General features: G+C 57.4%; 53 protein-coding genes and 1 riboswitch (1 of these 54 running past the window's edge). Of the genes, 22 read left to right on the top strand and 31 right to left on the bottom strand.

Annotated features, from left to right (window positions below; genetic code table 11):
• The 3 genes from U6G28_03060 to U6G28_03050 all read right to left on the bottom strand — a co-directional run.
• On the bottom strand, positions 1-649 hold the 5' end (the start) of the coding sequence (locus U6G28_03060) for an ABC transporter ATP-binding protein (GenBank protein ID WRS30684.1). Its footprint begins 1,082 nt before the window's first position; only the first 649 of its 1,731 coding nucleotides appear in the window; the start codon lies at positions 647-649; the stop codon falls past the left edge of the window.
• A gap of 78 nt (positions 650-727) precedes the next feature.
• Entirely contained in the window at positions 728-1,537 is an 810-nt protein-coding gene (locus tag U6G28_03055) for an ABC transporter permease (protein WRS30683.1), read from the bottom strand.
• Positions 1,534-2,454 (bottom strand): ATP-binding cassette domain-containing protein, encoded by a 921-nt coding sequence (locus U6G28_03050; protein ID WRS30682.1) that lies wholly within the window; start codon positions 2,452-2,454, stop codon positions 1,534-1,536. Before U6G28_03050 ends, U6G28_03055 begins: the two co-directional genes overlap by 4 nt.
• A 91-nt stretch (positions 2,455-2,545) precedes the next feature.
• Here U6G28_03050 and U6G28_03045 point away from each other — a divergent pair, with 91 nt between their 5' ends.
• Positions 2,546-3,139, top strand: a complete 594-nt coding sequence (locus U6G28_03045) for a CDP-alcohol phosphatidyltransferase family protein (GenBank protein ID WRS30681.1) — start codon at positions 2,546-2,548, stop codon at positions 3,137-3,139.
• Position 3,140: 1 nt separating this feature from the next.
• Here the strand turns inward: U6G28_03045 and U6G28_03040 are convergent, their stop codons facing one another.
• From U6G28_03040 to U6G28_03020, 5 genes are all read right to left on the bottom strand, one after another.
• Positions 3,141-3,872, bottom strand: a complete 732-nt coding sequence (locus U6G28_03040; protein ID WRS30680.1) for a LytR C-terminal domain-containing protein — start codon at positions 3,870-3,872, stop codon at positions 3,141-3,143.
• Positions 3,873-3,924: 52 nt separating this feature from the next.
• Positions 3,925-5,352 (bottom strand): MATE family efflux transporter, encoded by a 1,428-nt coding sequence (locus U6G28_03035; protein WRS30679.1) that lies wholly within the window; start codon positions 5,350-5,352, stop codon positions 3,925-3,927.
• A 277-nt stretch (positions 5,353-5,629) separates the two neighbouring features.
• On the bottom strand, positions 5,630-7,246 hold the full coding sequence (locus U6G28_03030; protein WRS30678.1) for an FGGY-family carbohydrate kinase: 1,617 nt from the start codon (positions 7,244-7,246) through the stop codon (positions 5,630-5,632).
• A 112-nt stretch (positions 7,247-7,358) separates the two neighbouring features.
• Positions 7,359-8,864, bottom strand: a complete 1,506-nt coding sequence (araA, locus tag U6G28_03025; GenBank protein ID WRS30677.1) for an L-arabinose isomerase — start codon at positions 8,862-8,864, stop codon at positions 7,359-7,361.
• Positions 8,861-9,598: an L-ribulose-5-phosphate 4-epimerase gene (locus U6G28_03020; GenBank protein WRS30676.1), complete on the bottom strand. Its 738-nt coding sequence runs from the start codon at positions 9,596-9,598 to the stop codon at positions 8,861-8,863. Before U6G28_03020 ends, araA begins: the two co-directional genes overlap by 4 nt.
• A gap of 109 nt (positions 9,599-9,707) precedes the next feature.
• Between U6G28_03020 and U6G28_03015 the strand changes: the two genes are divergently transcribed.
• Positions 9,708-10,583 carry an aldose-1-epimerase gene (locus U6G28_03015; GenBank protein WRS30675.1) on the top strand — a complete coding sequence of 292 codons (876 nt, stop codon included), beginning with the start codon at positions 9,708-9,710 and terminating at the stop codon, positions 10,581-10,583.
• 46 nt (positions 10,584-10,629) lie between these two features.
• Here U6G28_03015 and U6G28_03010 read toward each other — a convergent pair whose 3' ends face one another.
• The 5 genes from U6G28_03010 to U6G28_02990 form a co-directional block, all read right to left on the bottom strand.
• Complete coding sequence (locus tag U6G28_03010) at positions 10,630-11,715, bottom strand: hypothetical protein (GenBank protein WRS30674.1); 1,086 nt, start codon at positions 11,713-11,715, stop codon at positions 10,630-10,632.
• The gene (locus U6G28_03005; GenBank protein WRS30673.1) at positions 11,712-12,767 is read right to left on the bottom strand and encodes an ABC transporter permease; all 1,056 of its coding nucleotides are present in this window, start codon (positions 12,765-12,767) and stop codon (positions 11,712-11,714) included. Before U6G28_03005 ends, U6G28_03010 begins: the two co-directional genes overlap by 4 nt.
• Positions 12,764-14,293 carry a sugar ABC transporter ATP-binding protein gene (locus U6G28_03000; GenBank protein ID WRS30672.1) on the bottom strand — a complete coding sequence of 510 codons (1,530 nt, stop codon included), beginning with the start codon at positions 14,291-14,293 and terminating at the stop codon, positions 12,764-12,766. Before U6G28_03000 ends, U6G28_03005 begins: the two co-directional genes overlap by 4 nt.
• A gap of 170 nt (positions 14,294-14,463) precedes the next feature.
• Positions 14,464-15,507: an ABC transporter substrate-binding protein gene (locus U6G28_02995; GenBank protein WRS30671.1), complete on the bottom strand. Its 1,044-nt coding sequence runs from the start codon at positions 15,505-15,507 to the stop codon at positions 14,464-14,466.
• Between the two features lie 264 nt (positions 15,508-15,771).
• Positions 15,772-16,782 carry a LacI family DNA-binding transcriptional regulator gene (locus U6G28_02990; GenBank protein ID WRS30670.1) on the bottom strand — a complete coding sequence of 337 codons (1,011 nt, stop codon included), beginning with the start codon at positions 16,780-16,782 and terminating at the stop codon, positions 15,772-15,774.
• A 196-nt stretch (positions 16,783-16,978) separates the two neighbouring features.
• Here U6G28_02990 and U6G28_02985 point away from each other — a divergent pair, with 196 nt between their 5' ends.
• The 5 genes from U6G28_02985 (at position 16,979) to U6G28_02965 (ending at position 20,342) form a co-directional block, all read left to right on the top strand.
• A complete protein-coding gene (locus U6G28_02985) occupies positions 16,979-17,995 on the top strand; it encodes an aldo/keto reductase family protein (GenBank protein ID WRS30669.1) in 1,017 nt (338 codons plus the stop codon).
• A 56-nt stretch (positions 17,996-18,051) separates the two neighbouring features.
• The gene (locus U6G28_02980; protein ID WRS30668.1) at positions 18,052-19,122 is read left to right on the top strand and encodes an ATP-binding cassette domain-containing protein; all 1,071 of its coding nucleotides are present in this window, start codon (positions 18,052-18,054) and stop codon (positions 19,120-19,122) included.
• A gap of 64 nt (positions 19,123-19,186) precedes the next feature.
• Complete coding sequence (locus U6G28_02975) at positions 19,187-19,675, top strand: phage holin family protein (GenBank protein WRS30667.1); 489 nt, start codon at positions 19,187-19,189, stop codon at positions 19,673-19,675.
• Between the two features lie 23 nt (positions 19,676-19,698).
• Positions 19,699-19,983: a hypothetical protein gene (locus U6G28_02970; GenBank protein WRS30666.1), complete on the top strand. Its 285-nt coding sequence runs from the start codon at positions 19,699-19,701 to the stop codon at positions 19,981-19,983.
• Positions 19,984-20,120: 137 nt separating this feature from the next.
• A complete protein-coding gene (locus tag U6G28_02965; protein WRS30665.1) occupies positions 20,121-20,342 on the top strand; it encodes a DUF3073 domain-containing protein in 222 nt (73 codons plus the stop codon).
• Here U6G28_02965 and mnhG read toward each other — a convergent pair.
• The 6 genes from mnhG to U6G28_02935 are packed head-to-tail and all read right to left on the bottom strand — an operon-like array spanning position 20,339 to position 26,975.
• The gene (gene mnhG, locus U6G28_02960) at positions 20,339-20,716 is read right to left on the bottom strand and encodes a monovalent cation/H(+) antiporter subunit G (protein ID WRS30664.1); all 378 of its coding nucleotides are present in this window, start codon (positions 20,714-20,716) and stop codon (positions 20,339-20,341) included. The genes U6G28_02965 and mnhG overlap by 4 nt on opposite strands.
• Complete coding sequence (locus tag U6G28_02955; protein WRS30663.1) at positions 20,713-21,060, bottom strand: monovalent cation/H+ antiporter complex subunit F; 348 nt, start codon at positions 21,058-21,060, stop codon at positions 20,713-20,715. The genes mnhG and U6G28_02955 overlap by 4 nt, the downstream gene beginning before the upstream one ends.
• The gene (locus U6G28_02950; GenBank protein WRS30662.1) at positions 21,060-21,722 is read right to left on the bottom strand and encodes a Na+/H+ antiporter subunit E; all 663 of its coding nucleotides are present in this window, start codon (positions 21,720-21,722) and stop codon (positions 21,060-21,062) included. Before U6G28_02950 ends, U6G28_02955 begins: the two co-directional genes overlap by 1 nt.
• On the bottom strand, positions 21,719-23,497 hold the full coding sequence (locus tag U6G28_02945) for a Na+/H+ antiporter subunit D (GenBank protein ID WRS30661.1): 1,779 nt from the start codon (positions 23,495-23,497) through the stop codon (positions 21,719-21,721). Before U6G28_02945 ends, U6G28_02950 begins: the two co-directional genes overlap by 4 nt.
• Entirely contained in the window at positions 23,494-24,027 is a 534-nt protein-coding gene (locus U6G28_02940) for a Na(+)/H(+) antiporter subunit C (GenBank protein WRS31181.1), read from the bottom strand. The genes U6G28_02945 and U6G28_02940 overlap by 4 nt, the downstream gene beginning before the upstream one ends.
• Positions 24,027-26,975 carry a Na+/H+ antiporter subunit A gene (locus U6G28_02935; GenBank protein WRS30660.1) on the bottom strand — a complete coding sequence of 983 codons (2,949 nt, stop codon included), beginning with the start codon at positions 26,973-26,975 and terminating at the stop codon, positions 24,027-24,029. Before U6G28_02935 ends, U6G28_02940 begins: the two co-directional genes overlap by 1 nt.
• A 182-nt stretch (positions 26,976-27,157) precedes the next feature.
• Between U6G28_02935 and U6G28_02930 the strand changes: the two genes are divergently transcribed.
• Positions 27,158-29,377, top strand: coding sequence for a (Fe-S)-binding protein (locus tag U6G28_02930; GenBank protein WRS30659.1), 2,220 nt, complete (start codon positions 27,158-27,160; stop codon positions 29,375-29,377).
• On the opposite strand, the gene U6G28_02925 is transcribed toward U6G28_02930, so the two are convergent.
• Both U6G28_02925 and dcd read right to left on the bottom strand, forming a co-directional pair.
• Positions 29,307-30,470 (bottom strand): hypothetical protein, encoded by a 1,164-nt coding sequence (locus U6G28_02925; GenBank protein WRS30658.1) that lies wholly within the window; start codon positions 30,468-30,470, stop codon positions 29,307-29,309. The genes U6G28_02930 and U6G28_02925 overlap by 71 nt on opposite strands.
• Positions 30,471-30,476: 6 nt before the next feature.
• Positions 30,477-31,082: a dCTP deaminase gene (dcd, locus tag U6G28_02920; protein ID WRS30657.1), complete on the bottom strand. Its 606-nt coding sequence runs from the start codon at positions 31,080-31,082 to the stop codon at positions 30,477-30,479.
• Between the two features lie 321 nt (positions 31,083-31,403).
• Here dcd and U6G28_02915 point away from each other — a divergent pair, with 321 nt between their 5' ends.
• From U6G28_02915 to U6G28_02900, 4 genes are all read left to right on the top strand, one after another.
• Positions 31,404-33,236, top strand: a complete 1,833-nt coding sequence (locus U6G28_02915; GenBank protein ID WRS30656.1) for a glycerophosphoryl diester phosphodiesterase membrane domain-containing protein — start codon at positions 31,404-31,406, stop codon at positions 33,234-33,236.
• Positions 33,237-33,253: 17 nt separating this feature from the next.
• On the top strand, positions 33,254-34,429 hold the full coding sequence (locus U6G28_02910; GenBank protein ID WRS30655.1) for a class I SAM-dependent methyltransferase: 1,176 nt from the start codon (positions 33,254-33,256) through the stop codon (positions 34,427-34,429).
• Between the two features lie 220 nt (positions 34,430-34,649).
• Positions 34,650-35,348: an N-acetylmannosamine-6-phosphate 2-epimerase gene (locus tag U6G28_02905; GenBank protein WRS30654.1), complete on the top strand. Its 699-nt coding sequence runs from the start codon at positions 34,650-34,652 to the stop codon at positions 35,346-35,348.
• Positions 35,349-35,352: 4 nt separating this feature from the next.
• Entirely contained in the window at positions 35,353-36,255 is a 903-nt protein-coding gene (locus U6G28_02900) for an ROK family protein (GenBank protein WRS30653.1), read from the top strand.
• A gap of 1 nt (position 36,256) precedes the next feature.
• Here U6G28_02900 and U6G28_02895 read toward each other — a convergent pair whose 3' ends face one another.
• Entirely contained in the window at positions 36,257-36,664 is a 408-nt protein-coding gene (locus tag U6G28_02895) for a rhodanese-like domain-containing protein (protein WRS30652.1), read from the bottom strand.
• A gap of 27 nt (positions 36,665-36,691) precedes the next feature.
• Positions 36,692-37,306 carry a DUF4395 domain-containing protein gene (locus U6G28_02890; GenBank protein ID WRS30651.1) on the bottom strand — a complete coding sequence of 205 codons (615 nt, stop codon included), beginning with the start codon at positions 37,304-37,306 and terminating at the stop codon, positions 36,692-36,694.
• Positions 37,307-37,778: 472 nt separating this feature from the next.
• Here U6G28_02890 and U6G28_02885 point away from each other — a divergent pair, with 472 nt between their 5' ends.
• Positions 37,779-39,743, top strand: coding sequence for a dynamin family protein (locus tag U6G28_02885; GenBank protein WRS30650.1), 1,965 nt, complete (start codon positions 37,779-37,781; stop codon positions 39,741-39,743).
• Positions 39,743-41,503 (top strand): GTPase, encoded by a 1,761-nt coding sequence (locus U6G28_02880; GenBank protein WRS30649.1) that lies wholly within the window; start codon positions 39,743-39,745, stop codon positions 41,501-41,503. Before U6G28_02885 ends, U6G28_02880 begins: the two co-directional genes overlap by 1 nt.
• A 259-nt stretch (positions 41,504-41,762) precedes the next feature.
• On the opposite strand, the gene U6G28_02875 is transcribed toward U6G28_02880, so the two are convergent.
• Positions 41,763-41,945, bottom strand: a complete 183-nt coding sequence (locus tag U6G28_02875) for a type II toxin-antitoxin system ParD family antitoxin (protein ID WRS31180.1) — start codon at positions 41,943-41,945, stop codon at positions 41,763-41,765.
• 183 nt (positions 41,946-42,128) lie between these two features.
• On the opposite strand from U6G28_02875, the gene U6G28_02870 reads away from it, so the two are divergent.
• From U6G28_02870 to U6G28_02855, 4 genes are all read left to right on the top strand, one after another.
• Positions 42,129-42,599: a GNAT family protein gene (locus tag U6G28_02870; protein ID WRS31179.1), complete on the top strand. Its 471-nt coding sequence runs from the start codon at positions 42,129-42,131 to the stop codon at positions 42,597-42,599.
• Positions 42,600-43,010: 411 nt separating this feature from the next.
• Positions 43,011-44,183, top strand: coding sequence for a CE1758 family FMN-dependent luciferase-like monooxygenase (locus U6G28_02865; protein ID WRS30648.1), 1,173 nt, complete (start codon positions 43,011-43,013; stop codon positions 44,181-44,183).
• Positions 44,184-44,185: 2 nt separating this feature from the next.
• Positions 44,186-44,665: a MarR family transcriptional regulator gene (locus U6G28_02860; GenBank protein ID WRS30647.1), complete on the top strand. Its 480-nt coding sequence runs from the start codon at positions 44,186-44,188 to the stop codon at positions 44,663-44,665.
• Positions 44,666-44,757: 92 nt separating this feature from the next.
• Positions 44,758-45,435: a CE1759 family FMN reductase gene (locus tag U6G28_02855; GenBank protein ID WRS30646.1), complete on the top strand. Its 678-nt coding sequence runs from the start codon at positions 44,758-44,760 to the stop codon at positions 45,433-45,435.
• A gap of 318 nt (positions 45,436-45,753) precedes the next feature.
• On the opposite strand, the gene U6G28_02850 is transcribed toward U6G28_02855, so the two are convergent.
• From U6G28_02850 to U6G28_02840, 3 genes are read right to left on the bottom strand one after another with little or no spacing between them, the layout of a single operon-like run.
• Entirely contained in the window at positions 45,754-46,473 is a 720-nt protein-coding gene (locus tag U6G28_02850) for an ABC transporter ATP-binding protein (GenBank protein ID WRS30645.1), read from the bottom strand.
• Complete coding sequence (locus U6G28_02845) at positions 46,470-48,176, bottom strand: iron ABC transporter permease (protein WRS30644.1); 1,707 nt, start codon at positions 48,174-48,176, stop codon at positions 46,470-46,472. The genes U6G28_02850 and U6G28_02845 overlap by 4 nt, the downstream gene beginning before the upstream one ends.
• Before the next feature lie 5 nt (positions 48,177-48,181).
• Positions 48,182-49,234 carry a thiamine ABC transporter substrate-binding protein gene (locus U6G28_02840; GenBank protein WRS30643.1) on the bottom strand — a complete coding sequence of 351 codons (1,053 nt, stop codon included), beginning with the start codon at positions 49,232-49,234 and terminating at the stop codon, positions 48,182-48,184.
• A gap of 59 nt (positions 49,235-49,293) precedes the next feature.
• A riboswitch (TPP riboswitch) is annotated at positions 49,294-49,397 on the bottom strand.
• A gap of 81 nt (positions 49,398-49,478) precedes the next feature.
• Here U6G28_02840 and U6G28_02835 point away from each other — a divergent pair.
• Positions 49,479-49,898 (top strand): DUF1801 domain-containing protein, encoded by a 420-nt coding sequence (locus U6G28_02835; protein ID WRS30642.1) that lies wholly within the window; start codon positions 49,479-49,481, stop codon positions 49,896-49,898.
• Between the two features lie 58 nt (positions 49,899-49,956).
• On the opposite strand, the gene otsB is transcribed toward U6G28_02835, so the two are convergent.
• Positions 49,957-50,805, bottom strand: coding sequence for a trehalose-phosphatase (otsB, locus tag U6G28_02830; protein ID WRS30641.1), 849 nt, complete (start codon positions 50,803-50,805; stop codon positions 49,957-49,959).
• Positions 50,806-50,893: 88 nt separating this feature from the next.
• Between otsB and U6G28_02825 the strand changes: the two genes are divergently transcribed.
• On the top strand, positions 50,894-52,303 hold the full coding sequence (locus tag U6G28_02825) for a trehalose-6-phosphate synthase (GenBank protein WRS30640.1): 1,410 nt from the start codon (positions 50,894-50,896) through the stop codon (positions 52,301-52,303).
• Positions 52,304-52,391: 88 nt separating this feature from the next.
• Here the strand turns inward: U6G28_02825 and U6G28_02820 are convergent, their stop codons facing one another.
• Entirely contained in the window at positions 52,392-54,044 is a 1,653-nt protein-coding gene (locus tag U6G28_02820; protein ID WRS30639.1) for an FAD-binding protein, read from the bottom strand.
• A 155-nt stretch (positions 54,045-54,199) separates the two neighbouring features.
• Between U6G28_02820 and U6G28_02815 the strand changes: the two genes are divergently transcribed.
• Positions 54,200-54,796 (top strand): TetR/AcrR family transcriptional regulator, encoded by a 597-nt coding sequence (locus U6G28_02815; protein ID WRS30638.1) that lies wholly within the window; start codon positions 54,200-54,202, stop codon positions 54,794-54,796.
• Here the strand turns inward: U6G28_02815 and U6G28_02810 are convergent.
• On the bottom strand, positions 54,785-56,044 hold the full coding sequence (locus U6G28_02810) for an MFS transporter (GenBank protein ID WRS30637.1): 1,260 nt from the start codon (positions 56,042-56,044) through the stop codon (positions 54,785-54,787). The genes U6G28_02815 and U6G28_02810 overlap by 12 nt on opposite strands.
• Positions 56,045-56,236: 192 nt before the next feature.
• Between U6G28_02810 and U6G28_02805 the strand changes: the two genes are divergently transcribed.
• A complete protein-coding gene (locus U6G28_02805) occupies positions 56,237-56,488 on the top strand; it encodes a hypothetical protein (protein ID WRS30636.1) in 252 nt (83 codons plus the stop codon).
• A 39-nt stretch (positions 56,489-56,527) separates the two neighbouring features.
• Here U6G28_02805 and U6G28_02800 read toward each other — a convergent pair whose 3' ends face one another.
• Positions 56,528-57,094: a YdeI/OmpD-associated family protein gene (locus tag U6G28_02800; protein WRS30635.1), complete on the bottom strand. Its 567-nt coding sequence runs from the start codon at positions 57,092-57,094 to the stop codon at positions 56,528-56,530.
• Positions 57,095-57,196: the final 102 nt, after the last annotated feature.

Below are 57,196 nucleotides of genomic sequence, written 5' to 3'. Positions count from 1 at the left end.
CCTCAACGCGCTCTCGCACGAAAGCACGAATGACGCGAACCCCGGTCAGTTGCTCGCGCATGACCCGGTTGATGGAGTCAAGCTTTTCTTGGAACTCGCGGAACAGAGGAATCAGCCGCAGCATGATGGCGCCCGCCAGGAGCAGGATGACGGGCATCGCAATTGCGATGATCCAAGACATCTGAACGTCTTGTCGTAGTGCCATGATGATGCCGCCTATCGACATTAACGGTGCCATGACAAGCATGGTCGACCCCATCATCACCAGCATCTGAACCTGTTGAACGTCATTCGTGTTGCGCGTGATCAGTGAGCCGGGACCAAACTGGTTCAGTTCACGCTGTGAGAAGCCACTGACCTTTGTATAGACAGCATTTCGCAGGTCGCGCCCCATTGACATTGAGGCCTTCGCAGCCAAGATTAGGGACAGCGCAGAGGCGACGATCTGGATGAATGACGCTATGAGCATCACTCCGCCGTGCCGCCAGATCAATCCGACATCTCCAACGGCCACACCCTTATCGATGATCTGCGCGTTCAGGGTTGGCAGATACAGGTTAGCGATGACCGAGATCATCTGAAGGACAACAACACCAACCATGTACCACTTGTATGGGCTCAGGTAACGAACCAGAAGTCTCCACAGCATAAGGGCACCTTTCCGTCGATGTTTGAGACTACTGCCTCAGACCCTAGAAAGTCGCCTCCGTTGATACTTCTCACGCGACTAGTCGACGTCTGCCCTCCAGCGGGTGAGCCATCCAACGACTAGTAGGAGGGCGGCATACCCAACCAGCACTAGGCCTCCCGCCCACCAACTCAGTCCGTCGTAGCCGCCGGCGGAGGTGATGGCCGAGTAGAAGCTTGCCCCGGTGAACGAGTCGGATGCGGCGCCCGGCAGGTAACCAACGATGTTTCCCACCACTTTGTTGAATGCACCAGCCATGCGTGCAATTGGCTCAATGAACTGAGTGAAGACGATGACGATGACAATGGCGGCTGCCTGGTTTCGCACCAGAATCCCTATACCGACGCCGATGGTCGCCCAGATTCCCATTGCGATGACAGCGCGAAGAAACATGAGCCAGGTGCTTCCCTCGCCAAGGCCCGTATTGAAACCTGCGTGTGCCAGGAAGAATGAACTGGACAGGACCGCTGCTGCCAGGGCCGCGATTCCGTAGAACACTCCCATGATCGACTGCGTAACGACCTTCGCAGCCAGGACCGCATTTCGGCTACCGTTCCATACGAATGTCGAACTGAGCGTGTGATGTCGGTACTCAGAGGTTATCGACAGAGCGCCGATCAGGACGGGAAACAGATAGGCGATAGTAGGGCCAAGAGTGTAGATGTACTGAGCCAGTTCAGAGCCGGGGCCGTCCACGCCCATGTCGTCCAAGCCCAAGCCCACCAGTGCGCCGACCAGCCCGGCGGTAAATGCCACATACAGCACCATTACCAAGCCCAGGATCCACCATGATCTGGTGGTGAAAATCTTCTTCCATTCTCCCTTAAGTGCGCTTGTAAATCGTCTCATTGGAGGCCTCCAACCGCGTCCATGAACAGCTCTTCCAAGCCGGAGGTTCGCTCGCTCAAGTGAGAAAGGGGGACGCCTGCACGAAGTGCCACCTGCCCGACTGCAACTACGGACGATCCTTCAACGCTCACGCGCGCGACCGGTGCCAGCCCATCCCGGGGTTGTGTCAGCGAGACCGTGAGTCCCGCACCACTAAGTGCGTCCCAGAGGGCCTCAGGATCAGGGGAGTCAACAAGGACAACAGATTCGCGCATTGCCTCGAGCTCTTGAACAGACCCAGCAGCGACCAACTTACCTCGATTGATGATGACCACGTCGTGGGCCATGACCTGAATTTCCCCTAGCAGATGGGAGGAAAGCAGTACCGTTCGCCCCTGCGCCGCGAACTCGCGAAGGAATTGGCGGAGCCAGCGAATCCCCTCCGGGTCTAGCCCGTTAGCAGGCTCATCAAGAACGAGGATTTCTGGATTGCCGATCAGTGCGGTGGCGAGTCCGAGTCGCTGAAGCATTCCCAGCGAGTACTGCCCCATCCTTCTGTCGGCAGATTCCCTCATGGAGACTAGCTCGAGGAGATCATCGATTCGCTCAGTACCGGTGTTGCCCTCGGCCGCTGCCACCAGCATGTGGTCACGACCTGTCCGTCCGGGATGAAAGCTCCTTGAGTCAAGGTGTGCTCCGACGGTGTTCATTGGGTTTTCTAGCTCTGAGTAGCGTCGCCCCTTGATGCGAGTGGTGCCCAAGGTCGGCCTAATTAGGTCAAGCAGAATCCGAAGAGTTGTGGTTTTTCCTGCTCCGTTCGGACCAAGGAAGCCGGTTACTCTCCCGGGCATAACGTCAAAGGAGAGGTTATCAACGGCGAGTACGGATCCGAATTTCTTGGTCAGATTCTGCACCTGAAGTGTGGGTTCTGTAGTCATTCATCTTCCCGGCGGAGGACTAGTAGAGTTTTAATCGTAACAAGACCGGCCAGTACGCCAACGTTTGTTCCACCTATACAGTCAGGAAGATATGAGTAGCCAACGTATCGAGGACTATCCGATCTGGACAATCCCCAACACCATCTCGTTCCTGCGTCTAACAGTGTTGCTACCGCTATCCCTGGGCCTTCTTGCATCCGCGCACTATGGCTGGTCTCTGGTTGCGCTGTTCTTTTGGGGAATCTCGGATGCTCTTGATGGCTACTTGGCACGAAGGCTGGATCAGATGTCCCCTCTTGGGGCAGAACTCGATCCGATATCTGACCGTTTCTCAATACTAATAATCGCGGTTGCACTGGTTTTCGGGGGGTTGCTTCCCTGGTACCTATTCTTAGCCATGCTGGCTGTTGACGGGTTTCTTTTTGTGTTAGCTCTGCTATGGTTCGGAGGTTATCCAACAGTCAGTGTCAATTTCATGGGCAAAATGAGGACAGCACTTTTGATGCTTGGCCTTCCGATGCTAGTGCTGGCTGCCGCATTGGGTAGTGAGCCTTTGCGAGTCGTGGCGCTCGGTCTGGTCTGGGTCGGGGTTGTTGGCCATGTCCTCACGGGAATCAGCTACGTGGCTGAAATGGTGAAGATCCGAGCCGAAGGTAGACAGAGACAGAGCGAGCTTCCCGTCTAACCTACCCTTCTGGCGCCTCTTCCTTAGCGGCTTCCTCTGCCTCTCGTTGCTCTATCGCGGATTGTTGCCAGTCAAGGAGATTTTCTGGTACGTCCCATCCGCCAGTTGGTTCTGCGACTGGCAGGCAGCCGTCTGCGGGAACCAATGCGAAGCTGTTATTAATGATGGCTTCGGTTTCTTCAGCTGTCGGAATACCCCCGAAGCGTTCACCGATGAGGATGGTAAGGGTTTTGTCCTCACTAGCATTGAGCTTTATGCGGGTGTCAGGACCGAAGAATCGGGCGATGGTGTACGCAGCATCGACGCCTCGCGGCCCCGTCTCAATCTGGACCGATCCGCGATAGAGGTCGGAGTTGCCTGTGGCACCGACGTAGTAGCCGAGATTATGTAGGTAGGTTGCGACAGTACCGGCAAGACCTGTCTGCTGCGTTGTGTTGTAGACAAGCACTTGCACGTCATCCGTCGCAACAGGTCTGGCTCCGTCGCTAGGGCACGGGGTGTTACCCGGTTCGGCATACTCCACAGTGCGGTGGAAATCAGGCTCGACGGGAAATGCAAATGACCCCTGGAGCGCTAGATAGCCGAGTACGAACGCTGCGCCCAGCCCTAGGATCGACGACCCAAAGATTATGGTCTTGCGCCTGGTTCGAGCGCGGCGGTACTGCTGACGCGGAGAGATTTCTACGTACCCGGGCGTCGGCACTTGTCGCCCCTCGTCCTGGTAGTCACTCACCCCTATAACTTACTTCAAAACTCCGATGGGCGACCACGTCGAGAGGTGAACCTCAGCCCGCGCAGAGCACTTCTTCGTGGCTGGGCGACGAAGCTTCGTCGCGCTCGCCCTCGAGGTCTGTCTCGTGCCTACGCTCTGCGGCAAGCTCCGCTTCCCGTGCCAGGTTTCTACGGGCGCGAATCCAGGCGGGAACTAGCATGCATATCGCACCGATCCACGCGAGTGGACTGGCAATAGCGATCCCGGTGAACCCCATAGATCCCGCAAGTACGATTGCCGCGGTGACCCGCATCGCTAGCTCAAGGAATCCGCTGATAGTTGGCACCATGACTCGCCCAAGACCCTGAAGCGCACCGCGAGTGGTAAACAGAATTCCTAGGATAAAGTAGGCCACCCCGTTTAGTACGAGGTACTCGTGCGACATCGCGATCACATTTGAATGTCCAGTTCCAACAAACATTCTGACGATAGGTTCACCGAAGGTGATTAGTGTGACCCCGAGCAAAAGGCCCGTCGCGATGGAGATCCCTACTCCTTGTCGGACCCCCTTCATTATCCGATCTATCTTGTGTGCTCCGAAGTTTTGAGCCACGTATGTAGATACTGCCAGTCCGAGCGACGCAAGGAAGGCAGATGCTAGGCCGTCGACCCGCATAGCGGTGGTGTAAGACGCGACCGCTTCGGCCCCAAGCATGTTCAAACGGACTTGAACGGACAGGGTACCAATCGCGATGATTGATGATTGGAAGCCCATTGGAAGGCCAATGCGCAGATGCTCGCCGATAACATGCCGAGATTCAGCCCACTCTTCGCGGCGAACGTGAAGTTCCGGAACGGCCTTGTGAACGTATCCAAGACAGAGCGCAACCGAGACCAACTGGGCGACGACCGTGGCTCCAGCAGCACCGCCGATTCCGAAGTCCAGGTACTGCACGAACAGGATGACCAGAGCAATATTGATCAAACAGGAAGTGACCAGGAAGACCAGGGGAGGGCGTGAGTCGCCTCTGGCACGGATGATCGCCGACAAGTAGTTGAAGTACATGACCGCAACGCATCCGGCGAAGCTAATGGTGGCGAACGTGGTCGCATCGTCGAGCAACTCAGGGGGAGTCTGCATCAGTGTCAGTAGGTCACGCGAAAAGAGAGTACCCACAACGGTGACAAGAACAGTTGTCAAGCCTGTCAGGATGGTTCCCGCAGCAACCGAGAGCCGTACCGCCTTCATGTCTCCGGCTCCAAAAGCCTGAGCGGTGGGGATAGCGAAACCTGTGGTCATGCCCCATGCGAAACCGATTAGGAGGAACATCATTGCGCCAGTGGCCCCGACCGCGGCGAGAGAGTTAACACCTAGATGCTGGCCAACAACCATCGCATCGATCACTTGATATAGCTGCTGCACTACGTTGCCGATTAGCAACGGCACAGCAAATATTACGATGACCTTCCAGGGTGTCCCAGAAGTCAAGTTCTTAGGCATGCTTGTCAGAGCTCCGCGAATGACGAAACGGGTGGGGCTAGTTGGGTGAGCGCTGCACTGGTTACCTGGTTCCTTAGCCGGCCCACCGGCCTCGAACCTGCTGGCTCCAGGTGGTCCGGCGCTGAACCATCCAACAAGCTTACTCCCGCGTCAGCGGTGGTTATAAGAGGGAGAAGATGACGGTCCGGTCACGTTTTTGTGCTTCCCGGGAACGGCGTCTCCGGTTGCCCGAAAAGCAGTCTACGGCCGTCGAAGTAGCGATCTAACATAGCTGGGGCTATAGCTGGCACCCGGCTACTTCCTGGACGGGAATACCGCGACGGTAGAGTTCCATGAACCGGTTGAAACCCTCAACCTGTTCCTCATGCGGATGAACGATCGACCCTTCACCATCGGTAAACACTGTGGTTGCAAGGAACTCGGGAAGGGACTCGGTGAATCCAGATGACACCATACTGCGGTACAAAGCAAGTATCGCGATCCCCCAAGCGCCCCCCTCGCTCGCTGTCTCGGCGACGGCAACGGGGACGTTCAGCGCGTCAGACATTACTTGTTGACCAACGACGGGCGTCTTAAACAGGCCACCATGAGCGAATAGCTGGTCAACCGCGACGCCCTCGTCCAAGGTCAAGATATCCATTCCGACGCGCAGAACACCAAATATCGACATCAGCTGAGTACGCATAAAGTCTGGGAGCGTGATCTTGGAGTCGGGTAGACGGGCAAACATCGGTCGTCCCGCCTCAAGGCCAAGAACTGGTTCGCCCGACAGGAAGTTGTACGCCACTAGCCCGGCTCCATCCGGGGAACCCTTGAATGCCTGGTCGTACAACAGATCATAGGCTTGGGACTTCGAGACATCGACTCCCGCCGCTGCCGCGAACTGTCGGAACACGCCAACCCACTGGTCCCACTCAGAAGTTCCGTTGTTCGAGTGGACCATTGCAACCGGTGCACCATCCGGGGTGGTGACCATGTCAAGTTCTGGGTGAAGTTTTGCCAGGGCCCTCTCAAGAACGACCATTGCAAAGATCGACGTTCCGGCAGAGACGTTTCCGGTACGAGGCGCTACCGCGTTCGTTGCCACCATTCCGGTACCCGCGTCACCCTCTGGTGGGCACATCGGACAGCCGGGTTCAAGGGTTCCGGTGGGGTCGAGCAGCGCCGCCCCTCTTGCAGTGAGCGTTCCGGCATCATCCCCAGCGACGAGAACCTTGGGAAATACTTCGTGAACCGACTTCGTGAAACCTTTTTCAGTGAGCAGGTTCTGAAGGGTTGCTAGCCGGGCGGCATCGTAGTCCATCGTCTCGGAGTCAATCGGAAAGACCCCGGACGCGTCCCCAATTCCCAAAACGAAGCGGTCAGAGAGCTTTTCGTGGACCATTCCCGCCAGGGTGTTGATGCGCCCAACTTTTGTCAGGTGCTTTTCTCCGTTGAGAACAGCCTGGTAGAGGTGCGCGCTACTCCAGCGGTGAGGCAGGTTGAAGTTCAGCTTTGGTGACAACTCCTCGACTGCTTCGCTGGTATTGGTATTACGCCAGGTTCTAAACGGAACAAGCAGGTTGCCCTCTGCGTCGAATGCGAGGTATCCGTGCATCATCGCCGAGAAGCCGAGGCCAGCAAGCTTACGAAGTTCTACTCCGTACTCCGACTTAACCTTGGCGGCAAGGTCGGCGTACGAGGCCTGCACTCCCTCCCATATCATTTCCTCCGAATATGACCATAGACCGTCGATCAGCTGGTTCTCCCAGTCATGTGCTCCAGAGGCCAGGACGGTGGCATCGGGCGCGATCAAGACAGACTTGATTCGGGTCGAACCCATCTCAATACCGAGTGACGCATTCCCGGACTCAATGAGAGAGGCGCGGTTCTTGATTTCGGTTTCAGTAGTCATCGGGCAACTCCGTCCTGTTGGTTCTTCTATGTATGTAGCAATGCCACGGGGGACTCGAGAGCAGTCGGGCTCTAGCTGAACTGACTACTCTCGAACCTGTGGCCCGGCCCGTTTACACGCCGTTTGCGAGGTGGTAGTAGGCGTAGTTCCAGTGAATCTGATTTTTGAAGTCAGGGACTTTGGTGTCTTCGTCAATGACGAGGAGCTCAATACCGGAGAGTTCAGAGAGAATGCGGAACTCTTCAACGCCAACCGACGTGGTCAGTACCGTGTGGTGAGCTCCTCCCGAAAGCATCCAGCACTCGGCAGATACGTCCAGTGAAGGGGCAGGCTTCCAGACCGCATGAGCGACGGGCAGATTCGGCATCTCGGGAGCCTCAACGACCTGAACCTGGTTTGCGGTCAGACGCAAACGGGTTCCCATATCAGCCAGGGACACAACCAGGGCGGGTCCGGGGTCGGTCTGGAAGATGAGGCGCACCGGGTCTTCCTTCCCACCGATCCCGAGTGGCCTGATTTCAACCCTGGGCTTCGAGGTGGTCAAGGTGGGGCAGATTTCTAGCATGTGAGCGCCCAGAATCAACTCATCGCCCGCATCCAGGTTGTAGGTGTAGTCCTCCATGAGGGAGGCCCCGCCGGGTAGCCCCTCGCTCATCGCCTTGACGGCCCGAACCAGGATCGCGGTCTTCCAATCTCCCTCGGCCCCGAAGCCGTATCCCTCAGCCATCAGGCGCTGTACCGCCAGGCCAGGCAACTGCCGGAGCTCGCCTAGGTCCTCAAAATTAGTGGTGAACGCCTGCGCGTCACGGTCCTGAAGGAATTTACGGATCGCGACTTCCTGAGCGGCGGCATAACGCAACTCCTCATGCCGATCACCACCCTTACGAAGCTCGGCGGCGACCTGGTACAGCTCCTCATACTCCGCGCACGTAGCATCAATGTCCGTGTCGGAAACCCTACGGATTTCCTCGACCAGTTCGTTAGCCGACCAGGTCGAAACATTCACGCCAAGGACGCGTTCCGCCTCGGTCTTATCCCCATCAGTGACCGCAACATTACGCATATTGTCACCGAAACGAACCAGGTTCATCCCTCGCAGCGCACTCCAACCGGCACACGCCCGAGACCAGGTAGCAATCCGGGTCCGCACCCTCGCATCAGAGGCGTGACCAACTACGGTCTCCCGCGAAATACGCAGACGAGAAAGAATGTAGGCGTACTCACGATCCCCATGAGCCGACTGATTCAGGTTCATGAAATCCATGTCAATGGTTTCCCAAGGAATCTCCACACCCGACTGCGTATGCAGGTGCAAAAGGGGCTTGCCCAGAACGCCCAACCCGTTAATCCACATCTTCGCCGGACTGAACGTGTGCATCCACGTGATCACGCCGATCACGTCATCGTTAGCATTCGCCTCAAGAATCACCCGACGAATCGAATCAGAGTCCTTAACTGTCGGCTTCCAGACAATCGGCACCGGAATGTCACCAGCCCCATTGAGCTGGCCCACAACCTTCTTTGACTGGTCCGCAACCTGAACCAGGGTTTCCTCACCATAGAGGTCCTGGCTCCCGGTTAGGAACCAGATTTCCTTTCCTTCAAACGCACTCTTCATTTCGCTTCGTCTGTCCTTTCGCTGCTTTGCCCATAGACGTTCTGATACCGGTCGTAGAGAGAATCGATTTTGTCCTGTGGAATCGGAATCGGTGTTCCCAACGCTTGAGCGGCCCAGGTTGTCCGGGCCACCTCCTCAGTCATCGCGGCAGCCTTAACGGACGCGCGTGCGTCCTTCCCGATTGTGAAGGGACCGTGGTTCTGCATGAGGACCGCAGGACTACGAGATTCACTCAGTGTCTCCACAATTCCTCGTCCAATAGAATCGTCGCCGATGAGGGCGAACGGCCCGATCGGAACCGGACCCCCGAACTCGTCACCCATCATCGTTAGATGGCAGGGGATGGGCTTTCCCACCGCTGCGTATGCGGTGGCGTAGGTCGAGTGGGTGTGGGTCACTCCGCCAATTTCGGGCATGTGCCGGTAAACGTACGCGTGCGCCGCCGTGTCGGACGAGGGGGACCGATCACCAATCAGCAGGTTTCCATCTAGATCGCAGACCACCATGTCTGCGGGAGTCAGTTCGTCGTAGGCCACTCCAGAGGCCTTGATCACCAAGACATCGTCGGCGCCGTCTACGCCGCGGACTCGCTGGGAGATGTTCCCGGCCGTCCATACGACCAGCCCCCACTTGATTAACTCAGAGTGCAGGTCGCAGACCAGCCGTTGGGTCTGCGACACCGTCTGAGCCATTGCGGGTGACCAGCTTTCGGTCAACTCGTGTGTGTAGGGCATGAACTACTCCTTATCTGGTGCTCATGCACCGGTGTTTAGGCTGATAGCTTTGCTTTGGAAGTGTCTGGAAAGCGACCGTGGAGCAGGGCCACGGGAACAGGGAGATGACGTGAGCACACACAAAATCAGAGCCGGTGAGTACGAGGCTGTGGTGGTTAACGAGGGAGCGGGACTGGCCGCGCTTTCGCACGATGGGCGGGATCTGATCCTGTCGTATGACCTGGCTGAACGCCCGGCCGGATTCAATGGAAAGGTGTTGGTTCCTTGGCCAAATCGAATCAAAGGGGCGGTTTATACGTTCGAGGGTTGTGAGTACACCGTCCCAATGACCGAGCCCGATCGAGAATGCGCTCTGCATGGGCTTAAGTGCTGGGAGGAATGGGACACTGTGGCGACGACGGATCACTCCGTCACGCTGCGAACCGTGACTGAGCCCACCGACGGATATCCGTTCCGACTGGAGACTACGGTTACCTATGAACTGTCCGCAGACAGCGGTATCAGTATCGAAGTGACGACCATCAACACTGGCGATGTTCCGGCTCCTTACGGTACGGGAACACACGCCTATCTCACCTGTGATGGGGCGCTGGCCGACGAATGTGTGTTGACTCTTCCAGCAGCAGAAGTCTTGACCGTGGACCAGAACCTGATCCCGGTGGGCCACACTTCGGTTCAGTCCGAGGGACTGGATTTCAGGGAGGGAGACCTGATCGGCACAAGACAGGTCGATCATGCTTTTACTTCCCTTCCAAGTGGTGAATGGTCGGTGACTCTTAGTCATCCCGCCACCGGAATGACGGTTGTCCTCTCCTCGGACGAGGACTGGCTTCAGGTTTTCTCTGGCGACAATCAGGGTCGACGTGGAGTCGCGGTCGAGCCGATGACGTGCGCTCCGAACGCCTTCAACTCGGGCGAGGGACTGATTGTCCTGGCACCGGGCGAATCGAATACGCATCTTCTGTCAATCTCTGAGTTGGTGTAGAGGAGGGGTGGTTCCGTGCGCGAGGAGCGCGCGGAACCACCTGTCATTATGAAAGTGCGGGGGCCTTTTCTTGTTCTTTCTCGATTTCCGAGGCTGCGGCTTCTGAACCTCGTTCGCCTCCAGTGAGAGAGATCGCCCGCTGGAGCAGCACGAACACCAACAGGATGGCGCCCGTGATGATGGTTGTGGCGGCCGCGGGAACGTTACCGTCCCGAGTTATCAGCAGCTTTAGCACTCCAAGCACGAATACGCCTGCGACAGACCCGAGAACATACCCGGCACCGCCGGTAAGTAGCGTGCCACCGATGATCACTGCCGCGATGGCGTCGAGTTCCCAACCGACGCCTGTGATGTTCTGAGCATTGCCCACGGTTGTGGTGTAAACAAGTCCTGCCAGTCCGGCGCAGGTTCCCGACACCAAATAGACCAGAATCTTGGTCTTGTTTGCAGGAAGACCCATCAGTTCGGTCGACTGTTCTGAGCCGCCTAACCCGTAGACGGTCCTACCAAACCTCGTGTTGTGAAGCAGGAAGAATGCGATGATCACGACGGCGAGCGCAATCAGGATGTTGATAGAGATCGTTAGATCATTTTTCTTGGGCCCATCTATCAGCATGATCTTCGACGCCAGATCGAGCATTGGAGATTCTTTTGGAACACGCACTGGCTCGGTAGAAAGGATAGATGCGAGCCCGCGTGCCAAAAACATCGATGACAGCGTTGCGATGAACGGCTGAACGTTGAAGTAGGTGATAAGCATTCCCGATAGCAGACCGAAAAGGGTGCCGATCAAAACAATCGAAACTGCTGCGAGAGGCCACGGCACACCCGCCTGAAGGAGGAGTACTCCAGAGACGCTAGCGAATGCCAGAACCGCGCCCACCGAGAGGTCGATGCCACCGGTGAGGATTGCAAAAGTCATTCCTACGGCAAGTATGACCAGGTAGGCGTTGTTGTGCAGCAGACTTGAAAAGGTGTTCCAGGCAAAGATTTTTCCGTAAATCAGTTGGCCGCCAACTAGCAGTATCACTAATAGCACTACGGCCGCGATTGTTGGGTAAGTGGTTCTGGATACGCGGAATCCCGGCTTCGACGTCGTCTTCTGCTTGGCGACCTTCGTATCTGAACTCATGCTGCTACCACCTTCGCTTTATCGGAGTCTGCGGATTTCTTGTCATCCGACTGTCCAAGGTCTGGCCGCGAGAACCATCCGTGGATTCGGTCTGACTGAAGAATGCAGATGAAGATGATTACTAGTGCCTTGAAGGCAGGAACCGCCGCCGATGAGACGCCGAGGTATACGACTACCTGATTTAGTGCGGTAATGATGAAGGCTCCCAGTGTGGTGCCGGCAAGATTGAACTTCCCGCCCGCCAGTGAGGTGCCGCCTATGACGACCGCGAGGATTGCGTCCATCTCCATTCCAGAACCCGTGCCGCTCGAAGAGACCTCGACGGTGCCGATATAGGCGACTGAAAAGACTCCAGCTACGGCAGCTAGAAGACCGGAAAGCGCATAGACCATGAATAAGATTCGCCCCGATCGTATGCCTGCCATTTCAGCGGCGCGCGGGTTGATGCCAACGGCTTCGATTGACATTCCCAAGGCGGTCTTTCGGACTAATAGCACGACGATCAGAAGGATCGCCAGAGCCAGAAGGAAACCGACAGGAAAACCAAGAACTCGGCCCTGAGAGATCCAGTTGAAGGCAGGGGAGTTGCCAGCAGCATTTTTGCCCCCGGTGATCATGTTGGCGATGCCGCGACCCGCGAGCATCATGATCAGTGTGGTGATGAATGGCTGAAGTTTGATCACTGAGACCAGGAAGCCAGAGAACATGCCGCACGCCAGACCTACAACGAGTGCCAGAAGAACGGCGATGAGTGCCGCTCCGGGGGTATCTGGATTCGCAGAGTTCACTAGGAACTGCATGGATACTGCCCCGGCAACCGCCATTACCGAACCAACAGACAGGTCAATACCGCTAGTTGCAATAACCAGTGTCATTCCGACTGCGATCATCAGGATCGGTGGGACGAAGATGAATAGGTCGATAATCGGGCCTGTCAGTTTTCCGTTTGAGAATCCAATGGAAGCGCTCTGATTGTTGAGAAGAACGACGGCAACCAGAACGATCAGGACCAGGCTTGCCCAAAACAGCTGGTTTCGTAGCAGCTTTTTCACGCTGCCTCACCTCCTCCGGCGATGATTTGTACGATGGAGTCGACGGTGGTGTCTTCGGTGTTTTCGACTTCCTCCAAGGGCGCTCGATCCTTGAGAACTAGAATTCGATTGCTCAAACGAACCACTTCTTCTAGTTCAGACGAGATGAAAACAACGGACATTCCCGCATCGGCGAGCTCCTGAACGATGTCCATGATCTCTGCCTTAGCCCCGATGTCGATGCCGCGTGTTGGCTCGTCAAGCATCAGAACTTCCGGATTCGTTGCGAGCCACCTGGCAAGGAGCACTTTCTGCTGGTTGCCTCCCGATAGATTCTTGACCATTCGTTCTGGATCGGGCGGCCGAATATTGAGTTCCTCGATGTACTTGGCGCAGATCGCGTCCTGTTCTTTGCGAGGAATGGGGCGGGCCCATCCACGGATCGCTTGAAGCGCCAAGATAATGTTTTCACGGACCGTCAGATCTCCAACGATTCCTTCATCTCTCCGGTTCTCGGTGGAGTACGCGATCTTCTGCTTAAGCGAAATGGCCGGAGTGGACAGTTTTACCGGACTGCCATCCAAACTGATGCTTCCCTCGGTCGCCTTATCGGCACCATAGATGAGCTTTGCGAGCTCAGTTCGACCCGAGCCTAGAAGTCCGGCAAACCCGACAATGTCACCCCTGTAGAGCTCAAGATCAGTAGCCTTGAGGGTGCCTTTCTTCCCTAGCCCTATCACTTTGAGGCGTGGAGTTCCGCGGTCAATCTGCTCCGTGGAAACATCACGAGTCTCGGCGGCCCGCAGTTCTTTCATTTCTTTGCCAATCATTTTGGAGATCAGCTCAAAGCGGGGAAGATCTTTCGTGAGATACTCTCCGACGAGTTCGCCGTTGCGCAAAACGGTCATGCGATCAGAGATCTCGTAGACCTGGTCAAGGAAGTGGGAGACGAAGATAATTCCGACTCCCTGATCGCGCAGGTTGCGGATTACCTTGAACAGTCCGGCGACTTCGTTGTCATCGAGGCTAGAGGTTGGTTCGTCAAGAATAAGGACTTTGGACTTGACGACCATTGCTCGGGAGATTGCTACCAGTTGCTGTAGTGCAATTGGGATTGAAGAAAGGGGTGCGCGAGGATCAAGATGGTGCAGGTCCATGCGAGCCAGTGCCTCACTGGCGAGTTTGTTTGTCTTCTTCCAGTTGATGCCGAGGAGACCGCGGGCTTCGTGTCCAAGCATGACGTTCTCGCCGATGCTGAGGTTGGGAAGTAGGTTGACTTCTTGGTACACGGTGGCAACGCCGGCGGTCTGTGCTGCGGCGGTTCCGTCGAAGTGCACCTTTTCGCCAGCCATGTAGATCTGTCCGGCAGCAAGCTTATTGACTCCGGTCAGGGCCTTGATGAGGGTTGATTTGCCCGCGCCGTTCTCACCCATGAGCGCGTGCACTTCGCCCGGCAACAGGCGGAAGTCGACGTTCTGCAGGGCCTTCACGCCCGGGAATTCGACTGAGATGCCCTTCATCTCGATGATTGGTTGAGGTTCAGTCATGATCTCTCACTAGTAGAGCCGGGCAATAGTCCGGCCGTGCGTCCTTGTCACGAGTAGCTCTGTGGGCCTGGGCCCGAGAGAGACTTAGGGTTTGGCCCGGGAGAAGTCCCGGGCCAAACCGTCTGTTGTTCATCCCTGGGGTCCGGTGGTTCGGACCCTTGAGACTTTTACTAGAAGTCGCGTCCCGCGTCGAGTGCCGCCTTAGCGGCGTCCGGGCTGTCGAAGATAGCGCTCTGGACGATGTAGTTCTTCTCTACTTCCTTGCCACAGAGGGTGTCGAGGACGGTCTGAACGGCATCCGCGCCGAACATTGGGTTGTACTCAGCAACGAGGGAGAGCTTGCCGTCGGCAAGAGCTTCCAGAGCTGGTTTTGTGCCGTCAATGGTAATGATCTTGACGTCAACGCCCGGCTTGAGCCCAGCTTCCTCCACGGCCTGGACTGCGCCGAGGCCCATCTCGTCGTTCTGAGCGAAGACAAGCTGGATGTCGTTGTTGTGGGACTTGAGCATTGAGGAGAAGACGGTCTTTCCTTCTTCAGCAGACCAGTTGGCAGTCTGAGCCTCAAGTTTGGTGAAGTTATCGTTGATGTTCGCATCCCAGCCAGAGTTACGTTCGTTCACAACCGAGACACCTGCGGGGCCCTCTAGGACCACGTAGTTGGCGCCGTCCGGGAATTCCTCATTGGCCCACTTCGCTGCGTTAGCGGCAACTTCTTCGTTGTTGGGGGCAAGACGCTGAACGTATAGGTCGGGTTCATCCGGATCGATCATGCGGTCGATGAGGATTACGGGAATCTCTGCTTCCTGGGCGTCGGTCAGCGCGTTTTCCCAGCCGGTTGCTTCGGTGGCGGACAGCAGGATGACATCCACACCCTCGTCAACGAACGAGGAGAAAGCGGTGAGTTGATTGGCCTGGTCATTATCGGCGGTTCCCGCATACTTGACTGTTGCGCCGGCTTCCTTGAATGCGTCCTGAACGTTGTTTTCGTTCGCGTCGCGCCATCCGCCCTCAGGGCCAACGGCCACGAATCCGACCGTTATGTCGGATAGATCTGCCGGGCACTCGCCGGTCTCGCCCGCGGTTTCTTCGCCTGCGCCAGCCGATTCTTCCGGTTCTGTAGCGGTGTTGTCTCCGCCTCCACCACAAGCTGAAAGCAGGACCATCGAGGCCCCCGCGAGGGTCGCAATGAACCCGTTTCGAATGCTCTTTCGCATTTCTGCTCCTCCTTGAGATTCTGTGGTCATACTTTCTAAGACCTACAGGTGGGGCGTGCCCCTGCACGTAAGGTTAGCGCTAACATTCGCGAAATTGCTAGCCACAAGATAACGATTCGATATCGGATCATGGTGTGTTGAACCGAAGATAGCGGGCTTGGCGGTTAACAGATCTTCCGTAAATCGTTCAAATGCAACCGCGCTTTAGCCTGGGTCAATCTCGTCCACCATCACGATCATGAATACTGAATCGTGCGGATTGAGCTAGGCAGACTCGCGTACTACCAAATCTGACTTGATCAGCAGATCGTTAGACTCGCCGTGATTAATCAACGTAGTTATTGCTTTGATTGCACTTCGACCGACCGCGTCGAAGTTTTGGCGAACGGTAGTCAGCGGAGTCGAGAAGAACTCAGAGCCGGGTTCGTTGTCGAATCCAACTATCTTGACCTCGCCCGGAACGTCGATCCCAGCGACACTGAGCGCGCGAAGTGCCCCCAGCGCCAACTGATCGTTCGAGGTGAATATGGCGTCCGGTGCGCCCTCTCTGATGAGTTCTTTGGTCAGTTCGTAACCCGAAGTTGCGCTCCAGGTTCCACGTAGTAGCGGCCCTTCTGGTAGTCCCGCTTCTTCAAGGGTTTCCCGCCAACCCGCTTCACGCTCGATAGCATCAAACCAGGTTGAAGGACCGGCGATGTGCGCGATCGTGCGACATCCCTGTGCGATTAGGTGTCTGACCGCTGATCTTGCACCTTCGCGCTGGTCAACTCCAACGAATGTCAGGTATGACTGATCTTTATCCCCGGTGGAAGAAACGACGACAGTTGGAACTTCGGGGGGAATATTGCGAAGCTCCTTCGCAAACTGGTGTACCGGAGCAATAACGATTATCCCGGCGATTCCAAGACCAAAGAACATGTTGATTGAGTCGTCGAAAGACTCTTCAGTGAGTTCATCCAGCGCTGAGATGCTTACGAAATAGCCCGCCTCTTTGGCGGCCAACTCAATGCCCGAGAGCATCTGCGAGGGCCCGTAGTTCACCTCGGCTGGAGCAATTATTCCAATCATTTTGGAGCGACTGGTCGCGAGCGCCCTCGCGGTCTCGTTGCGCCGATAGCCGAGTTCTCGGATTGCTTCTAGAACGCGGTCTCTGGTTTCCGGACGCACTTTGCCGACATTGTTAATGACCCTGGAAACAGTTTGATGTGACACTCCAGCAAGCGCCGCCACGTCGGTCATCGCAGGCGGGCGTCCCGTCGGCGTTGGCGCTGGCATTCGCGTCTCCTCTAAGTAGGCACCGTACGGTTGGTGTCCCGTTGTTCATCGAAACAGTACACCCGTAAGTAGGCGACAGACACTTTCACCCGGTCTTGCTGATACTTTCACCCTGTCAAGGCTTGGTTCGGCGGCGGATGTGGTATACCGACGGGATTCTTCTGGGGGACCCGGGTCACGATGCTATTTTTGAGTCATGGTCGAATATCGCTATTTAGGAAATTCTGGGCTAAAGGTTACCGAGATTACCTACGGGAACTGGATGACTCATGGCTCTCAAGTGGAAGATGACCAGGCAATAAAGACAGTGCATCGTGCACTGGACCTGGGAATCACCTCATTCGATACCGCCGACGTCTATGCCAACCGGGAGGCGGAAAGAATACTGGGTAAAGCGCTGAAGGGTCTGGATCGTGACACCTTTGAGGTGTTCACCAAGGTCTACTGGCCGGTTGGTGGCCGAGGTGCAAACCAGGGCGGTCTTTCACGTAAGCACATATTTGACGGTCTGCATGGTTCATTGAAGAGGCTGGATGTTGACTATGTAGACCTGTTCCAGGCGCATAGATTTGACTATGAGACGCCGCTCGAAGAGACCTTCCAGGCTTTCGCAGACCTGGTGCACCAGGGAAAAGCAATGTACATCGGAGTCTCGGAGTGGACCGCAGAGCAGATTCGTGACGGGCACAAGTTAGCCAAAGATCTTGGTATTCAGCTGGTTTCAAACCAGCCGCAGTATTCTGCGCTCTGGCGGGTCATTGAAGACAAGGTAATCCCCACGTGTGCCGGACTTGGAATATCCCAGATCGTCTGGTCCCCAATGGCCCAGGGTGTCCTGACCGGAAAGTACATTCCCGGTGAGGAATTGCCGGCTGGTTCTCGAGCGGCAGACAAGAAGGGCGGGGCCAGGACCGTCGAACAGTTTATGGCCCCGGAGACCCTGGAAGCGGTACAGAAGCTAAAGCCGATCGCCAACGAGTGTGGGCTAACCATGCCCCAGTTGGCAATTGCCTGGGTTCTGAGCAATCCCAACGTTGCGGCGGCGCTAGTTGGCGCCTCACGGCCGGAACAGCTGGATGACAACGTCAAGGCTTCCGGCGTAAAGCTGGAGCCGGCCGTCGTTACCAAGATAAACGAGGTGCTGGCGCCTGTGTCCGTTACTGATCCGAAAGAGACATACAGGGTCTCCCCGAAGACTAGACCTCTAGCCTAGGTTCGGGAAGTGGCATCCTAGCCCCCTTTTTCACAGTAATGCGAGACAATAGGGGCATGGAATCCTCTGGTCCTACTGGCACGCCGAGTGTATCTGCACGTGATCTAACGAAGACCTACGCGTCTGGTCCCACCTACAAGGTCGCTTTGGAACACGTTACTTTTCGGGCTGGTCCTCGAGAGTTCGTGGCCGTCGTTGGGTCTGCGGGTGCGGGCAGGTCGACTCTTCTGCACTGCCTTGCGGGGATTACCGCGCCGACTTCCGGCTCTGTCTACGTCGGCATGCGAAACCTAACGAAGATGACTCCTCGCCGACGCGCTAAGTTCCTTGGAAGAACCATCGGCGCGATGCTTGAAGACCTCGGCCTGCTCCCGGACCTTACTGCCAGAGACAACATTCTGTACCCGGCCCGTCGTCGGGTTTCCGAATCTCAGTTTCAAGATATGGTTGACGCTCTTGGCATCCGCACGGTTCTACATCGAAAACCAGAAGACCTATCGTACGGCGACCGTCAACTGGTTGCGCTTGCCCGGGCTATGGTATTCCGACCAAAGTTGTTGGTCCTTGACAAACCCACCCTGTTCCTTGATCACGAACAGGAAGCCCGAGTCGGGGCGATCCTAAAGAGCCTCGTCAACCGAGAGGGGACTACTGTCGTTGCTGCAACAGACAGCGACGACTTCGCTGCGGGTGCGGATCGAGTTGTCCTGCTGAAAGACGGTCGGATCGCCTCCGAGGTCAAGGCGCCGACGCTAGAGAAGGTGCAGGAACTGCTCGGCACTCGCCATGGGGATGCCGCTGAACTATCGAGCAGACAACCGGATGATGCCACGTCGAGTGGAGAAGAAGTAGATCAACCGTGGCCGGTCACCCTAACAGACGATTACCTGCCCGATCATTCCGCAATGCCTAGCCTGGTTGAGGGCGAGGGAGACCCGGTCGCCACGGGCAAGAGTGTCTCGGATTTAGTGGAGTCGCCCGCGGGTCCAACCCAGGCCCTGTCGAAGCGACAGGTCGATGTTATTGATAGAGCCAAACAGATTTTGGATTCGCTGCCCGGTGCAGTGGCACCCGAGCAGGACTGGATAGAAGACCTATACAGTGAAGACCAAAGTTCTCGCGATTAATGCGAAACTTGGTGAGTTACCTGTGTGCGCTGGGACTCACCAGTGCAATGTCCTAGGAGGAGCAATGACAAGCGGTACGACTCCTGAGTTCGAAGAGATAAGCGTCGATGAGATTTGGGATGATGACTCCCGGAGTTCTAGGCGAGTGCCCCCGACGAAACCGGTCCATCCGTCCATCGTGGAACTGGTGCAGACCGTCATTTCGGAGGGCCAGACCCTCATAACCTCTCAGATTCAGTTACTGAAGATGAAGGGGCAGACAACAGGGAAAAAGATTGCAATTGCTGCTGGTCTGATCCTGACTGCTCTGGTGCTGGTCTTCTACATGATCGGCTGGCTGCTCCGCACAATCGAGTTGGCACTGGCAAATGTGCTTCCGGGATGGGCGGCCTCCCTGATCGTCGCTGGTATTTTGCTCGTGGCGATCATCGTCTTGGTCCTTATCGGAGTCAACGTCGTGAAGAGGGCGGTTGCAGATAAGCCGACCGCTGAGGGATTCCAGACCGACCTGGATGTCGTCAAGGAAGCTGTGAAAGAGGGCAAGGGCGAATGAGTGATACGCAGAACACTTCGACCATGAGTGAAAATGAGCTCCGCGCACAGATTGATTCGAGCCGTCAGAAGCTCGCGGAAAGTCTGGCTCTGCTGACAAACACCGTGCAGCCGAAGGTTCAGGCCAGCTATCTGGCTGATGACCTCAAATACAAGGCTAAAGAGACAACCTACAACTTCGCTACCACGGTTGACGATGCGAGGGATGGAGACTCTCAGGCCATGAAGAAACTATTGATCACAGGTGCGGTTGCACTTGGAACCATAGTGCTTCTTGTAGTCCGGCGTAAGGCCAAGAAGAGCCGCTGAGATGCAGAGTGAACCCTGCTAGCTGTCCACGGCGTAGCAGGGTTCGACCGCGCCAGGGTAATATAGGCGGGCGAACAAACTTGATGAACCAGGGGACCGCATGCGCGGACCCGCAAGACTAAGAGGGGGTCGACCCCATGGGGCGCGGCCGTCAAAAGGCTAAGAACATGAAGGTGGCTCGGAAGCTGAAGTATTTCAGCCCCGAGACCGATTTCAATTCACTACAGCGTGAGCTCTCCACGGCAGAGCAGTCGGATGATAGTCCGCAGGACTCTAACGATGAGGATGAGTACTGGGATGATTCACCCAGCGCCGGTTGGAGATATTCGGCGTGGGAGGAAGACGAGGAAGAGGATTAGCTCCCCTCGGAGATCTTCGGTGCTTCTTCGGCATCCGCGTTCGGATCGCCCTCTTTGAGTTCGTCGAGAACCAGGGATTCACTCTCGGCTAGTCCCGTCATGTATGCGGCGCGCCCAAGAAGGTGTGAAGCAACCGGAGCCGCCACCATCTGGATGGCGATAACCAGTGTGCAGATGGCGAACCAGGCCCAGGTGCGTTCCATGAACATCAGGCCGACGAGCATTAGCATCAGGCCGAGCATCTGCGGCTTCGCTGCGGCATGCGTCCTTGAGAACAGGTCGTTGAATCTGACAAGACCAATGGCTGCGATAAGTGTGAACGTTGATCCGGCCAGGATGAACAGAGCCCCGATCAGATCCAGAATTTGCGTCATTCTCGGGCCTCCTTCGGGTCGTTCTCCTGCCGAGTCTTTCTGGACTGGGCTGCGAGGGATTCCTCGTGTCGGCTTATCGCAGTGTTTGCAACGTAACGAGAAACGGTGACGGTTGAGAAGAAGGCCGTCAGAGCGAAGATAATCAACAAGACCATAAGGTCGGTGCGTTGCCACCATGCGATCAGCACCACAACGGTGCCGATAACCGCCGCAGTGATAACGTCGATAGAGATCGCTCGATCCAGCGCAGTCGGCCCTAACACTAGACGGACAAGAGAGAGCAGGGCAGATGCAAATAGCATCCCAAGACTGACGCCGACAATTACTTGAGTCGCGAGAACCACTAGTCCTTTCCCTCCTTCTTACCGGCGATCGGGAGGTATTTTCCGTAACCGGCAGCGATGACAACCGGATTGGTCGCCATCGCCAGAAGAACCCTTTTCTCCTGTTCTCGGGCGGATAATCGAACGCCGTCGGCACCTCCCTGCGCGGGCAGGTTCAGAGCATGTAGGTACATGAGTTTCTTGCTGGGGTCGATCTTTAGCACCACCGTTCCAGGCACCATGGAGCACATTGCCGCGACAACCGTTAGGTACACCGGATTTCCACTTCGCATCCGACATTCGATGATTCCGTCCGGGTGGCTACTTCCACTGAGAACCAACCAGGAGACCTGAACACCGGCGACAATCAGGTCCCAGATGAAGCGGGCGACCAGAACGATCGAGTAGCCGATGCGAACGTGCCATAGGTGCGAGTGACTGGGCATCGGAAACACAACCTGGATGACCACCGCAAATAGGATTCCCGAGAGCACTACAAGCCAAGAGATCTGTTGGAACATAATCGTCCACACGATCACTAGCCACAGCGTCATTGCCGGGGAAACTCTGGGCCCCATGCTGAGGTTGGCACCGGCGTCCGCTCCTGCCTCTCTGAGCTTGCGCCTGGCTGCGGTTTGGGCGCGTTCCTCTTCATCGGTAAGTCGGGAGTTCTTATGTGTCACTGGTTGCCACCTCCCACGCTCGGAAGCTCTTCCGTGTCCGGTGATTCCAGCGGAGGTACCGTCTGCTCAGGGATCCAAGGTGGTTTCGGCGGTCGTAGCGACTCCTCGTACGATTCTCCCGCTCCCCTTCCGCCATCCGGCAATACCGCCTGGGTGTACGCTCCCGGTTCGTACAGAAACTCCGCCGACTCGGTTGTGAACTTGTATATGGGGCCCGAGAAGACCGCCATGCACACCTGGAGTACGACTAGTGAAGCGACCACTCCGTACATCAGAGGGTTTGCATCGTTGCTACCCTTCTCAAGTTGAGTTCGGGAAGCCTCTACGATTCGTTCCGCACGGCGGGTAGGTCGGCTTACAATCCTCAGCCTACGAAGACGTCGTTCCTGTCTGCCTGAGAGCCGCTCGCCATCGGCAGGAAGCAAATGATCGGATGCTTCGGCTCCCCGTGGTTGCCAGAAAGCCTTATTCCAGAACTTGACGGCGACGTAGAGGGTCAGTAGCGAAGTGAGCAGACCGAATCCCAGGAGTGTCCATGCCATCGGAGTTCCGCTGGCTGCCGAAGCTTCGGCCAATCCCAGTTTTCCGATGAAGCCGGTCAGAGGGGGCATCCCGACCAGATTCATCACGGAAATCAGGAACATCACCGCGATGAACGGTGCCCTCTTTGCCAGGTCGGACAGTTTGGTCAGCGATGTCGTCCCGGCGTGACGCTCCATTAGTCCGACCAGAAGGAACAGGGCGGTTTGGACAATGATGTGGTGTGCCGCGTAGTAGATTGTCGCTGCGAGACCCGCAGCCGTGTTCAGGGAGATACCCCAGAGCATAAAACCAATGTGTGAGACGAGCGTGAAGCTAAGAAGCCGTTTTGCGTCGTCCTGGGCGACGGCACCAAGAATTCCGACAATCATCGTAAGAATACCGAGGACTCCCAGCAGGTCCGCCAGTCGATCCCCCGGGAAGAGCACAAACTCCAGGCGAATGATCGCATAGACACCGACCTTGCTAAGCAGGCCGGCGAACACTGCGGTTACGGGCGCTGGAGCAGTTGGATAGGAATCAGGGAGCCAGGCCCCGAGTGGAAAGACGGCCGCCTTGACGCCGAAAGCCACCAGAAGTAATAGTTCCATGGCCAGAGTCGTCTCGGCTGGCAACTCTGAGAGACGAGTTGACAACAGGGCCATATTGACCGTTCCGGTGACCCCGTATATCCAGGCGATCGCCGTAAGAAAGATGACTGAAGAAACGAGCGAAACAACCACGTAGACGGTGCCGGCTCGAACCCGCCCCCTGGTTCCGCCGAGGGTAATTAGGACGAATGATGCCGCGAGAAGGATCTCGAAGCCCACATAGAGGTTGAACAGATCGCCGGTCAGGAACGCATTGGAGACGCCAGCGGAGAGAATTAGGAACGTTGGATGATACACCGCGACAGGTGCCGATGGAGTCGAGTCAGAGAGATTCTGTGCGACTGAGTACACCAGAACCGCAAGCGAAACGATCTGGGAAACCACCAGCATCAGGGTCGAGAGCCGGTCACCAACAAGAGTGATGCCAATCGGGGCGGCCCAAGAACCCACGTCCAGCACCAGAGGGGAACCGCTCCCGGCTGCGATTACCAGGATTATTCCGACGGCAGTTGACAGTGTCATTCCAAGAATGGAGACGATCTGCTGTGCCCTGGGACGGCGAAACAGGAGCAGCGTTATGCCCGCGAAGATCAGAGGGATCAAGACGGGAAGCGGTAACGCCCATGCAAAGACTTCTACGTTCATGAGTTAGCTCCGTCGGCCGAGGACTCATCTTCGCTCTTTAGTAGCTCCTCACGTAGACTGCGGATCTCTGCAGGAGTAGGCCGCTCGAAGTGGGGCACCTCGTCGCGGTCATAGAACACGGTCCGGTCTTCTGTTCCCTCAGCAAAAGAATCATCAACGGACGAGGCTCGTTTGCCTAGCAAACGGGAGAGACGACGGTCTTCAACGTCGTCTGCCACCTCGTCATTGCCCGTCAGCAGCCACGAGCGGTAGGCGAGGGCCAGTCCGAACGCAGTGGTTCCAAGGGACAGAACAATCGAGGTCAAGATCATGGCCTGGGGGAGCGGATCGACGATAACCGATTCATCTCGCCCGAGCAGCGGAGGCAGTCCAGCGGCACCACCCATAGCAAGGATCAGTAGGTTTACCCCGTTGGTTATCAGGGAAAGGCCGATAAAGATTCGGGAGAGGGTCCGTTCCAGAGCGAGGTAGACGCCGGAACCGATAAGTATCCCCACGAAGGCGAGGATTACGAGGGAGGGTCCGGTCATCACTTCTTCACCGCTTCCTCGTGGTTCGACATCTTACGCAGAGGTGCCGCAGGCGCGGGACGTCGCCCTTGCGAAGCTCGCTCACTCTGGTAGTCAATCTCAGCGCCCAGGGCCGAGACCAGGTCGATAACCAAGCCTAGAACCAAGACGTAGACGCCGATGTCAAGGATCATTGCGGTCGTAAAGTGGAGGTCTCCGAGTGCGCCGAGCGAGATATCGATCGGTACGGACTGCAGAACAGAGCGCCCGTAGAACAGAGGCAGAGCCCCGCCCGCCGCAGAGATGAACAGACCCGCCCCAAGCAGGTAGCCAGCGGGGATGGGCATGGCCTCTGCCAGTTCGTGACGTCCTCCAGCAAGGTACCGGAGGACAAACGCCAGGCCGGCAATCACGCCCCCAGCAAATCCGCCGCCGGGGTTGTTGTGCCCCACAAATAGCAACCAGATAGAGAGCATGATCATGGTTGGGAACAAGAGCCTCGTGCTCACTTCGAGAACAACTGAGCGGCGAGCCTTGTCCTGCATACGCCCCGCGACCAGGAATGATCCGTTCGGTCCCTCGTTCGACCTTGACTGCTCTCGGGAGGCTGTGGCTGCGCGGCTGGTTCGGGTCACAATGTAGATGAGCGAAGCGACTCCCGTTGCCGTGACGAGTAGGACGGAGAGCTCACCAACCGTGTCCCAGGCGCGCATGTCCACCAGAATCACATTGACGATGTTCTTGCCATACCCGAAGTTCAGTGCTTCCGCAGGCATGTCTTTTGACACGGGATCATGGATGCGTGAGGAGATTGCGTAGTATCCGCCGACTGACGCGACCAGTCCCACACCGACGGAAATGATAAGCCGAGTGATTCTAGAAGACATCAGGGGGCGATAGCTGAATTGAGCCGGGAGCTTTCGAAGCACCAGGATGAAGACGACGATCGAGACTGCCTCAACCGCTAGTTGGGTGAGGGCCAGATCAGGTGCCCCGTACTGAGCAAATAGAAGTGAGACGCTCATCCCCACTGCACCCAATGCGAGTGCGGCTCTAATCCGGTTCTTGGATGAGATCGTGGCTATCACTGCCACGACCCCGACAATCACTATTCCAAGTTGAAGCAAGGAGTCCCAGTATTGCGGCATGACGCTTGGGACAGGAGCCCTAAATAGCGCGTACGCGCCCACCACAATAACGGCGGAGAAAATCGTTGAAAGTTCAGCCGGAAGCGAGCCGCGCTGGGTAGATACGGTTACGAACGAGGCAAGCACCTCAAGCTCACGCAGAATCCACGAGTAGACCTTGACCGCGGAGATCGGGAGTGTCACTGACCGCTGAATCCGCGATACCTGTGGCCTGAATGCCGCTAGTAGTATGCCTCCGCCCAGAATGATGGCGGTCACCACGGCAGGACCCGGTCCAGACCAGAGGGCAATATGGGAGTGTCCCGGCATTCCCTCGGTCATCCTGTCACCGATGGCCTGAAAACCGGAAGCGGCTCCACCCAGTAGTGCTCCCGCCGCCAGAATTCCAATAGGAGCAAGCATGGAACCGGGCACCTTTTCGGCTTCCATCTCCACAGTTATCTGCTTGGTCCCGAATGCTCCCCACCAAAAGCGCCAAGAATAAGCGACCGTCAGCATCGAGGCGAGAGAGACAATGATCAGAAGAATCCACCCAATTGCGCCGTTCGGCGTGGGAAGTAAGGTGTTCGCGTGTTCGGCAACGTTGCTTGCAGGAAGCCAGTTGGCGTCAGTTCCTGAGTAAAGGGCAGAAATGACCGCTTCTTTACCGAGGTATCCGGTGGTGATGGGCACTCCCGCCATTGATAGACAGGACAGACCCGCGAAAACTGCCAGAAGAGGGTTCTTCTTCCACAGGCCCGAAAGTTCCCAGATATCGCGGGTTCCGGTGGAGGACTCAACGGCACCGACCGTGAGAAACAGAGAGGATTTGAACAGCGCGTGCGCCACTAAAATCACCTTGCCAGCGGCAAGTGTGCTCGCTGTGCCGAACCCGACCGCGGCTGTCATCAATCCAAGTTGGGATACTGTGCCGTAGGCCAAGATCAGTTTGAGGTCACGTTGTTTGAGAGCTCGGTATGCGCCAATCACCATTGTCATGAGGCCAAAGGTGACGGCTATCTGAGACCAGCCGGGGATCATGTAGAAACCCGGAGTGAGCCGTGCAATTAGGTAGACACCAGCCTTCACCATGGAGGCGGCGTGCAGATATGCGGATACCGGTGTGGGTGCCGCCATGGCACCCGGGAGCCAGAAATGGAACGGAACCTGCGCCGATTTCGCGAGTGCCCCGATCATTATCAGGACGGCAGCAGTTATGACCAGCGGTGAGGTTGCGTCCATTGCTCCGGATCTCAGGTTCTCCAGAAGTTGCGAAATCCGGTATGAACCCCCAGGGGCCTCGCCCATGATTACCAGTCCGGCGAACATGGCCAGCGCTGCGCCGCCCGTGGTCAGAATGGCTTGGCGTGCGGCGCTACGGGCCGGTCTGCGTCCGTGGTGGAATCCGATTAGCAGGTACGACATTACCGAGGTAAGTTCCCAAAAGACGTAGAGCGTCATGGTCTGATCGGCGGTAACCACCCCGAGCATGGACCCTGAGAACGCTAGAAAAATACCGCCGAATCGGCCAAGGCCAGACGCTCCTGCAGAGAAGTATCGAGCCGTGTAGATCATTACCAGCGTGCCGACTCCGCCGACAATCATCATCATCAGCCAGGTGGTCACATCAATGACGAATGCGATCTCAAGGTCTAGGGAGGGAACCCACCGGTAGCTCTCTTGTATCGGCGAGGCCATGATTCTCTGCGTGTTGGCCACCGCGTAGATGAAGGCCGTGGCGGGGACAAGGGCTAAACCGTAGAAGGCGTTCCTGCCGAATCTGCCTATGATTGCGGGCGCACAGATAGCCGCTGTGAAGTGCAAAGCAAGCAACAACAGCATCTTGCCGGCCTCCCGGTGACGACGGTCGGGTCTAACTAAGTGCCCAATTTAAACGGCAGCGGGTAGGGCTGCCGAAGGGAACTCTGCCTATTGTAACTTTCATACGTAGGCTGACGACGCGAGAAGTCTCTCGACCCTGGCGTAGGGTCTATGGTGCAGCGTCGAACAAGGATCGGAGGAGCATGGCACAACCGGCAGTCTTAGTCCCGTGCGCCATGGCAGTCGCGGTCCTTACCGTTGTCGGAGTCTCTCTGTTTGTCCGTGGAATCATCAGGATGGTCCGCCTGATTGCGGAGGGTGCCCCAGAGTCGGGAAGGTTCTCCCCACTGGGTCGACGTGTTTGGATGGCCGTCGAAGTGACCCTGCTTCATTCAACTTTCAAGGGTCGTCCGCTGGTGCGCGCCGCTCACTGGATGGTGATGGTTTCCTTTGTTGCACTGATCCTCACCCTAGTTACCTCTTACGGTCAGGTATTTGATCCACTCTTCTCGCTTCCGCTCATCGGACACACCGCGTGGTGGGGCTGGTTCACAGAGATCATGGCGGCCTTGGGGCTACTGGCGATCCTCGCCCTAATAGCTGTTCGACTAATCATTAATGCCCGACATCGGAATGATCCGAGGGCGTCCCGCTTTTTTGGTTCGACGCGGTGGCAGGCGAAACTTGTTGAAGCCACGGTGGCCGTCGTTTGTGCAGCGGTATTGATAGGCCATGCCATCACATATGCGGTGCTCACGGTCACTGCGAACTCGGCTCCATCGGCGATGCGATTCCCTCTTACGGCCTGGCTCGGCTCGTGGATGGTGGGTGCGTCTGTTACGACGCTTGCCAACTGGTTGACAGTCGTGGCAACGATAAAGATCTCTATGTCCATGGTCTGGATGATCATTACCGGGATTGACGTTGCAATGGGAATCTCGTGGCATCGGTTCTTGGCCCCGGTGAATATCATGACCACGCGAAACGCTGACGGGTCTAAGGCGCTTGGAGCTCTTTCGCTCCCGCTGGTAGACGGCGATCCTTCAGACGATCTGGAACAGGCGGCGGAAGAGAACCCAGACCTAGTAATCGGCCTAGGCTCTACTTCGGACCTGACGTGGAAGGACCGACTGGACGTTCTCTCCTGTACCGAATGCGGTAGGTGTCAAGATCTCTGCCCCGCTTGGAACACGGAGAAACCTCTGTCACCGAAACTACTGGTCATGGCCATGAGGGACAGTGTCGTCTCCGCTGCGGATATGACGATGCCAGGGCAGGCTCTACCAGACACGGTAGACGTGCTTGGTGCATTGTCCTCATCCGGGGCTACCGGCCCCGAGGGAGTGGCGGCAGGCGGAGGGAGCCTGGTTCCCGGCGTGATCACACCCGAGGTCCTGTGGGACTGCACTATGTGCGGGGCCTGTGTTGACCAGTGTCCCGTAGACATCGATCACATAGACCACATCAGTAACCTGCGTCGTTACCAGTTTTTAATGGAGTCCGCTTTTCCTCGCGAACTTAGTCGACCGATGCGGGCGATGGAGACGAAGCAGAATCCATACAATCAGTCGGCAAGGAAACGTCTTGATTGGGCTAAGAACCTCGACTTTGACGTCACTGTCATTGGAGAGGACACCCCGGACGCAACTGAACTCGACTACCTGTTCTGGGTCGGTTGTGCCGGGGCGTATGACGAGAAGGCCAAGAAGACGACCGCCGCAGTAGCCGAGCTATTGCATGTCGCGGGCGTTAGTTTTGGGGTTCTTGGTTCTGCCGAAGGCTGTACGGGTGATCCTGCGCGTCGGGCCGGTAACGAGGTCCTCTTCCAACTCCTAGCACGCGCCTCAATCGACACTCTGAACGAGGTAAAGGCACAGCGCATTGTTGTCACCTGCGCGCATTGTTTTAACTCGGTCGCCAATGAGTTTCCTCAGTTGGGCGGCAAGTTCGAGGTTATTCACCACACCCAGCTGCTCAATCGACTTCTGCGCGAAGGTAAGCTCACTCCGATGCCAGCACCTGAAGCGGAACGACGCAAGATCACGTATCACGACCCGTGTTTCCTCGGTCGGCACAACGGTGTCTTTGAGGCACCACGTGAACTTCTTGGGGGAATCCCCGAGCTGGAGCTGGTCGAAATGGGACAGAATCGCGAGCGTGCGATGTGCTGCGGTGCAGGCGGGGCACACGCGTGGATGGAGGAGTCCTCGCAGGGACCACGAATCGCGTCAGTTCGCATGGGTCAGGCGCAAGAAACGGGTGCGACCACCATTGCGACGGCCTGTCCGTTCTGCACGCAGATGCTCGGTTCAGCTCCTACTTCAGTGAGGGGAAGCGAAAGGGACATCGAGGTTAAGGACGTGGCTCTTCTTCTTCTAGAGGGGGTACATCGAGACCAACAAGGAACTGGTCCTCGTCAATAATCGCGGCGCCTCCGCGCACGGCAGAGTCCAGTTCGTGAGCCAGTAGAGCGGCTGCAGTCTCGATTCCTCTGGCCGCCCGATTTCGCTCAAGTCGTCCTGAACGGGTCGGCGCGGTATCAAGGTCGAAGAGTTCGGGAGGTCGGACCCAGACGATCTCGTATACGTACATTTTCTCTTTTGCCCACATTTCCCACCGCAACGCTCGCGGCGGAGTAGTCTCCATCCGAACGCCGACAATAATCTGCGACTTGGACCCGACGGGTGCCATGAGGGCAAACGGGCTCCCCGTTTCAGTTGGTTCCGGTCCGGGGTTCCAGACTCCTGGAAAATACGGGCTGAGCAGAGTCTCCATTTCTTCCAGCGGCATCCAGGAGTTGGAGTAGACCCGCAGATTGATTGATGATCCGCTACTGGGTCGCAGCACAGCGCCGCTGCCATAGATTCGTATGGCTCCGTCTAGTCGTCTGCAGACTCTTTGGAGGAAGTCCAGCGTTCTTTCCTCGGGACCTACGGGCATTCCACTCGGAAATGCTCGGGCAATCTCGCTAAAGGACAGAACCTGTTCGTTCGGCTTGGCACCGCGCATAGCCGGGGTTCGAACCAGATAGACCTGAGAGGTGGGAATATCAGCGGGGAGGCCCAGCTTCTTGGCCGCTTCAGCGGGGATTGACCAGGGGCCCTCAAGGCTCGAGCCATGGCTAAGTTGGAGGCTTCCGGGACTGAGCCATCCGGCCTCGTTCCAAACAGAGACCGCCAGGGCCTCAATCTCGGCAGGAAGAACATGGTCCGACACCAGTAGAAGATGGTGACTTTCTGCTTCTGAATAATCCAACTCTCCCAAGTGAACGGGGGTCTCGGTCGAGAGAGGAAGGGGAGCTAAAGAGTCCAGTACCAGCGCTCCCGTCATGTCGATACTGAAGCTCCCTGTCTCATCGCCGACTGCTGCGAGAGTGTCGACTGATGAAGCGACGAGCGGGTTCGTGTCGAGGGATCTGGTGGCGATTCGATCAAGAACAGACTTGCGTTTGGGTGCCCCAGGGCGCTTGGAGTTGCCTTCCGCGTTGCGTGATCCGGCGGGATCGGGGGTGCTCATGAGTGGCTACGCTTCCGTGTCTGTCGCGTAGAGATCGATGACCGGGATGCGATTGAAGCGTTCGTGAGAGCGTGATGGGGTTGGCCCACGTTGTCCCTGATAGTGCGATCCAGCTCCGGTACTGCCGTATGGGACCTCGGCGGGGCTCGAAAGAGCGAAGAAGCAGAGCTGCCCGATCTTCATCCCCGGGTAGAGCAGAATCGGCATGGTCGCAGTATTTGATAGCTCGAGTGTTACGTGGCCGTCAAAACCAGGATCGATAAATCCAGCAGTGGAGTGAGTAAGCAGGCCGAGACGTCCCAGCGATGACTTACCTTCGAGTCTGGCCGCGATGTCGTCTCCTAGATGAACGCGTTCGTAGGTTGCCCCGAGCACGAACTCTCCCGGGTGGAGCACAAACGGTTCGTCGCCGGATGCTTCGACCTGTCTTGTAAGTTTCGGCTGAGCCGCTGCCGGATCGATCACGGAGTAGCGGTGGTTGTCGAATAGCCTGAAGAATCGGTCGAGACGCACATCGATACTTGCGGGTTGTACCAGGTCGAGATCGAGAGGCGTGAGCTCGATACGGCCTGATTCGATTGAGGAGCGAATGTCACGATCACTGAGGAGCATATCTGTATCTTCCCACGACAAGCGATGTCTGTAGCTAGGGTTGTGCCCTCTAGTGTCCTGTGCCGCAAATTCTTCCCCATCTCATGGGTCGAGCCAGCATCTGCGAGCCAGCATCTGTAGGTGGCGCCGTCGTCTGACTTACCCTTGGTTAGTTTTTAGCCGCCTGTATTGTGATGCGCCGACTCTGCGCGCAATCTAGGAAACGAATTTGCAACGCAGGACACCGGAGACGAAGTAGCGAAACGTCTCCAATGAGTTGCGGTGGAAGAGTTGAACTTTTCCAATAGATTGGTGAGACAATCCCCTGATATGGGAGAGCAAATGAACGCACTAGCGCCCGAGGTGGCTACCGCTCGGAGCCAGGACCCGGGCCCCTTCAATTTGCTCGGTCAGGCCTGGGTAAGGATTCGGGCAGTATCCGGTCGCCTGCTGTTACTGATCGTCATTGCGCAACTGGTTATTACCGTGGTTGCGTCACCTCTGGTGGCCTGGATATTCCGTGAGGCGTTGCGCGCCAACGGTATGTACGCACTTGACACAAACACCTTTTCAGTCGGGTGGGGCTTCGGTCTAACGGTCATCTTACTGATGCTTATCCTGCTAGTAGTTATGTGGCTGCTCGTCGCCGAGTTCAGCGCCATCGTGATCCTTCTACATCGACCTAGCTACTCGGCAGGAGAGCTTTTTTCGGCGCTGGGTCAGGTTATGAAGAAGGCCTTACGTCCGAAGTCGTGGTTCATGATCCTCTATCTGCTTGTGCTACTGCCTCTATCGGGTTTCGGATTTGTCTCGGGCATGTTGCATGGGGTTCAGGTCCCCAACTTCATCACGGGCGAGCTTGAGAAGGAGCCGCTGTATGCGACGCTCTTGACGGTCGCCTATATTCTGCTTGCCTACGTGAACTTGCGACTGAGTTTAACTATGCCGATCTTCGCGCTTACCGACCGGACAGGAAACGCCGCGCTGAAAGAGAGCTGGGCAAAAACGCGAGGTGTCAAACCCTGGACTATCCTTGTGGCGGTCTTTCTATTGGTTGCGGCGGCCGGCTTGTTTTTCGCGGCCCTCTTCTACATCTGCCTTGCTCCGACTGCGATTGCGGATACGATCGCGCCGGGGGCTTCATGGATTATGGCCGCACTAGGACTCGGCGTTGCTCACGTCGCCTCCATGCTGGCCATCGGGCTAACGGTTGCATTCCTCGCCGGTCTGCTCGTCTACTACGCAGAAGTAAACCGGCTCGTGCCTTCCGCAGGGAAGGCCGACACCGGTGATCTTAGGGGGCGAAAACCGCGAATCATCGCGGTATCGAGTTTAGTGATCGCATGTGTTGTTAGCGGGGTCCTGAGTCTGCCTTCACTGCAGAACGTGGCTGATCACCCTGAGACTCTGGTGCTCGCCCATCGGGGATGGACTGCGGGTGGAGTCGAGAACTCGATCGAGGCTCTGGAAGCGGCCGCAGAGCTTGACGTGGACTTCGTTGAGTTTGACACTATGCGGACTGCCGACGGAAAGTACGTGGTGATCCACGATCCCGCGCTTGGTCGTCTGGCCGGGATAAATAAGAGCGTAAAAGACATGACGCTTGAAGAACTAACATCCACCCAGATCCATGACGAGGCGGGACACACTTCCACGATCCCGGAACTCGTCGAATACGTCTCACGAGCAAAAGAACTCGATCAGCCACTACTAATCGAGGTGAAACTCAGCGGGGCGGAGCCAGAAGCCTCTGAGAACATCGCGGACATAGTCGCCCTCCTCGACGAGAATGACCTGCTCGAAGGCAATATGTTCCACAGTCTTGATCATGCTTCAGCGGAGGCAATCAAGACCCAGTTGCCTGACGTTTCTGTCGGCTACATCATGCCGTTTGCGGGGGTAGACGTCCCTGACACCCTCGCTGACTTCCTGGTTCTTGAGGAGTCATCAGCAACAGATGCCATGCACTCCAAGACCGACAGGGCTGGACTGGGTATGTTTGTTTGGACGGTCGAAGATCAGGACGCGATGCGCCTTAGGTTCCGTCAGTCAGCCGATGGCATCATCACTGATCACCCCGACCTAGCGCTGAAAATCCGTGAGGACATGGACAATCAAACAGGGTTGGCCGGTCGGTTGCACGACGTAATGCTTGCATTCATGAAGCCCTTCTAGGGAGGCCACTCGCGACCATGGACAGTGTTGGTTACCTCCTGAGCGCCGAGGGACTGCGGCTGGCCCGCGGGCTTCCCGACTATGATGCTTCGGAGGCCCAGACTCTCTCGAATGAGTTGCGCCAGAAGGGTTACGCACCCGATCTGGTTTCTGCCGCGCTGACCCAACAAAGGCTACGTGGCCGAGCAAGTAGTAAGTTCGGAAATGATGCCGCCTGGATGCTCTTTACAGACGCTGGCTACCAACAGGCTACGCGGCGTGTTGTCGCCGACCTTCACGCCCGACGCTATCGCCGGGCAGGGTGCATGGATGTCCTTGACATGACATCGGGAATTGGCGCCGATTCGATGGCCTTTGCTCGGATGGGGCTGAGGGTGATGTCCGTTGATATTGACGAGGTCACTAGCGCTTGTGCTAGACATAATCTGGCTGGCTTTCCAAACGCGCAGACCTGGTGCGGGGATGCGCTGAGCCTAGATCTGGGCGAGTATGACGGTATCTTTGCGGACCCGGGGCGCAGGTCGGCAAGAGGACGAACTTTCAATCCGAGAGATTACAGTCCGCCCCTTGATCAAATCTTGGAGACACGTCGAATCGTGCCCGCTCTCGGGGTGAAGGTCGCCCCGGGCATCGCGTACGAGGAACTGCCGGAAGACGCCCATGCACAGTGGGTTTCGGTCGACGGCAGTGTCGTCGAGGCAGGGCTGTGGTTCGGGCCGCTAGCGGCCCGCCCGGGCCGAAGTGCGCTGGTGATCGCTGGTGAGAAGGTGACTGAAGTGCTGGCGAGCGAGGACCCTTGTACACCGGCAACGCAACTCCCCGCCCAGGAGCTAGGCCAGTATCTCTACGAACCGGACGGAGCGGTGATCCGAAGTGGTGCTGTGGCGGAGCTGTCACGGCAACTTGACGCATTCCCCGTGTCTGAGGGAATTGCCTATCTGAGCGGAGACGCCCTCGTACAAACGCCGCTTGCCAGCTCCTTCCGGATCATTGATGTTGTTCCGATCAAAAGGGTGCGGGAATATCTGCGAGTTCGGCAGGTGGGGGCGGTCGAGATTCTGAAGCGTGGGATCGACATCGTGCCAGACCAGTTCAGAAAATCTCTGAAGCTGAGGGGGCAAAACTCCGCAACTCTCATCTTGACGCGGCTGATGGGGAAGCACTCCTGCCTGGTCGTTGAACGTGTCGGTTGACGGGCTGTGATGATACGCGAGGTCCATTGACATCAGTGTCGTGTGCCGCAGATTTGCTCGCTATCTCATGTGCAGTACTGGCTCCTCGCGGCGGCACTCTCGCTTGCCTTGCGACTGGCCGACTATGCACGATCTAGGAAACAAGTTTGCGGCGCGGGGCGCTAGGTTCTTGGTTCATACTGGTGACAGCCCCGAAGGAACGAGATTTTGGAGAGCGCGAATGAATGATGAGACCCGGGATGTTCCCGATGTCATAGAGAAACTGGCCGGCGGTCTGGTGGTGTCTTGTCAAGCACTGGACGGAAGCCCGATGCGCGATTCGTACGTTATGGCAAAGGTCGCCGAGGCGGCCTTGATGGGTGGGGCGGTCGGACTGCGGGTCAACGGCCCGGAGGATATTCGCGCCATCAGGAAGGTTTCCGAGGCTCCCGTCATTGGCCTATACAAAACCATGGGGAAGAACAGACTTATCATCACACCCGACTTCAAGAAGGCTGCGGCGCTTGTTGAAGCGGGAGCAAGCATTGTGGCGGTTGATGCGACGAACGAGGTGCTGGGTGAGGACTTCTCCTTGATCTCCAGAATCAGGCGTGAACTTGGTGTTCCCGTCATGGCTGACGTATCAACTGTGGAAGAGGGAATACGGGCTGCGGATGCGGGAGCCGACATGGTCGGCTCGACCCTGTCCGGATACACCCCGGAAACAAGACCGACTCCAGATTTGCCGGATCTAGGTCTTGTCCATGTGCTGGCAGAGCGCGGAATTAGGGTAGTTGCTGAGGGACGCTATCGCACACCTGAGCAAATGAGTCGGGCATTTCAGGCTGGCGCTTACTCGGTGGTGATAGGAGGAGCGATAACAGACCCCCTAAAGACGAGCGCAATCTTTGTTGCCGCGACTCCTCGAATGAACAGCTGAGTCTGTGTTACTCGGAATCGACATCGGCGGGACGAAGACCTCCGGATCCCTGGTTACGGATAAGGGGCAACTTATCGGATCCCCCGTCAAACTTCCTACGCCTGCCGCTCAGGGTGCGGACGCGATCCTTGGGACGGCCGGGAGGGTGGCGCGCGCCCTTCTCGAAGCGACTGATGAGGCGGTGGAGTCGGTCGGGGTTGGCGCTGCGGGAGTGATCGGTCCTGACGGAGTTGTTGTTAGCGCCACTGATCTTCTGTCTGGCTGGACTGGAACAGATATTGCTGGATCGCTGTCTGCTTCACTCGTTTTGCCTGTCCGTGCACTCAACGACGTGCATGCTGCCGCCGTGGGGGAGGCCGCAGTGGGCGCCGGACGAGGATGCCGGCGGGTTCTTGTTGTTGCGGTTGGAACTGGAATCGGTGGCGCGTTTGTGCGCGATGGATTGTTGGATGTGGGTCCGGGAAACGTTGCGGGATCAGTTGGGCATCTGTTTGTTCCGCGTGGTGACGGAAGGCTTTGTTCTTGCGGAGTTGTCGGTCACGCCGAGGCTTACGGAAGCGGCCCGTCGATCGAGAGCATTTACAGGGAATGGGGCGGAGACCTTCTTGATCTACGTCAGATCGAGACCCGAATGCTTGAGGGAGAGAGTCTGGCGTCCCGTGCCGTTGCGCAGGGCGCCGAGGCGCTGGGCCAAGCGTTAGCCGCTGCGGCGAACATGGTTGATCCCGACTGCATCGTCATCGGTGGTGGGGTTGCCAATATGGGCGAACCATATTTGGACATCGTCCGCCGTGTATATCGGAGCTGCGCGCTGCCATCGGCTCGGAGTCTGCCGTTAATCCCGGCCAAACTGGGAGTCAGCGCAGCAATAGTGGGTGCCGCGCTCTGGTCGAGTCAGGTTGGCTGAGTCACTCACCGGTGACGATCGGAGTTCCAGTCTGATCGGCGGCATTCTGTAGCGGGCCGAGGTCGGTCACGTTGGAGAAACCCGCTTGCTCCATAAGTGCCGTAACCTGCCCCGAGCGGTTTCCAGATCGGCAGTACACAATGTATTCGGCATCTGGATCAAGGTTTTCGAGTGCGGCGGGAACCGCTCCGGCATTGAAGTCGATGTTCTGGGCGCCCTCCAGGTGTCCTTCCGCAAACTCCTCCGGGGTACGAACGTCGAGGATAATTACGCTAGATGCGGGAGCGGCCTCTTCACTAATCGGTGTTTCTTTGGTGGTGGCAGCGCCTTCACCGGGCGCTCCTGAGGCACATCCGCCCAGTCCAAGTGCAAGTACGGCAATAGCGAGGGGTACTAGGAAGCGACGCATGAAGTTTCTTTCTTTTGCTTATTGCGGTTATTTGTTCTCTAGAGCGGTGTCTTGGGCGTGCTTTCCTGACACCCCGCAGGTTCCGCCGGGGCAGTACATCGGTTCTTGTCGGCTAAAGAGTGTCTGTAGCTTGCAGCCGACACAAATCCCGAAGGCAGATTCGAGGAAGAGTAGGGTCACGCACACCCCACAGATAGCCATCGTCACCCAGAACGGAGCAGAAAGAAAGCCCATTGTTACGCAGGATATCGCTGCTATAAGTAGACCCATCCACCAGGCGAACTCTTTTTGGGGAGCTCCGACCCATTCGGCCTGCTGGCCGCGAACTGCCAGGCGTCCCAGGGCCATTGTCGGCGACCAGCGATCACCGGCAATCAGTCGGATTGCCATGTCAGCCATGAAGAGCATTCCGAATGGCTTCAGTGCGGCCGCATTCGCTGTGTGTAGCGCCTCTGAATAAGCAAGGATGCCGACCAGGAACAAAATCCCGGCTGCTGCCCGGGCAGCGCGTTCGTTTATCACCGGGATCTGGTAGCCCGAAATGATCCTGCCAACGGTGGGGGCAGAGGCCGGTTCGGTCGTCATCTGTTGGTTGGGGATGACATTATCGGCGGCATTTGCAGCGCTGGCTGTCCGGGACACCGGCGAGCGCTTGCTCGATGTGCTGGCCGCAACCATCCCAGGTGGTCTTTCCGCACTTGGGGCAACGAACTTGGTAACACATAACTATGTACTCCTCTTAAGGAAAGAACCTGACCCACTAGATGTTACCCCAGGGGGGTATATAAAAGTCTAGTTTATGCCAGTTTCAGTTCCTGATGAGTTGCCAATCACATAAGGAGATGACACGCCGTAAAACGCGATGGAAATGGCCCCTATCTGATTGGCAAACCACGGAAACCAAGGTTCCGTGGCGTGAATTTGAGGTCTCGGCGAACAAATCGCCACCCGCACCGCAGTTTCCGGCTTTTCCTCCCACAGAGGAGACTTCCCGGGCGGGGCGCGGGGCGGGTTTCCTCGGATCTAGCTGGCAATCTGAGGTTGAGTGCGTCAGTGTGGTCAGAGAACCCGGCGAAACAATCGCTGAAACGTGTTTATGCGGCAATATAGGACCATGGTCGAGTCCATTATTGGAGACGAGGCAGAAGCCCTCGCTATTTCGGGACTTGTCGCTGCAGTCGACGGAGTTCGAGGACGGCTGGCAGCCGTAACTCTTCCCCTCGAAGGGGCGGGGGTCTCGTCCGCCCGCATTCGTCGCCAACAGATCATCGCCCAGATCGACGATTACCTACTGCCACGCTTGCGGAGCGAGGGGGCGCCGTTGCTGGTGGTAGTCGGCGGCTCAACTGGGGCTGGCAAATCCACTCTTGTGAACTCGCTACTCGGTGAACCGCTGACGACTCCCGGAGTTCTTCGTCCCACAACACGTTCACCCGTTCTTGTCTATCATCCGGCTGACAGTCCCTGGTTTGCGCCCGAAAGAATCCTGCCGAACCTCGCTCGAGTCTCTACCTCTCGCGCCCAGGATGACCTAGGTGGGGTGCACGAGGGAGCCGTCCCCGTCGGTGTTCGTGCACTACGACTGGCACCATTCGCGGGTATGCCGCCTGGATTGGCGCTGTTGGACGCCCCCGACATTGACTCGGTCGAGGAGGGCAACAGACAACTTGCCACGCAACTCCTGGCAGCTGCCGACCTATGGCTGTTCGTCACCACGGCGGCTCGTTACGCGGACGCGGTGCCCTGGGAGTTACTGCGGGAGGCGGCGGATAGACACGCCCAGGTTGCTCTGGTGGTTGACCGAGTAGATCCCGGAGCCGAGGCGGTCGTTGCCGATTTGCGTCGCATGATGGACCAGAACGGACTGAAGGACGCACCGCTCTTCGCCGTGCCAGAGAGCGACCTTGACGACCAAGGGATGCTTCCCGCGCTCACGGTTGCTGAGGTGGCAGGCTGGCTTACGGATTTGGGCGGAAATCCGGCGGCGCGCGCTGGCGTTGCGATGGCTACCCGTGACGGCGTGATCGGTGATCTGACCTCGTCTGTTCGCGAAATCGCGGTGGCCGCGGACGGACAGGCCGAGTCTGCTCGGCGACTTGAGGACACTGTGCGTGGCGCCTACAAGGACGCATTGTCGCGGATTGAGCAGTCGACCTCCGACGGGGCGATGCTCCGCGGTGAGGTACTGACCCGGTGGCAGGACTTCGTTGGTGCCAGTGATTTGATGCGATCCATCGAACGAGGAGTTAGCAGCGTTCGTGACAGGATCACGGGCTTCTTCAGGGGCGGCAAGGCTGACATACAGCCCGTGGAGTTAGCCCTTGCGCATGGGCTAGAAGCGGTGACTATTGACGCCATGGAGGGAACTCGGGAACGGGTTCGTTCTGCGTGGCGCAGCGATCCTGCAGGCTCCGGGTTGCTCGCCCACTCAAATGCGACGGCGGGCATAACTGGGGTTGATACCTCCGAGATGCGAGCCGCCGTGGCGGAGCAGATCAGACTGTGGCAGGACGACGTGCTTGAAATAGTTTCGACCCAGGGAGCAAGTAAGCGCGGACTCGCGCGGGGCTTGAGCTACGGGGTCAACGCGTTATCCGTTGCGTTGATGCTGGTCGTGTTTGGAGCTACCGGTGGTCTAACAGGGGTTGAATTAGGGATTGCGGGAGGCACTGCGGTACTCGCGCAAAAGATGCTTGAAGCCGTGTTCGGTGATGACGCGGTGCGAAAGTTGACTACTGAGGCGTCCGCGAAACTGAATCAGCGGTTGAGCGGTCTGCTTGAGGCGGATGCATCGGTCCTGATGAATATGGTTGAAGCGCTGGGTATCTCGGATCGGGCTGGTGATGAGTTACGCGTAGCCGCGGATCAGCTTGCTCGGGCAGATGCAGCGGAAAGTGCCGCAAGAGAGGCGAGCCCAGTAGTCTTGTCCGTGTCCCCGGCACCTTTGTTGCGTGGGGCGGAGTTGAGGGGAACACTCCCGACGTGGTCGAGGCAAGAAGCATCGCCCGAACCTTCTGCAAGCGAGAAGGTCAACAAGAAGACTCCGTTTTGGAGGCGAGTTTTCGGGGGAACAGGGTAATGGCTCGTCCGACGCTTGACGCTCGAATCCACGCGCTAGGAGTCGCGATCGACGCGTGTGAGGGAAGGCTTCCAACTGAGGTTCTATTGCCGGCCCAGGAGATATTGTCGCGGGTCGAAGAGCGATCACAAATGTCGGCGGAGCACACGGTTGTTGCGCTTGCCGGGGCAACCGGGGCGGGGAAATCTGCGATCTTCAACCGGCTAGTGGGGGTTGATATCGCCGTAACGGGGCAACAGCGTCCGACGACGGCATATCCGATGGCTGCGGTTGCTGAGAATACTGATATTGCCGCGGGATCGGATCCGCTTCTTGAGTGGCTTGAGGTTAAGGACCGGTACGAGATACCGGTAACCAGGGAGCATCCGAGTGGTCTGATTCTTTTGGATCTGCCGGACCACGACTCGGTCGTGGCCGAACATCGGTTCCGTGCCGATCGAGTTACGGAACGGTCCGATTTACTGATCTGGGTGACGAATCCGCAGAAGTACGCGGACGGGGTGTTGCATAACGAATACCTCTCCGAGTTGATCGGTCACGATGAAACAGTGTTGGTTCTGCTGAATCAGATCGACCGTTTGGGGGCCTCAGAGACTCGGGCAGTCGTGGCGGACTTGGAACGGCTGGTTCGTTCGGATGGGCTGAAGGCCAAGGTTCTTGGAGTTTCAGCGATCACGGGGCAGGGACTGGACGAGGTTCAGGGTCTGATTTCGCGGGCGGTAACCAAACGCGAGGCTGTGACTTCGCGGGAGACCGCCGATGTGAGAGCGGCGGGTCAGAGCCTCATGGACTCGATTCCAAGAGACCTGTCCTCGGATGCGGGGTTGAAGAAGGCTCGAACCGCGCTAATGGCAACCCTAGATGACGCGGCTGGAGTTCCATTGGTTGTGGAGGCGGTGAAGAAATCGGCTGTACGTGACGCTGTGGGTAAGACGGGTTGGCCGCCGGTCCGATGGATCCGAAGACTTAGGACGGACCCGCTGCGGGCACTCGGGCTTAGGAGTGGTTCGGAAGCACGAGGTCACGGCGCGGACTCTGCGTCTGAGGCGAAAGGGGTATTGACTGACACGTCCTCGACCAGGCGGCAGGCGGGGCTATCGCCGGCAAGCAGCGCTTCGTCCTCTGGTGCTATAGGTCGCTTGAATCCTAGTGGGGTCAACGCTGGGTCCGGCGAGTTGATACGTAGTTCGCTCCCGTCGGCATCCCCGGCGGTCAAGGCTCGGGTTGCCTCGGCAACTCGCGCTTACGTTAAGGCAGCTTCAGCCTCGTTGCCCCCGCTGGCGAGTGAGGGTCTGAATTCTCGGGCGGTGGCGGCGGTCGAGACTATCCCGGACGACCTCGACCGGGCCGTGGTGCGTACAGTTCACGTCAAGCAGCCAGCGTGGTGGAAAGCCGTGGACTTTCTGCAGTGGGTTCTCCTGGTGGTTGCAGTGGCAGGAGGTTTATGGCTGGCGGGCATCGCGCTAATGGACTATCTGCGCGTGCCGATCGAAGGGCTGATTCCCACTCTCGAGGTCGGGGGGCTTGTGATGCCATGGCCGACGCTCTTGCTGTTGGCTGGGACCGCGGCGGGATTGCTATTGGCCTTGATCAGCCGGTTGTTCGCACAGGTCGGGGCGAACCGTCGGGCCTCTCGGGTCGCCAAGCAGCTACGCAAAGGCGTGGAAGCCGTGGCAGAGGTTCAGATCATCGGTCAGGTTGACGCTGAACTGGAGCGAATGGCGGTGGTAAGAAGGGCGGCCAAGATCGCCGCGGAGTGATCTGAGCTTCTGGGTGGCCCCGGTTACGTCCCGGTTGCCCTTCTGACGTCGTGAGATTTATGCGAGGCTGTTCTTGAGCACCCCATATGGGGTGCTCAACCCAGGTGGTCGCAGAGAAAGCAGCGGCTCACTTCGTATCTTCTGGTCCTGCAGTTGCCCTGGGAAATCACGGCGTTCATGGAGCACACGCACGCTCTCGATATGTTCCTCCAGGTCCAGATAGAAAACCAGGTACGGAAACCCATCCTCTGCCCCGTATCTAGTAGCTTGTCTTGTCGACAAGAGGCGAGTTGATCCCGTCCAGGATCTTTTGCCGGAAGATGGCTTCTTCGCGTCGCTCTCGGATCATCTGGCGAATGTACTCGCTCACCGAGGTGTAGGCACCTTCGGTCACCTCATGTTCAACGAACTCTTTGAGGTCGTCGCTAAGAGAGATGTTCATTGTCGCCACGCTCCGATTCTAGGTCGCATGACAATCTTTGTCATAGATCCCGGGGATCAAGGTAGTCTCATTCGATTTCAGAACACCGAGTATGAACCACCACTCTGACGAGTTCGGCTCTGTTGCGCCAGGCTTGCCGCAAATGCACCTCGTGCTACCTACATCTATGCTGGTGCAGTGGAAATGACGGAGTTCTCGTGCCAGTTCGAGCGGATGACGTTGCCTCATGCCCTGGAGATTGCGAACGAGTGGAGGTATCCAGAACCCTTTGACTTCTACAACGCTGACGCGGATCTGGAAGACTATGAAGAGTTCATCAGCCCGAATAGATGGCCTGTTGTGTTTGAGGCATGCTTCCACAACGAAGAGCTTGTCGGATTCTTCAGCGCTAACGTTGAAGACTTGGTAGCAGAACTCGGGGTAGGGCTACGCCCCGATCTGACGGGGTGGGGGCGAGGGTTCATTGAGTCGTCGTTGTCACGTCTTCTGGAACTGGAGCCTCACTTGGAACAGGTGACGCTCATGGTTGCTGAGTTCAATGAACGAGCCATACGAACTTACAAACGTTGTGGGTTCGAGATCACTGGGACCCACAAGCAAGAGACCAACGGCGGCGAATACCAGTTCGTGGATATGCGCCTACCCCTCAGGTGAAAACTCGCTCGGGGTTTGCTAGACAACTCCGCCCGGAACGGATCGCGGACCCTAAACGTCACGTGACCTAGATGAGTGGCCTCGTGAATGAGGATCGCACTCGTCCATGCCAACGCCAGCCGCGGCCGCGTTGTGAGTGTCCTCGTGAATGAGGATCGCACGCTTAGGAGTCTTTGGGTAGATCCCCGCTTTGTGCGTAGTTCCTACACCTGCCACTGTGAACAAAAGCGACTACATCACAAATATATATGCAAACGCATCTAATGCCACTAGGATTGCTTTCAGAAGGCGTCCATTCTCTATCGGAGCTCAGCGAGATGCGGATAGGTGGCAGGACGCAAGCAAAAGGCGGCGCTTGCCAGCAGGAGGCTTGGAGCCTCGCTCTGAGAGTGTTCGCGATAAGGAGCAACCATGGAATTCGGAATCTTCTCCGTCAGTGACGTCACCCGCGATCCCACCACGGGTCAAACCCCCAGTGAAGCAGAGCGGATAGATGCCCTTGTCACCATTGCGAAGCACGCAGAAGAGGTTGGCCTCGATGTCTTTGCCATCGGTGAGCATCACAACCCACCCTTTTTCTCCTCAAGCCCGACAACGTTTCTTTCATACATTGCGGCGCAGACCAAGACACTCAAGCTCAGTACCTCGACCACGCTGATCACCACCAATGACCCGGTGCGTATCGCCGAGGAATACGCCATGCTTCAGCATCTTTCCAAGGGCCGCATGGACCTGATGCTTGGACGAGGTAACACAGTTCCCGTCTACCCCTGGTTCGGTCAGGACATCCGCCAAGCACTGCCCTTGGCACTGGAGAACTACAACCTCCTCCATCGCCTGTGGCGGGAGGACGTAGTTGATTTCGAGGGCCGATTCCGCGCTCCGCTTCAAGGCTTCACCTCGACCCCGCGACCCCTCGATGATGTACCACCTTTCGTCTGGCACGGCTCCATCCGCACTCCAGAGATCGCTGAGCAGGCGGCATTCTACGGTGACGGCTTCTTCTCGAACCACATCTTCGCCCCGTCCGAACACTCACTGCGTTTGGTCAACTTCTACCGCCAACGCTTCGAACACTACGGGCACGGCAAGGCGAAGCAGGCAATCGTCGGTCTTGGCGGGCAGACTTTTCTTGCCAAGCGATCCCAGGACGCAGTCGAAGGGTTCCGCCCCTACTTCAACGAGGCCCCGGTCTACGGCTACGGACCTAGCCTGGAGCGTTTCATCGACCAAACTCCTCTTTCCGTTGGTAGTCCGCAGGAGGTCATCGATAAGACCCTGACGTTCCGTGAGACGTTTGGGGACTACCAACGCCAGATGTTCCTCATTGACCACGCTGGACTCCCGCTGGCGACTGTCCTTGAGCAACTTGACCTGTTGGGAGAGGAGGTTGTTCCCGTCCTGCGCCGTGAACTCGATGCCAAGCGGGACTCTGAGGTTCCCGCGACTGCCCCCAGCCACGCGCAGTTGGTGGAGGCGAAGTATGGCGGCAGTGAACCTCGTCAACCTCGTCCGAATCCGAACAGGGGAGACAACGTAACTGGTGGTTCACCGTACCAGGACACGGAACTGGTTCGGGAGTAGAAATGGCAGAGTACGACCGGACGCAGGTCCGGCTGGCGAGTGAGGCGTGGGAAGCCGTTATGACGGCCCACGCCAAGCTGGTAACCACATTCGCGGCCGAGGGTATGTTCGACGAGGTCAGCATGCGCGAGTACGACGTCCTCTACACGCTCAAGAAGGCGGGCGTTCCGCTGAGGCTAGGGGAGGTGCAGGAGGGAGTTCTGCTTAGCCAACCCGCCCTCTCCCGTCTTGTTGACCGGATGGTCGCGCGTGGTCTGCTGGGACGTTGTGGGGACGAGGAGGATCGACGAGCCGTTCGAATCTCACTTACCGACCAGGGCGCTTCGTTGCAAAGACGCATTGGGAGGGCACACGCCTCCAGCATCGCCAGAGAGTTGTACGCGGCCCTGACCCCTGAGGAAACGGAACAGTTACTGACCCTAGCCGCAAAGTTAGGGGGCAGTGGTGATCAAACAGATAGATCGACAAGAAGGTCAAAGTAAGCCGATAGAGACTGCTGCGCCCTGTGCTAGAGCTTCAGAGCGTTTCACCTATGGATCAGCGCCGCATATATGGAGTAATGAGGAGTCATCCTATGTCTGACAACAAGAGTCTGGTCGTTGTCTCTGCAGGCGCCAGCGATCCCTCAAGCACGGCGATGCTTTCTGGCCGTGCCGCAGACCGGGTCCGTGAAATAGGGGCGCGGCGCGGTGTTGAGTTCCGGACAACAGGCATTGAGATCAGAGCCCTCGCCCACGACATCGCAGATGCGCTTGTCACGCAGTCAGTTTCGGACGGGCTTCAGGTGGCTCTCGACGCGGTGCGGGACGCGGATGGTCTGATTGTGTCGACGCCTGTTTACAAAGCAGGACCAAGCGGACTTCTCACTGCGTTTTTCCAGGTGCTCGACAACGATGTGCTGATTGGAACCCCAACGATTCTCGCGGCCACTGCGGGGACAAGACGGCATGCTCTGGTTGTGGATGAGCAGTTACGAGGGCTCTTCGCCTACATGCGTGCGATGACTGTTCCGACGGCCCTGTTTGCAGCACCCGAAGATTGGGGCAGTGGGTTGAATGAGCGTCTAGACCGCGCCGCAACCGAACTTATTGCTCTGGTAGAAACTGGTTTCCGAAGCGCGGTGCGTGACGCAAATTGGAGCAGCTACCAACACAGCTACGGCAGTGCTGGTGGAACCGAACTGGGAATCGACCTCAACACGGACCTGATGCGACTGGCGACCGGAGGTACAGATCAGGTAGGCCAGAACTAGGGGTTACAGGGCCACTCGGGTGGATGGATATTGCGAGCCCGCTCTCCCGGGACCTATGGCAGGATATCTGCCAAAGTGGCCGCTCTCGTGCCTAGATTCTGTGGTTCCTGAAGGCGAAACAGGCCACTCTGGTGGATATTCGCCCGAGCCGAGCGGGACACGCGCCAAACACAGAGCCACTCTGGCCTATATTCGTGTCTTGGGGTTCCCTGTGAGTGGTTTGAACCGGGGTTATCTGCCAGTGTGGCCAGTTCGGGGTTTGGTTTGGGAGCGCGTCCTAAAGTGGTTCTGGCGAATCTGAAGTGGCCTGCGCGGAACTCATCTGGTCCGGGCCGCCGGAGTAATATTTTCTATTCTTCCCTCGTTCATCCGTGCAATCTGGTCTGCAACAGTCTCGGCTTCTTCTGGGTCGTGGGTCACGTAGACGGCTGTCATATTTCCGTCATGTAGCAGCACACGTAGGTCGTCCGCCAGCCGCTCACGCAAACTGCGGTCAAGGGAGGACAACGGCTCATCGAAAAGCATCAGCCTGGGTGACCTTGCCAGCAGTCGCGCGAGCGCAACCCGCTGTGCCTGTCCCCCCGACAACGAGCCGATGGTTCGTTTCTGATATCCCGGCAGTCCAACCAGTTCGAGGACTTCTGCGACACGTGCGTCTCGAGTCTCGCGGCTCGCTCCCCACTCGGTTCCCTTCAGTCCGTAAGCTACGTTTCCCCCAACATTGCGGTGAGTGAATAGTTGTCCGTCTTGGAACATCATTCCGAAGCCGCGCTCGTGGGTTGGGACGTGGTCGAAGTTTTGCCCATCCCAAGACACCGATCCAGAGCTCAGCGGTTCCAACCCAGCTATCGCGCGAAGCAACGTTGATTTTCCGCACCCTGACGGCCCTAGCAGGGCCAGTGTCTGCCCCGGTTCCAGGTGAAAACTCACGTGATCCACGGCGCGAACTCGCTCACGTCCCAGTCGATACTCGACCGAGACCGAATCGACTGTAAGTCCTGCCCGGCCTGGGGCGTCGGGTAACTGTATCGGTGTCATCTCGTCGGTCCTGAGGTTGAGGGTTGAAGACGCTCGGCCAGTGTCATCACGGTTCCAGCGACAATGGCTAGTATCACCGAGGCGGCTACTGCCATCTCGTAGTTTCCGTCGCCCGGTCTGCCGAGCAGCCGATAGATAACGATCGGCAAAGTAGGACGATCCGGACGAACGAGGAACGAGGTTGCTCCAAACTCGCCAAGTGAGATCGCGAATGACAGACCGGCCGCCAGTCCGACCGAACGTAGCATCAGTGGTCCGTCAACGGTGAGCAGTATCCTGGTCGGACTCGCTCCCAACGTTGCGGCGGCCTGGTGCAGACGTGGATTGATCCCATTCAGAATCGGCAGTACCGACCGCACAACCAGAGGTGTTGCGACCAGTGCCTGCGCGATTGGAATCAAAATTAGCGAAGATCGCAGGTCGAGTGGCGGTCGATCCAGTGAAATTAGGAAGCCAAATCCGACCGTTACCGCGGAAACCCCAAGGGGCATCATCACGAAGGCTCCAAGAAGTCCCATGGCCCGCCTGGCTCCAGAGTTCCTCGGCCTCCGCGATAGGACAAGCGCCAAGGTCACTCCAACCACCACAGCGATTGCTGTGGCATCGACCGCGATCCGTAGAGAGTTTATTGCCGCATCCCAGACGTTTACGGTGAGAGCCTGGCTTCCCCTCGTGCCCAGTGCCACGTAGTTACCGAGTGTCCAAGCGCCATCCTTACGGAAGGAGCGGATGAGCATGGTCGCGAGCGGCAGAAGAATTAAAGTGCCGGTCAGCAGGGCGATACCTGTGCAGACCCGATCGAGGGCACTGCCGCCTTTTCCGAGTCTCAACCGTGGCGCAGGGACTGTTCCGTCTGCCAGTGCAAGCGGAGGACTCTGCCTCCCCCGCATCAAGGACGAGAGCCAGAAAACCAGAATAACCACCCCGAACTGAACGATACTGAGCACCGCAGCAGTCTTCAGGTCCAGGAACTGAGTGGTCTGGAGCCATATTTCCACCTCAATTGTCGCGAACTGCGAGCCGCCGATCACCAAAACCACTCCGAAGGCCGTCGCGCAGAACAGGAAGACCACGACCGCCGCCGAACCGATGACCGGAAACAACGCTGGCAAAGTGACAGTAAGAGCCGCTCGCAGGGGAGATGCTCCCAAAGTCTGTGCCGCCTGTTCCGCCCTGGGATCCAGCGATTCCCAGACGGTTCCGACCATCCGAACTACCAAACCAACGTTGAAGAAAACGAGGGCCAGCAGAATCGCCATTAGCGTTCGGTCCCACCCCAGGAATCCCAATGGGCCGTGAGGAGCAAGTAGAGCGCGGAACGCGACACCTACCACGACGGCCGGAAGCACGAAAGGCACCAGTAGCAGGCTCCTGAGAAACTTCCTGCCCGGGAATGATCTTCGATAAAGAACGAACGCGGTTGGGATCGATAGTGCTACTGAGACCCCGGTTCCAACCGTCGCTTGGACGAGGGTATTGCCGATTACACGCAGCGTTCGCGGGCGCGAGAGAACCTCGCCTATGGCGCCGAAGTCAAGTGATCCACCCTCAAACAGTCCTCGTCCCACTATGGTCAGAACCGGGTAGGCGAAGAACACCACCAGGAACACCACAGGCACGGCGAGAACGAGTAGCCAAACGGCCACCCGCAAGGGACTTGTCCGGCTACGACGGGGCATCGCAGCCGGAGTCGGATCACTCATTGGCACTAGTCAATCATCAGAGAAGTCCATTGCTCGATCCACTCGGTGCGACCCGAGTCGATCTGCTCTGGAGAGAGATAGAAGGGGTCGGTTGGACGCGGCGCGAACTTCTCCCAGTCCTCCGGAAGTGCGACTTCGGTGTTGATTGGGTAGACAAACATTTGCTCTGGAAGCTGAGCCTGGAATCGTTCCGAGAGCATAAAGTCAATGAATTTCTGGGCACCTTCGGGATTGGTGGCCCCCTTAATCACACCGGCGTACTCGATCTGTCGGGAGCAGGTTTCAAGCAGCGCCGCAGTGCTTGCCTTTCCGTCGTCTGCGATGGTGTAGGGCGGGGACGAGGAGTAGGAAAGAACGATCGGTCGTTCTCCGCCCTCACCTGCGGCCGTGAAGTCGACATAGTATGCGTCCGACCAGCCGTCAACCACGCTCACCCCGTTCTCGCGGAGTCTCTGCCAGTAGTCAGGCCACCCCTCATCCCCAAACGCCGCAATGGTAGTTACCAGGAACGATAAGCCGACCGAGGAGGTCGCTGGGTTCATCAGAACCGTCTGGTTCGCGTACTCAGGTTTGGTGAGGTCCTCGAGGGTTTCTGGGGGAGTGATGCCGCGATCAGCGAACCAGTCTAGATCGACGTTCATGCAGACGTCAGAAGCATCGATCGGAGTGAGCAGGTCGCCGACCAGATAGGGCTCGGCGCTCGCGGGAAGGTTCGGCGAGGTGTAGGGGGCAAACACTCCCTCATCTACGCCGCGTGAGGCAAAGGAATCACTGACTCCGTAGACAACATCGCCGAGGGGCGAATCCTTGGTGAGTACCAACTGGTTTACCAGTGCTCCGCCATCTCCTGGTGCCACCTGGGTGACACTGATTCCAGTCTCGTCGGTGAACGCTTGCATGACTTCCTCGGACATCGCGAACGAGTCGTGCGTGACCAGCGTGATGCTCTCGCCGCTGGGCTTCTCACCTCCGACGACGGAACAACCCGCCATCAATCCGATTGTGGCCACGGCGGCGAAAGTGCTGACAGCTGGCCGTTTAAGTGGCCTGTACTCCATGGCTGAAACTCCTTCAGTCTCCGTTAGCCGAGGGCTCCGCCATGCACTTCGCATGTCAAGAAAGAGTTTCCTCGACTCCCTTCGCCGGAATTACCCGGATCAGGTTCGAAGGGTTAGCGGTGATCCGCATTCTCAGCACTTACGTGCTCCCCTGTCGATCGATGTCATCCTAACGCGATTGATAGTCTTGCCGCGAATGATGCCCGCAACGGTCGTTATGCCGGCATTTTGGCATTATTGCCCTATGGCAACGAAAGCTCCCGCAATGTCTCCTTCGGACGTCCCGATTCAAGGGGTCCTCGACCGTGTAACAGGTCCGCGTCGCGCCGAGGCAAATGAGATTCTGGCGCTTCATCAAGAGGTAAGCGGTGAGCTACCGATTGTCTGGGCAAACCGCATCATTGGGTTCGGAGAATACGAGTACCGGTATGAAAGCGGACACGGTGGTATCGCCCCGCTACTGGGGTTCGCGACGAATCAATCGAAGCACACTATCTACCTGGCACCGGACTTCGAGAGACGCTGGCCAGACCTTGTGGAGAAGCTTGGGCCCCACAAAGCCAGCAAGGTGTGCTTGTACATCACTCGCTTGAGCTCCGTTGATAAGTCGGTGCTGCGCGAACTTCTTCAACGAACCTTGGACGAGGTTCGTCTGCCGGAGTAACAGCTCGCCCTTTAGTGAGACGGCCCTGGTTCTACGAGTCGAGTGCCTCCGTGGTCCGTCAGAGAGCCGGACCTGCACCAACAACCGTCGCCAAGTGGGTCAACCAGTTCGCCACTCCATCCGGGCCGTCACAGAGGATATCCGCATACCTTTTTAGTTCTGGCGCTTCGGGCGAGGCAGAAACTACCGCACAGGTAGCGGGCGCGTTCACGGAGCTATGGATCTGTTGAAGCGCCTCGAATGCGGTGATATCGCCTAAATCATCTCCAGCAAACATGACGGACGAAGGGTGGCGTTCGTCTACCAGTGTCTTCAGTGCATCGCCCTTATTGACAGTTGGTCCCCGTAGTTCCCAGACCAGCCTTCCCGGTTCAAGAATGAGTCCGTGTCTTTCGGCGATCGCGCGGATCTGTGGTTCAGAATCAGCACGGTCTTTATCGGGATTGACGGAGTTTCTGAAATGGGCAGCAACGGATAGACCCTTGTCTTCGAAAGTCGCCCCCGGGAACTGCTCGACAACTCGGGCTAGCTCATGTTTGGCTGCGGCGACGGCAGCAGTCGGAGGCGGTGCAGAATAATGCCCAGTCGCCACGTCCAGGCGCTCTGCGCCGTAGTGTCCAAAAACGGTGGCGTTTGCCAATCCCGGCTGGTTCTCAGCATCCGAGAGTATAAGCAGCGTCTCGACTGCGCGTCCTGACACCAATGCGATATGAACTCCGGCGCGATCCAGCTGCGACAGTGCATCGGCTGATTCCTGCACCAGTCTTGCGTCCGCAGCACACGGGACAATTCTCGAGAGGGTTCCGTCAAAATCAAAGACTAAGAGCGAACCGGTCGGATTTGTTGCGACTTCTCCTTCGAACTCGGATCCGGATGAGTTCTCAAATGTCCAAGATCGGGAAATCATAATCTCAACTCTCGCAGATCGGACCGAATTTGGACAGCGCGATCGTGGTTGTAGTTGGTACGGTGTCCTTAGTCGACAAGGAGTTTTCGTGGAACCTCCCATCTCAACAGACCCCAGTTTTGTGGTAATAGCTAACCGACTTCCAGTTGATCGCGTAGTCAGCGAGAGCGGTGATGTGTCCTGGCGCACCTCGCCTGGTGGATTGGTGACGGCCCTGGAACCCTTAATGCATGAACGAGGCGGTGCGTGGGTTGGCTGGATTGGCGCCCCAGACGAAGAACTAGCACCGTTCGACCATGACGGCTATCGCGTCGTTCCGGTCAAACTTACTGAGACGGAGGTCGAGGAGTACTACGAGGGCTTCTCAAACGACACGCTCTGGCCGCTGTATCACGATTCGGTTGCCTACCCCAGTTACCACCGCGAGTGGTGGGACGCCTACAAGAAGATCAACTACCGTTTTGCTGAAGCCGCAGCGAGAACTGCAGGAAACGGGGCGACGGTCTGGGTTCAGGATTACCAACTTCAGCTAGTCCCGGTGTTGCTGCGGGAGATGCGTCCCGATTTGACCATCGGATTCTTCCTGCATATTCCATTTCCTCCCGAAGAACTTTTTGAGCAACTCCCCTGGCGTCGCGAGATTCTCGACGGTCTGCTGGGTGCTGATCTCGTCGGCTTTCAGACTCCCGCTGGGGCCCAGAATTTCTTGCGCCTCGTGCGTCGCCGAACCGATTACCCGGTTGAGCGACGCAGCGTAAAGATGCCTGACGGGCACACGTGCACTGCGCGCGCATACCCTATCTCCATTGATGTTGAGGGTTTCCACGCGCTCTCGGAAACGGACGAGGTTAAGGCTGAGTCGGACGCGCTACTTGAGGAACTAGGCAATCCAAAGAATGTGCTACTCGGTGTCGACCGACTTGATTACACAAAGGGCTTGCGCCAGCGAATCCGCGCGATTGGGGAGCTATTCGAGGAAGGAGAACTTGATCCCGAGGAAACCGTATTCTTACAGGTCGCGACTCCTTCCCGAGAAGATGTGGAACAGTACCAGATTCTGAGGGACGACATTGACCTGCTGGTGGGACGAATCAACTCTGAGGTTGGGGGAGTGGGTCGTCCAGCTATCTCGTACCGTTACCAGAGCTTCCCTCGTGCAACGATGGCCGCGATGTACCGCATCGCTTCTGTGATGCTGGTGACTCCGCTGCGTGACGGGATGAACCTGGTGGCAAAGGAGTACATCGCCTGCCACCCCGGGCGCGCGGGCGCCCTTGTTCTCTCGGAGTTCGCCGGAGCGGCCCGTGAGTTGAACCGGGCGTACCTGGTCAATCCCTACGACCTCGATGGAATGAAGGAAACCATCATGGAGGCAATGACGGACCCCTACGCTGAACGAGCAAAGCGTTGGAGGGCGATGGAGCGGAAGGTCTGGAATAACACGGTTCAGGACTGGGCCGCAAAGTTCCTTGATGACCTAGCTTCAACAAGGGGTTAGAGCCGGAGAATTACCGTCTTCTAACGGTTTGGAAAGACCCGGGCTAGATTATTCTCCAACCCGGGTCTCTCGACGCAATTATTTCTAGTTACTTAGCGGTTCTAGCGTTCTTTGCCATGTGGCGGGCACCGCGCAAACCGAACACTGAAGCGGGACCAATGGTCGATCCTGGTCCGGGATAGGTGTGTCCCATAACCGAAGCGGTGTTGTTCCCGGTTGCGTATAGTCCCTCGATGACGCTTCCATCCTCGCGGAGAACCCGTGCGTCCGCATCGGTCACAGCGCCACCTTTGGTTCCAAGGTCGCCGGTGACAAACTTGTAAGCGGTGTAGGGTCCGTGCTCGAAGGCTCCGAGACAGGGGTTCGGCTTAATGGTCGGATCGCCGTAGTAGCGATCGTACGCCGAGTCGCCCTTATGGAAGTCGTGGTCGATGCCGGTCTTTGCAAATCCGTTGAAGCGGTCCACGGTCTGGATCAACGTTTTCGGGTCAACGTTTATCTTCTCGGCCAACTCTTCGATGGTGTCCGCCTTGACGATCATTCCTTTTTCAGTGAGGCCCTTAATGACGCCGGGCTGAATCGAGAAGGTACGGAAGTATCGCTTGTTGTAGGGGCCGGCCGTGAGCATCCAGAAGTCTCCACCACGATCATGCTCGATCATATGGTGACCTAGGTCGATGTACGACTCTGCCTCGTTCACAAAGCGCTTGCCTTGGGAGTCGACAAACATCATGTAGGGCAATGAACGTTCACCGACCATGAACGGAACCTTGGCGCCCGGCTCATAGGGAGGCAAAGAACCACCCCACCAAGCGTCATCCATGTAGTCGATGGCCGCGCCAGCGTCCATGGCCATCTGGATTGGCCCACCGAGGTTGCCCGGAGCGCCAGATGTAAAGCCCTCGACACCCTGATACTTTTCGCGCCACTCCTGGTTCGATTCGAATCCGCCACCCGCGAGCATCACTCCAAGGCGTGCGTATATCACGCGCTGTCCCTCGGGGCCGTCAACCTTGACACCGACAACACGGTCGCCATCCTTGACCAAGTCCACGGCCGGAGTGTTGAGATATAGCGTTGCGTCGCCATTGACCAAAACAGCGTTGGCATAGTTAGCCATAAGGGCTCCGCCCAGGCCCGTCTTTTTCTTCCCGGTCGCTAGACCACCGATTGTTCGGAACACAAACTGGGCACCCCGGATAAACCCTGCAGGGGTCGACCACGCGCGACCAAGCAACCAAATGTCATCGGTGCGAAGCGGAAGCGGCATTGCATCGCGCTGGGTGTCACTCCACTCTCCATTTTCCTTGAGATTGATGTTCGTGCATTCAATCGCTCGACCGATCTTGCCCCCGGGGAGTTCAGGATAGTAGTCCGGGTACTCCTTTGCCCGGATAAATTCCATGCCATGCTTCTCAGCGGTCAGGACCCAGTCTTCAACCCCATCAACGAAGGCTTCTATGCGTTCTTCGGATGATGCAGGTCCAGGCTCCCCGATGGTGATCTTCATGTACTCGATCGCCTCTTCGCGGGAGTCGCCCGCGCCGTCACGCTTCATCAGCGGATTGTTCGGCATCCACAGGCCACCACCGGACATTGCGGAGTTTCCGCCCCATTTGTCGGTGCTCTCTACCATGGCCACACTCAGGCCCTCGTCAACCGCACCCAGGGCGGTGGCAAATGCGCCGGCACCGCTACCCACTACGACAATGTCAAAAGTTTCGTCTTGTTTTGTTGCCATCAGGCCACCTCATCGTGTTTAGACCGGGATTACCGGACAATGCTGTCCGGTCCAGTATATTGGGGTTGGTAGGTATTGAGAACAGTATCGGCGAGTAATCGACCAAGTCACAGAATTCCGTCAGGAACTATGGCGATAACGCAAAGAGGCGTCAGATGAGCAAGGCAAATCGTGGTCCGGCGGCGGCGGCAGAGAATCGCGATTCGCTTATGCAGTCGGCCAGGACATTGTTCGCATCCCACGGACTAAGTGTTCCGTTCTCGGCGATAGCGCGGGACGCAGGGGTCAGTCAGGGGGTGCTTTATCGTCACTTTCCAACTCAGAAGGCCCTGGCTCTTGCGGTGTTTGAGGAGAACCTGGAAAGAATCGAGAAGGCTGTCGAGCAACGTAACGTGGCTGTTTCGGGACTCGAAGCCGCTTGGGAGAAGCTTGTTGAACTTACGATCAACGATGCCGCATTTGTAGAGATAGCCGTGAACTCCGGGGGCGATCCTCAACTAGAGCAAGTACGTCGTCGGATAACGAGTTTCCTCGATGCGCTTATCACCAGCGCTCAAGAACGAGGAGAAGTGGGGCGCGACGTGACCTCGCATGTACTTTTCGTCGCGCTCCGGGCGGTTTACGGCCTGGTATCAACCGGCGTCTCTGAGAGAGACGACCTGAAACAGGACATTAGGTTCCTGCTCGGTTGCCTGGGGCTAGCCGTCCCTGATTCTCCAGGTCATGTGGAGACTGAGACGCTAGTCGGTTGACTCTTCGCTCGTCTTTTTGTCGAAGCGCCAGACCGTGATAGCAAATACGGTTGGAATCAGTGCGCACAGAAGAAGTGCCGTGCGTAAACCTGAACCGCCATCGCTCGGGAGAATGTTGGCGATAGCGAGGAGCGGGCCGTGTGCTGCCTCGGCAAGACCTCCCGCGAGAGCGGGTCCGGTGGCACCTCCAGCGTCCCCTGCTAGCGCAAGCATGGCGAACATGGCGGCTCCGCCCATAGGGAAACGCGCTGAAGCGAGGGAGAATGTTCCCGGCCAAAGTAGCGCGACCATCAGGCCACAGAGTGCCGAAGCGAGTAGGCTCACGATCGCAATCGACGAGGTCGCGGCAACGAAATAGCAGAGCGCGGCACCAAGGCTAGAGAACAACAGTGCCCGCTTGAGGTCGACTCGCGTACCCCACATGCCAAAGGCGAACCGCCCGACCCCCATCAACAGGGCAAAGAGACCCGGGCCGAGCAGATCACCGAACTCCTTGCTCACCCCTAGTCCCTGCTCGGCAAAAAAGGAAGACCATTGGACCATGGTTAGCTCGGCTGCTCCGCCGGTCATCATCAGCACCAGGGCGGCCAGAAATAAAGGAGTGCCGAAGAGGTTTCGAAGCGAGGTCCGATCCTCGTCCGCCACTGTCTTTGGCAGCGGGACGCGCATGAACACAAATACGTTGACCAGTGGAACGATGGCCCACACCAGAGGAAGAAGAGACCAACGACTAAGGCCGGTGACTCCAAGTAGGAGTGTGGTTCCAACGACAACAGCGAGTTGACCCCAGCAATAGAAGGAGTGGAGCAGAGCCATACCAGACGCCTTTTGGTCTGCCGGTGTTGGAAGATGCTCAACGATTGGACTTACCAGTACCTCGAGCAGACCTCCTCCGATCGCGTAGATCACTACGGCGATGCACAGTCCGAGGAAGGGGTCCCCCAAAGCTCCCGGCAGGATCCCCATTAGTACAAGACCGATCGCTGCAAGAACATGGGCAACTACAATCGGAATTCTGTAGCCGACCCTGTCGACAAAAAACATCGCTGCGAAGTCGGTTAGCAGTTGGACGCCGAAGTTGAGGGCAGAGATTAGGCCCAACTGTGCCAGTGGAATTTCGAACTGGGTATGAAAGACGATGAAGAGCAGAGGGGCCAGGTTGTTGACGATAGCCTGGACAACATATCCAACGTAGCTGGCGCGCTTCGTGCTGGTGTAGGCGCTTGGACTAATAGACTGAGGCGACATCCGATTCCTGGTGGCGGGATTGTGAGAGTAAGGGCATGGATTCCGTTGCTGATTGGGTTGCAAGAAGAAGCGTAGTTGACTGGTGATCACTCGTGTCCGCCGTCTGCTTTGGTGGGACTTCACCACGGACGTAGGATCAGGGTTGTAACAGATCCCGATTGCCGATTAGGTTCGAAAGAGGTAGGAACATCAATGGTTCTTGAAGTTGTCGAATGGGTTTTGCTTATTGCAGCCCTCGTGGTCATGGTGCTTCAGTTTCGCTCAGCCAACCTTGCTCAGTACCGCGGCTACAACACCGCTTTCTGGATTCTGATGGCCGGTTGCTTTGCAATTAACGGGATTGAGAGCGGAACCGGGTGGCAGTGGCTCTGGTACATTGCGGCGGTTGCCTCGTTGATCGCGGCTTTCACCGTGCCTAGAGGTTTGAACGGTAGGCCAGAGTAGTAGAGGTCTTTCTTCGGGCAGGATGCGCCGGAACGTCCGTCAGTCGAGGGTTGACGTTGCGGGCATGAGCTTGCCGCTTTTCGCGAGGTCAGGGTCGGTGCAGGAAGAAAGATCGAAGCAACAGGGACGTCTCTTACCGTTTCGAAGCTTGTCTATCGTTACTCGGATTCTTTTTGCCCTGGTCTCCGGATTCTTTGTGGCGCCTATCCACCGCACCCATTCCCATCTGGCCATTGGGGTGATGTCATCCCAGGTGTCTGCGAGGTCCGGCGCTCCCGAGAGAGCTGCTGTGAGGTCGTCCGGAATCTCTGGTTCGGGCCAGTCCCTCTTTGTCAGTAGTCGGACCGAGACCAAAGCGCCCTCCCTGACGTTCTCGGCACATGGGAATCTATCGAGTGGAAGCCAGTGACCTCGTAGCCCATCGGGTTCGATGACCGTAGATATTGGGCCATCCGATGAGCCGGTGGAGGTCACAGTAATCTCTGCTGCAACCTGACCGCGTGAAGGTAGTTCAGCGCTCACTATGGCAGGCAGACGAACAATTGCGCGACCGGCGAGCCGCTCAACGGGGGCGTCAAAATCCACCTCTACCGGACTGATGGCCATGATGACTCCTTGTACTTGATTGTGCATTAGCGTACGTGAAGCGCAGGGGTAGGAAAAGACCCCCCAAGGCCGCTTTCTCGCCTATCGTATTGGGCAGAAAAC

Source organism: Actinomycetaceae bacterium MB13-C1-2 (genome assembly GCA_035621235.1).
Classification (GTDB): Bacteria; Actinomycetota; Actinomycetes; order Actinomycetales; family Actinomycetaceae; genus Scrofimicrobium.
The sequence above is the reverse complement of the archived record's forward strand: the minus strand, read 5'-3'. Positions and strand labels throughout refer to the sequence as shown.

Excerpts from the sequence above, each read along its gene's own strand:
- U6G28_02905 (WRS30654.1), top strand. The coding sequence starts at position 34,650 with ATGAATGATGAGACCCGGGATGTTCCCGATGTCATAGAGAAACTGGCC.
- U6G28_02975 (WRS30667.1), top strand. The coding sequence starts at position 19,187 with ATGACAAGCGGTACGACTCCTGAGTTCGAAGAGATAAGCGTCGATGAG.
- U6G28_02840 (WRS30643.1), bottom strand. The coding sequence starts at position 49,234 with ATGGAGTACAGGCCACTTAAACGGCCAGCTGTCAGCACTTTCGCCGCC.
- U6G28_03010 (WRS30674.1), bottom strand. The coding sequence starts at position 11,715 with ATGAGTTCAGATACGAAGGTCGCCAAGCAGAAGACGACGTCGAAGCCG.
- U6G28_02820 (WRS30639.1), bottom strand. The coding sequence starts at position 54,044 with ATGGCAACAAAACAAGACGAAACTTTTGACATTGTCGTAGTGGGTAGC.
- U6G28_02895 (WRS30652.1), bottom strand. The coding sequence starts at position 36,664 with ATGCGTCGCTTCCTAGTACCCCTCGCTATTGCCGTACTTGCACTTGGA.
- U6G28_03050 (WRS30682.1), bottom strand. The coding sequence starts at position 2,454 with ATGACTACAGAACCCACACTTCAGGTGCAGAATCTGACCAAGAAATTC.
- dcd (WRS30657.1), bottom strand. The coding sequence starts at position 31,082 with ATGCTCCTCAGTGATCGTGACATTCGCTCCTCAATCGAATCAGGCCGT.
- U6G28_02805 (WRS30636.1), top strand. The coding sequence starts at position 56,237 with ATGGTTCTTGAAGTTGTCGAATGGGTTTTGCTTATTGCAGCCCTCGTG.
- U6G28_03030 (WRS30678.1), bottom strand. The coding sequence starts at position 7,246 with ATGACTACTGAAACCGAAATCAAGAACCGCGCCTCTCTCATTGAGTCC.
- U6G28_02990 (WRS30670.1), bottom strand. The coding sequence starts at position 16,782 with ATGCCAGCGCCAACGCCGACGGGACGCCCGCCTGCGATGACCGACGTG.
- U6G28_02930 (WRS30659.1), top strand. The coding sequence starts at position 27,158 with ATGGCACAACCGGCAGTCTTAGTCCCGTGCGCCATGGCAGTCGCGGTC.
- U6G28_02815 (WRS30638.1), top strand. The coding sequence starts at position 54,200 with ATGAGCAAGGCAAATCGTGGTCCGGCGGCGGCGGCAGAGAATCGCGAT.
- U6G28_02915 (WRS30656.1), top strand. The coding sequence starts at position 31,404 with ATGAACGCACTAGCGCCCGAGGTGGCTACCGCTCGGAGCCAGGACCCG.
- U6G28_02810 (WRS30637.1), bottom strand. The coding sequence starts at position 56,044 with ATGTCGCCTCAGTCTATTAGTCCAAGCGCCTACACCAGCACGAAGCGC.
- U6G28_02940 (WRS31181.1), bottom strand. The coding sequence starts at position 24,027 with ATGACCGGACCCTCCCTCGTAATCCTCGCCTTCGTGGGGATACTTATC.
- U6G28_02885 (WRS30650.1), top strand. The coding sequence starts at position 37,779 with ATGGTCGAGTCCATTATTGGAGACGAGGCAGAAGCCCTCGCTATTTCG.
- U6G28_02835 (WRS30642.1), top strand. The coding sequence starts at position 49,479 with ATGGCAACGAAAGCTCCCGCAATGTCTCCTTCGGACGTCCCGATTCAA.
- U6G28_03020 (WRS30676.1), bottom strand. The coding sequence starts at position 9,598 with ATGCCCTACACACACGAGTTGACCGAAAGCTGGTCACCCGCAATGGCT.
- U6G28_02925 (WRS30658.1), bottom strand. The coding sequence starts at position 30,470 with ATGAGCACCCCCGATCCCGCCGGATCACGCAACGCGGAAGGCAACTCC.
- U6G28_02850 (WRS30645.1), bottom strand. The coding sequence starts at position 46,473 with ATGACACCGATACAGTTACCCGACGCCCCAGGCCGGGCAGGACTTACA.
- U6G28_02800 (WRS30635.1), bottom strand. The coding sequence starts at position 57,094 with ATGGCCATCAGTCCGGTAGAGGTGGATTTTGACGCCCCCGTTGAGCGG.
- U6G28_02935 (WRS30660.1), bottom strand. The coding sequence starts at position 26,975 with ATGCTGTTGTTGCTTGCTTTGCACTTCACAGCGGCTATCTGTGCGCCC.
- otsB (WRS30641.1), bottom strand. The coding sequence starts at position 50,805 with ATGATTTCCCGATCTTGGACATTTGAGAACTCATCCGGATCCGAGTTC.
- U6G28_02970 (WRS30666.1), top strand. The coding sequence starts at position 19,699 with ATGAGTGAAAATGAGCTCCGCGCACAGATTGATTCGAGCCGTCAGAAG.
- U6G28_03035 (WRS30679.1), bottom strand. The coding sequence starts at position 5,352 with ATGCCTAAGAACTTGACTTCTGGGACACCCTGGAAGGTCATCGTAATA.
- U6G28_02985 (WRS30669.1), top strand. The coding sequence starts at position 16,979 with ATGGTCGAATATCGCTATTTAGGAAATTCTGGGCTAAAGGTTACCGAG.
- U6G28_02965 (WRS30665.1), top strand. The coding sequence starts at position 20,121 with ATGGGGCGCGGCCGTCAAAAGGCTAAGAACATGAAGGTGGCTCGGAAG.
- U6G28_02945 (WRS30661.1), bottom strand. The coding sequence starts at position 23,497 with ATGAACGTAGAAGTCTTTGCATGGGCGTTACCGCTTCCCGTCTTGATC.
- U6G28_02845 (WRS30644.1), bottom strand. The coding sequence starts at position 48,176 with ATGAGTGATCCGACTCCGGCTGCGATGCCCCGTCGTAGCCGGACAAGT.
- U6G28_02880 (WRS30649.1), top strand. The coding sequence starts at position 39,743 with ATGGCTCGTCCGACGCTTGACGCTCGAATCCACGCGCTAGGAGTCGCG.
- U6G28_02875 (WRS31180.1), bottom strand. The coding sequence starts at position 41,945 with ATGAACATCTCTCTTAGCGACGACCTCAAAGAGTTCGTTGAACATGAG.
- U6G28_02865 (WRS30648.1), top strand. The coding sequence starts at position 43,011 with ATGGAATTCGGAATCTTCTCCGTCAGTGACGTCACCCGCGATCCCACC.
- U6G28_02980 (WRS30668.1), top strand. The coding sequence starts at position 18,052 with ATGGAATCCTCTGGTCCTACTGGCACGCCGAGTGTATCTGCACGTGAT.
- U6G28_03000 (WRS30672.1), bottom strand. The coding sequence starts at position 14,293 with ATGACTGAACCTCAACCAATCATCGAGATGAAGGGCATCTCAGTCGAA.
- U6G28_02910 (WRS30655.1), top strand. The coding sequence starts at position 33,254 with ATGGACAGTGTTGGTTACCTCCTGAGCGCCGAGGGACTGCGGCTGGCC.
- U6G28_02855 (WRS30646.1), top strand. The coding sequence starts at position 44,758 with ATGTCTGACAACAAGAGTCTGGTCGTTGTCTCTGCAGGCGCCAGCGAT.
- U6G28_02860 (WRS30647.1), top strand. The coding sequence starts at position 44,186 with ATGGCAGAGTACGACCGGACGCAGGTCCGGCTGGCGAGTGAGGCGTGG.
- araA (WRS30677.1), bottom strand. The coding sequence starts at position 8,864 with ATGAAGAGTGCGTTTGAAGGAAAGGAAATCTGGTTCCTAACCGGGAGC.
- U6G28_02870 (WRS31179.1), top strand. The coding sequence starts at position 42,129 with ATGACGGAGTTCTCGTGCCAGTTCGAGCGGATGACGTTGCCTCATGCC.
- U6G28_03045 (WRS30681.1), top strand. The coding sequence starts at position 2,546 with ATGAGTAGCCAACGTATCGAGGACTATCCGATCTGGACAATCCCCAAC.
- mnhG (WRS30664.1), bottom strand. The coding sequence starts at position 20,716 with ATGACGCAAATTCTGGATCTGATCGGGGCTCTGTTCATCCTGGCCGGA.
- U6G28_02995 (WRS30671.1), bottom strand. The coding sequence starts at position 15,507 with ATGCGAAAGAGCATTCGAAACGGGTTCATTGCGACCCTCGCGGGGGCC.
- U6G28_03055 (WRS30683.1), bottom strand. The coding sequence starts at position 1,537 with ATGAGACGATTTACAAGCGCACTTAAGGGAGAATGGAAGAAGATTTTC.